Annotated in this window: 47 protein-coding genes, 1 pseudogene and 1 riboswitch (1 of these 49 running past the window's edge); of the genes and pseudogenes, 21 read left to right on the plus strand and 27 right to left on the minus strand. The window is 65.0% G+C overall.

What is annotated here, in order from left to right; genetic code table 11:
* Positions 1 to 181 precede the first annotated feature (181 nt).
* From truB to KFO72_RS22160, 9 genes are all read right to left on the minus strand, one after another.
* The gene (gene truB / locus KFO72_RS22120) at positions 182 to 1,108 is read right to left on the minus strand and encodes a tRNA pseudouridine(55) synthase TruB (protein ID WP_224100248.1); all 927 of its coding nucleotides are present in this window, start codon (positions 1,106 to 1,108) and stop codon (positions 182 to 184) included.
* A 24-nt stretch (positions 1,109 to 1,132) separates the two neighbouring features.
* Positions 1,133 to 1,498, minus strand: coding sequence for a 30S ribosome-binding factor RbfA (gene rbfA / locus KFO72_RS22125; RefSeq protein WP_036005647.1), 366 nt, complete (start codon positions 1,496 to 1,498; stop codon positions 1,133 to 1,135).
* A 164-nt stretch (positions 1,499 to 1,662) separates the two neighbouring features.
* The gene (infB, locus tag KFO72_RS22130) at positions 1,663 to 4,551 is read right to left on the minus strand and encodes a translation initiation factor IF-2 (protein WP_054930261.1); all 2,889 of its coding nucleotides are present in this window, start codon (positions 4,549 to 4,551) and stop codon (positions 1,663 to 1,665) included.
* A 96-nt stretch (positions 4,552 to 4,647) separates the two neighbouring features.
* Complete coding sequence (gene nusA, locus KFO72_RS22135) at positions 4,648 to 6,123, minus strand: transcription termination factor NusA (protein WP_036004657.1); 1,476 nt, start codon at positions 6,121 to 6,123, stop codon at positions 4,648 to 4,650.
* Positions 6,120 to 6,578 carry a ribosome maturation factor RimP gene (gene rimP, locus KFO72_RS22140; protein ID WP_036004653.1) on the minus strand — a complete coding sequence of 153 codons (459 nt, stop codon included), beginning with the start codon at positions 6,576 to 6,578 and terminating at the stop codon, positions 6,120 to 6,122. The genes nusA and rimP overlap by 4 nt, the downstream gene beginning before the upstream one ends.
* Before the next feature lie 449 nt (positions 6,579 to 7,027).
* On the minus strand, positions 7,028 to 8,830 hold the full coding sequence (gene rluB, locus KFO72_RS22145) for a 23S rRNA pseudouridine(2605) synthase RluB (protein ID WP_225033038.1): 1,803 nt from the start codon (positions 8,828 to 8,830) through the stop codon (positions 7,028 to 7,030).
* 60 nt (positions 8,831 to 8,890) lie between these two features.
* Entirely contained in the window at positions 8,891 to 9,928 is a 1,038-nt protein-coding gene (gene scpB, locus KFO72_RS22150) for an SMC-Scp complex subunit ScpB (protein WP_225033039.1), read from the minus strand.
* A 327-nt stretch (positions 9,929 to 10,255) separates the two neighbouring features.
* The gene (locus KFO72_RS22155; RefSeq protein ID WP_225033040.1) at positions 10,256 to 11,485 is read right to left on the minus strand and encodes a pyridoxal phosphate-dependent aminotransferase; all 1,230 of its coding nucleotides are present in this window, start codon (positions 11,483 to 11,485) and stop codon (positions 10,256 to 10,258) included.
* Between the two features lie 90 nt (positions 11,486 to 11,575).
* Positions 11,576 to 12,478, minus strand: coding sequence for a LysR family transcriptional regulator (locus KFO72_RS22160; RefSeq protein ID WP_054930257.1), 903 nt, complete (start codon positions 12,476 to 12,478; stop codon positions 11,576 to 11,578).
* A gap of 417 nt (positions 12,479 to 12,895) precedes the next feature.
* Between KFO72_RS22160 and KFO72_RS22165 the strand changes: the two are divergent.
* Both KFO72_RS22165 and KFO72_RS22170 read left to right on the plus strand, forming a co-directional pair.
* Positions 12,896 to 13,291, plus strand: a pseudogene (locus KFO72_RS22165) (transposase); the annotation flags it as partial.
* A 408-nt stretch (positions 13,292 to 13,699) separates the two neighbouring features.
* The gene (locus tag KFO72_RS22170; RefSeq protein WP_054930256.1) at positions 13,700 to 13,969 is read left to right on the plus strand and encodes a hypothetical protein; all 270 of its coding nucleotides are present in this window, start codon (positions 13,700 to 13,702) and stop codon (positions 13,967 to 13,969) included.
* Positions 13,970 to 14,317: 348 nt separating this feature from the next.
* On the opposite strand, the gene KFO72_RS22175 is transcribed toward KFO72_RS22170, so the two are convergent.
* Positions 14,318 to 14,632 carry a hypothetical protein gene (locus tag KFO72_RS22175; RefSeq protein WP_054930255.1) on the minus strand — a complete coding sequence of 105 codons (315 nt, stop codon included), beginning with the start codon at positions 14,630 to 14,632 and terminating at the stop codon, positions 14,318 to 14,320.
* A 291-nt stretch (positions 14,633 to 14,923) separates the two neighbouring features.
* Here KFO72_RS22175 and KFO72_RS22180 point away from each other — a divergent pair, with 291 nt between their 5' ends.
* The 3 genes from KFO72_RS22180 (at position 14,924) to KFO72_RS22190 (ending at position 16,706) form a co-directional block, all read left to right on the plus strand.
* Positions 14,924 to 15,610: a YdcF family protein gene (locus KFO72_RS22180; RefSeq protein WP_054930254.1), complete on the plus strand. Its 687-nt coding sequence runs from the start codon at positions 14,924 to 14,926 to the stop codon at positions 15,608 to 15,610.
* 331 nt (positions 15,611 to 15,941) lie between these two features.
* Entirely contained in the window at positions 15,942 to 16,172 is a 231-nt protein-coding gene (locus tag KFO72_RS22185; protein ID WP_036004626.1) for a hypothetical protein, read from the plus strand.
* A 276-nt stretch (positions 16,173 to 16,448) separates the two neighbouring features.
* Positions 16,449 to 16,706, plus strand: coding sequence for a hypothetical protein (locus KFO72_RS22190; RefSeq protein ID WP_007588495.1), 258 nt, complete (start codon positions 16,449 to 16,451; stop codon positions 16,704 to 16,706).
* A 124-nt stretch (positions 16,707 to 16,830) separates the two neighbouring features.
* Here KFO72_RS22190 and KFO72_RS22195 read toward each other — a convergent pair whose 3' ends face one another.
* On the minus strand, positions 16,831 to 17,121 hold the full coding sequence (locus KFO72_RS22195; protein ID WP_060600388.1) for a putative quinol monooxygenase: 291 nt from the start codon (positions 17,119 to 17,121) through the stop codon (positions 16,831 to 16,833).
* Positions 17,122 to 17,436: 315 nt separating this feature from the next.
* On the opposite strand from KFO72_RS22195, the gene KFO72_RS22200 reads away from it, so the two are divergent.
* Positions 17,437 to 18,711: an EAL domain-containing protein gene (locus tag KFO72_RS22200; RefSeq protein WP_060600386.1), complete on the plus strand. Its 1,275-nt coding sequence runs from the start codon at positions 17,437 to 17,439 to the stop codon at positions 18,709 to 18,711.
* Between the two features lie 49 nt (positions 18,712 to 18,760).
* On the opposite strand, the gene arfB is transcribed toward KFO72_RS22200, so the two are convergent.
* Complete coding sequence (gene arfB, locus KFO72_RS22205) at positions 18,761 to 19,168, minus strand: alternative ribosome rescue aminoacyl-tRNA hydrolase ArfB (protein WP_054930250.1); 408 nt, start codon at positions 19,166 to 19,168, stop codon at positions 18,761 to 18,763.
* Positions 19,169 to 19,356: 188 nt separating this feature from the next.
* On the opposite strand from arfB, the gene KFO72_RS22210 reads away from it, so the two are divergent.
* Entirely contained in the window at positions 19,357 to 20,016 is a 660-nt protein-coding gene (locus KFO72_RS22210; RefSeq protein WP_225033041.1) for a VC0807 family protein, read from the plus strand.
* A 47-nt stretch (positions 20,017 to 20,063) separates the two neighbouring features.
* Here KFO72_RS22210 and recD read toward each other — a convergent pair whose 3' ends face one another.
* Genes recD through recC form a run of 3 tightly spaced genes read right to left on the minus strand, consistent with a single transcriptional unit; the run spans position 20,064 to position 29,157 of the window.
* Positions 20,064 to 22,076 (minus strand): exodeoxyribonuclease V subunit alpha, encoded by a 2,013-nt coding sequence (gene recD, locus KFO72_RS22215; protein WP_225033042.1) that lies wholly within the window; start codon positions 22,074 to 22,076, stop codon positions 20,064 to 20,066.
* Positions 22,073 to 25,792 (minus strand): exodeoxyribonuclease V subunit beta, encoded by a 3,720-nt coding sequence (gene recB / locus KFO72_RS22220; protein WP_225033043.1) that lies wholly within the window; start codon positions 25,790 to 25,792, stop codon positions 22,073 to 22,075. Before recB ends, recD begins: the two co-directional genes overlap by 4 nt.
* Positions 25,789 to 29,157: an exodeoxyribonuclease V subunit gamma gene (gene recC, locus KFO72_RS22225; protein WP_107202379.1), complete on the minus strand. Its 3,369-nt coding sequence runs from the start codon at positions 29,155 to 29,157 to the stop codon at positions 25,789 to 25,791. The genes recB and recC overlap by 4 nt, the downstream gene beginning before the upstream one ends.
* 236 nt (positions 29,158 to 29,393) lie before the next feature.
* Here recC and KFO72_RS22230 point away from each other — a divergent pair, with 236 nt between their 5' ends.
* Positions 29,394 to 31,808 carry an FUSC family protein gene (locus KFO72_RS22230; protein ID WP_225033044.1) on the plus strand — a complete coding sequence of 805 codons (2,415 nt, stop codon included), beginning with the start codon at positions 29,394 to 29,396 and terminating at the stop codon, positions 31,806 to 31,808.
* A 35-nt stretch (positions 31,809 to 31,843) separates the two neighbouring features.
* Here KFO72_RS22230 and KFO72_RS22235 read toward each other — a convergent pair whose 3' ends face one another.
* Both KFO72_RS22235 and KFO72_RS22240 read right to left on the minus strand, forming a co-directional pair.
* Positions 31,844 to 32,047: a hypothetical protein gene (locus KFO72_RS22235; RefSeq protein ID WP_062915479.1), complete on the minus strand. Its 204-nt coding sequence runs from the start codon at positions 32,045 to 32,047 to the stop codon at positions 31,844 to 31,846.
* 132 nt (positions 32,048 to 32,179) lie between these two features.
* A complete protein-coding gene (locus KFO72_RS22240; RefSeq protein WP_036004599.1) occupies positions 32,180 to 32,662 on the minus strand; it encodes an Lrp/AsnC family transcriptional regulator in 483 nt (160 codons plus the stop codon).
* A 132-nt stretch (positions 32,663 to 32,794) separates the two neighbouring features.
* Between KFO72_RS22240 and KFO72_RS22245 the strand changes: the two genes are divergently transcribed.
* Positions 32,795 to 33,445, plus strand: a complete 651-nt coding sequence (locus KFO72_RS22245) for a cysteine dioxygenase family protein (protein ID WP_176052661.1) — start codon at positions 32,795 to 32,797, stop codon at positions 33,443 to 33,445.
* A gap of 88 nt (positions 33,446 to 33,533) precedes the next feature.
* On the opposite strand, the gene KFO72_RS22250 is transcribed toward KFO72_RS22245, so the two are convergent.
* From KFO72_RS22250 to KFO72_RS22270, 5 genes are all read right to left on the minus strand, one after another.
* Positions 33,534 to 36,164, minus strand: a complete 2,631-nt coding sequence (locus KFO72_RS22250; RefSeq protein WP_225033045.1) for a mechanosensitive ion channel family protein — start codon at positions 36,162 to 36,164, stop codon at positions 33,534 to 33,536.
* Between the two features lie 183 nt (positions 36,165 to 36,347).
* A complete protein-coding gene (locus KFO72_RS22255; RefSeq protein WP_062915482.1) occupies positions 36,348 to 36,995 on the minus strand; it encodes an NAD(P)-dependent oxidoreductase in 648 nt (215 codons plus the stop codon).
* A gap of 108 nt (positions 36,996 to 37,103) precedes the next feature.
* Positions 37,104 to 37,562 (minus strand): Rrf2 family transcriptional regulator, encoded by a 459-nt coding sequence (locus KFO72_RS22260; protein ID WP_225033046.1) that lies wholly within the window; start codon positions 37,560 to 37,562, stop codon positions 37,104 to 37,106.
* Between the two features lie 106 nt (positions 37,563 to 37,668).
* Positions 37,669 to 38,082: a hypothetical protein gene (locus tag KFO72_RS22265; RefSeq protein WP_054930240.1), complete on the minus strand. Its 414-nt coding sequence runs from the start codon at positions 38,080 to 38,082 to the stop codon at positions 37,669 to 37,671.
* Positions 38,083 to 38,129: 47 nt separating this feature from the next.
* A complete protein-coding gene (locus KFO72_RS22270) occupies positions 38,130 to 38,624 on the minus strand; it encodes a GNAT family N-acetyltransferase (protein ID WP_054930239.1) in 495 nt (164 codons plus the stop codon).
* Between the two features lie 78 nt (positions 38,625 to 38,702).
* On the opposite strand from KFO72_RS22270, the gene KFO72_RS22275 reads away from it, so the two are divergent.
* Both KFO72_RS22275 and KFO72_RS22280 read left to right on the plus strand, forming a co-directional pair.
* Complete coding sequence (locus tag KFO72_RS22275) at positions 38,703 to 39,284, plus strand: DJ-1/PfpI family protein (protein ID WP_225033047.1); 582 nt, start codon at positions 38,703 to 38,705, stop codon at positions 39,282 to 39,284.
* Positions 39,285 to 39,421: 137 nt separating this feature from the next.
* Entirely contained in the window at positions 39,422 to 39,745 is a 324-nt protein-coding gene (locus tag KFO72_RS22280; protein ID WP_054930237.1) for a hypothetical protein, read from the plus strand.
* A 23-nt stretch (positions 39,746 to 39,768) separates the two neighbouring features.
* On the opposite strand, the gene KFO72_RS22285 is transcribed toward KFO72_RS22280, so the two are convergent.
* Complete coding sequence (locus tag KFO72_RS22285) at positions 39,769 to 41,424, minus strand: sensor histidine kinase (protein ID WP_060600367.1); 1,656 nt, start codon at positions 41,422 to 41,424, stop codon at positions 39,769 to 39,771.
* Between the two features lie 455 nt (positions 41,425 to 41,879).
* Here KFO72_RS22285 and KFO72_RS22290 point away from each other — a divergent pair, with 455 nt between their 5' ends.
* The 4 genes from KFO72_RS22290 (at position 41,880) to KFO72_RS22305 (ending at position 44,514) form a co-directional block, all read left to right on the plus strand.
* On the plus strand, positions 41,880 to 43,082 hold the full coding sequence (locus KFO72_RS22290; protein WP_225033048.1) for an ammonium transporter: 1,203 nt from the start codon (positions 41,880 to 41,882) through the stop codon (positions 43,080 to 43,082).
* A 113-nt stretch (positions 43,083 to 43,195) separates the two neighbouring features.
* A riboswitch (Fluoride riboswitch) is annotated at positions 43,196 to 43,256 on the plus strand.
* Positions 43,257 to 43,330: 74 nt separating this feature from the next.
* Positions 43,331 to 43,711, plus strand: coding sequence for a fluoride efflux transporter CrcB (gene crcB / locus KFO72_RS22295; RefSeq protein ID WP_060602608.1), 381 nt, complete (start codon positions 43,331 to 43,333; stop codon positions 43,709 to 43,711).
* 280 nt (positions 43,712 to 43,991) lie between these two features.
* A complete protein-coding gene (locus tag KFO72_RS22300) occupies positions 43,992 to 44,243 on the plus strand; it encodes a hypothetical protein (RefSeq protein WP_036005635.1) in 252 nt (83 codons plus the stop codon).
* Positions 44,244 to 44,256: 13 nt separating this feature from the next.
* A complete protein-coding gene (locus tag KFO72_RS22305) occupies positions 44,257 to 44,514 on the plus strand; it encodes a hypothetical protein (RefSeq protein WP_225033049.1) in 258 nt (85 codons plus the stop codon).
* Between the two features lie 59 nt (positions 44,515 to 44,573).
* Here the strand turns inward: KFO72_RS22305 and KFO72_RS42330 are convergent, their stop codons facing one another.
* The 4 genes from KFO72_RS42330 to KFO72_RS22325 form a co-directional block, all read right to left on the minus strand.
* On the minus strand, positions 44,574 to 45,194 hold the full coding sequence (locus tag KFO72_RS42330; protein ID WP_318248515.1) for a hypothetical protein: 621 nt from the start codon (positions 45,192 to 45,194) through the stop codon (positions 44,574 to 44,576).
* 81 nt (positions 45,195 to 45,275) lie between these two features.
* On the minus strand, positions 45,276 to 46,160 hold the full coding sequence (locus tag KFO72_RS22315; RefSeq protein ID WP_225033050.1) for a CHAD domain-containing protein: 885 nt from the start codon (positions 46,158 to 46,160) through the stop codon (positions 45,276 to 45,278).
* Between the two features lie 112 nt (positions 46,161 to 46,272).
* Positions 46,273 to 46,554: a hypothetical protein gene (locus KFO72_RS22320; RefSeq protein ID WP_225033051.1), complete on the minus strand. Its 282-nt coding sequence runs from the start codon at positions 46,552 to 46,554 to the stop codon at positions 46,273 to 46,275.
* Positions 46,555 to 46,695: 141 nt separating this feature from the next.
* Positions 46,696 to 47,121, minus strand: a complete 426-nt coding sequence (locus KFO72_RS22325; RefSeq protein WP_225033052.1) for a hypothetical protein — start codon at positions 47,119 to 47,121, stop codon at positions 46,696 to 46,698.
* A gap of 209 nt (positions 47,122 to 47,330) precedes the next feature.
* Between KFO72_RS22325 and KFO72_RS22330 the strand changes: the two genes are divergently transcribed.
* From KFO72_RS22330 to KFO72_RS22355, 6 genes are all read left to right on the plus strand, one after another.
* Positions 47,331 to 47,798 (plus strand): PRC-barrel domain-containing protein, encoded by a 468-nt coding sequence (locus tag KFO72_RS22330; protein ID WP_054930230.1) that lies wholly within the window; start codon positions 47,331 to 47,333, stop codon positions 47,796 to 47,798.
* Positions 47,799 to 48,060: 262 nt separating this feature from the next.
* Positions 48,061 to 48,366 (plus strand): hypothetical protein, encoded by a 306-nt coding sequence (locus KFO72_RS22335; RefSeq protein WP_224100259.1) that lies wholly within the window; start codon positions 48,061 to 48,063, stop codon positions 48,364 to 48,366.
* Positions 48,367 to 48,972: 606 nt separating this feature from the next.
* Positions 48,973 to 49,809, plus strand: a complete 837-nt coding sequence (locus KFO72_RS22340; protein WP_054930229.1) for an IclR family transcriptional regulator — start codon at positions 48,973 to 48,975, stop codon at positions 49,807 to 49,809.
* 500 nt (positions 49,810 to 50,309) lie between these two features.
* Entirely contained in the window at positions 50,310 to 51,734 is a 1,425-nt protein-coding gene (locus tag KFO72_RS22345; protein WP_225033053.1) for an MdtA/MuxA family multidrug efflux RND transporter periplasmic adaptor subunit, read from the plus strand.
* 17 nt (positions 51,735 to 51,751) lie between these two features.
* Entirely contained in the window at positions 51,752 to 54,889 is a 3,138-nt protein-coding gene (locus KFO72_RS22350) for an MdtB/MuxB family multidrug efflux RND transporter permease subunit (RefSeq protein WP_060600357.1), read from the plus strand.
* Positions 54,890 to 54,906: 17 nt separating this feature from the next.
* Positions 54,907 to 57,671, plus strand: partial view of an efflux RND transporter permease subunit gene (locus KFO72_RS22355; protein ID WP_225033054.1) — the 5' portion only. It continues 538 nt past the right edge of the window; only the first 2,765 of its 3,303 coding nucleotides appear in the window; its start codon is at positions 54,907 to 54,909; the stop codon falls past the right edge of the window.

Here is a 57,671-nt window from a genome sequence, read left to right on the forward strand (position 1 = left end):
GCGGCAAAGAAAAGTAGGTGCCGCCCCGCACAGGGGCGACGCCTGAAGCACGCTACCGTAACGCGGATGCCAGCGCAAAGGCATGAACACCGACCGGCGGCGCCAGAACCACAAAAACGAATCGCGGATGCCAACGAACAGCAAACAAAACCAACCCAACCCTACCCGCGAAAGCAAAACCTCAACTCACAATCAACCGCTCAGGCGCCAACACACCCTCACCCACTCTAGCGACCCCAAGCAGTTTCCCTTCACTCGCATAAACCCGCGCACGCGTACCCTGCAGCACACTCTCATCCACAGCCAGATCAGCAAGCCGTAACCGCTGACCATGGAGAAAACGGCGAGCCGCATCAGCATCGAGCTGAACAGAAGGAAACGTCGACAGCAATGCATCAACAGGCTGAATCCACGCGTCGCGCTCGTCAGGCAGCGCATCGGACAACGCATCCAGCGTCACCGAATCAGCAAGCGTCAACGCGCCGACGCCCGTGCGCCGCAGCATCACGAGATGCGCACCACACCCGAGCGCCTCGCCGATATCCTCGGCCAGCGTACGGACATACGTCCCCTTACTACACGTCACGCGAAACGTCACATCCGGCAACGCACAAGCGAGCACCTCGAGCACATGAATCGTCACCTGACGCCCTTCGCGCTCGACCGTCTGCCCAGCGCGCGCATACTCGTACAACGGCTTACCGTCACGCTTGAGCGCCGAATACATCGGCGGCACCTGAACGATCTCGCCACGAAATTGCACGAGCGCCTGCTCGACGGCAGCCTGATTGCACGTCACGTCGCGCGTTTCGATAGCTTCGCCTTCGGCATCGCCCGTCATCGTGCGAATCCCGAGCCGCATCGTGGCTTCGTACGTCTTGTCCGCCTCCAGCAAATCCTGCGAAAACTTCGTCGCTTCACCAAAACAGAGCGGCAAAAGACCTGACGCGAGCGGATCCAGCGTGCCCGTATGGCCCGCCTTCTTCGCGAGATACAGACGCTTTGCGCGAATCAGCGCGTCGTTGCTCGACAGACCAACCGGCTTGTCGAGCAGCAGCACGCCGTCCAGCGCGCGGCGCGGCACCTTCGGACGTTGATTCTGAGTCATATATGCGCGTGCCTCGACCTGCGATCAGTCGTCTTTCGCGCGCGAAGCGTTCGCCTCGTCGATCAGGCGCGACATCTCGACCGCGCGCTCGATCGTCTTGTCGTAATGGAAATGCAGCGTCGGCACCGTGTGAATATGCAGGCGCTTGAACAACAGATTGTGCAAATGGCCCGCAGCGTGATTGAGCGCGTCCTGCGTCTGATGCGGATCGCCCGTCAGCGTCGTGAAATAGACCTTCGCGTGGGCATAGTCAGGCGTCAGTTCGACGCTCTGAAACGTGACGATACCGATGCGCGGGTCTTTGACCTCGCGGATCAGATCAGACAGATCGCGTTGAATCTGATCGGCGATCTGCACATTGCGATTGGGAGAAGTACGTTTCTTAGGCATGGTGAATCCGTGATCCAAACGACCGAATAGGCAAAGTGTTCGCGCATTCGGCGGCAGCGAGCCACGGACTCCAACGCAAACACCACAAACAATCGATGCAAAAAACAAAGGGGCGGGACCGGGCTTCAGCGCCCGCCCCGCCCCTCATGCGCCTGACGCCTGAATTACAGCGTACGCGCGACTTCCGTGACTTCGAAGACTTCGAACTGATCGCCTTCCTGGACGTCGTTGAAGTTCTTCACCGACATACCGCACTCGAAGCCTTGGCGCACTTCCTTGACGTCGTCCTTGAAGCGCTTGAGCGAATCGAGCTCGCCCGTGTGGATGACGACGTTGTTGCGCAGCACGCGCACCGACGACGAACGCTTGACCACACCGTCCGTGACCATACAGCCCGCCACCGTACCGACCTTCGGCACCTTGAAGACCTGACGGACTTCGACCATGCCCGTGACGACTTCGCGCTTCTCCGGCGCCAGCATGCCGGACATCGCCGCTTTCACCTCATCCACTGCGTCATAGATGATGTTGTAGTAACGGATGTCGATGCCGTTGGTTTCGGCCAGCTTGCGCGCCTGGGCATCCGCACGCGTGTTGAAGCCGATGATGACCGCCTTCGACGCCGTTGCCAGATTGACGTCCGACTCGCTGATGCCGCCGACCGCGCTGTGCACGATCTGCACGCGCACTTCGTCGTTCGACAGTTTGAGCAGCGACTGCACCAATGCTTCCTGCGAACCCTGCACGTCGGCCTTGACGATGAGCGGCAGGTACTGCACTTCGCCTTCGCCCATCTGTTCGAGCATGTTTTCCAGCTTCGCGGCCTGCTGCTTCGCCAGCTTCACGTCGCGGAACTTGCCTTGACGGAACAATGCGACTTCGCGCGCCTTGCGGTCGTCCGGCATGACGATGACTTCTTCGCCAGCCGCCGGCACTTCCGACAGACCCTGGATTTCCACCGGGATCGACGGGCCTGCCGCCTTGGTCGGCTTGCCGGTCTCGTCGAGCATGGCACGCACGCGGCCGTAGGCGCTGCCTGCGAGCACGACGTCGCCGCGGTTCAGCGTACCCGACTGGACGAGGATCGTTGCAACCGGACCCTTACCCTTGTCGAGCTTCGCTTCGATCACGAGGCCCTTGGCCGGCGCTTCGACCGGTGCCTTCAGTTCCAGCACTTCCGCCTGCAGCAGCACGTTTTCGAGCAGATCGTCGATACCCGCGCCCGTCTTGGCCGACACCGACACGAACGGCGAATCGCCGCCGTATTCTTCCGGCACCACGCCTTCCGCGACGAGTTCCTGCTTCACGCGGTCCGGATTCGCGTCCGGCTTGTCGATCTTGTTGATCGCCACGACGAGCGGCACGCCGCCCGCCTTCGCGTGCGAGATTGCTTCCTTCGTCTGCGGCATCACGCCGTCATCCGCTGCAACGACCAGAATCACAATGTCGGTTGCCTTCGCACCACGCGCACGCATTGCCGTGAACGCTTCGTGACCCGGCGTATCGAGGAACGTGATGACGCCGCGCGGCGTTTCGACGTGATACGCGCCGATGTGCTGCGTAATGCCGCCCGCTTCGCCAGCCGCAACCTTCGCGCGACGGATGTAGTCGAGCAACGACGTCTTGCCGTGGTCGACGTGACCCATGACCGTGACGACGGGAGGACGCGGCAGCAGCGGCGCGTCGGAGACTTCGCCTTCGACCAGCATCGCTTCCGGATCGTCCAGCTTTGCCGCGACGGCATGGTGGCCCAGTTCTTCGACGACGATCATCGCCGTTTCCTGGTCCAGCATCTGGTTGATCGTGACCATCTGGCCAAGCTTCATCATCACCTTGATGACTTCCGAAGCCTTCACCGACATCTTGTGAGCAAGGTCGGCCACCGTCACGGTTTCCGGCACGTGCACTTCACGCACGATCGGCTCGGTCGGCGCCTGGAAGGTCGTGGCTTCCTGATGCTTGCCACGGCCCTTCGGACCGCCGCGCCAGCCACGATCGACGCCACCGCTCGAGTCGCCGCGCGTCTTGATGCCACGGCGCTTCGCTGCGTCGTCCTGCCAGCCACCCTTGCCGCCCGCCTTCTTCTTGTCGGCGCCGGGACCTGCCGGTTGCGCAGCCGCTGCCGGTTGCGCCGTTGCGGGCGCCGGCTTCTTCGCGGCGGGACGCGCCGACGTTTCGCCAGCCGGACGCGCCGGCTTGTGCAGCGTGCCCTTCGCTTCAGCGGGCTTGGCCGCCTCGACGGGCTTCGGTGCCGGTTCCGGCGCCTTCACCTGCGCCTTGCGCGGCGTGTTCATCATTTCGCGGATCGCGCGCGCTTCGGCTTCGGCCTTGGCGCGGCGCTTTGCGATTTCTTCCTGTTCGAGGCGCGTCTTCTCGGCCTGCTCGCGTGCAGCGTCTTCAGCCTTCTTCGCCGCTTCGCGCTGCGCTGCGCGCTCGGCCGCCGCGCGCTCTTCGTCCTGCGACGACGCACGTTCCTGCTCGGCCTGCTCGCGAGCTGCCGCTTCGGCTACCGCCGCCGCGCGCTTCTTCGCCGCTTCCTCTTCGGCGCGGCGACGCTCCGCCTCGGCCGCCTGTTCGCGTGCCTGACGCTCGGCTTCTTCGGCTGCGAGACGGTCCTGGCGCTCCTTCAGCTCCTGGGCCTGCTTCTCGAGCAGCTCCGCCTCGTGACGCGCTTCTTCCTCGCGACGCTGAAGTTCGAGTTCTTCCGCTGCGACCACATTGTTCGATGCTTCCGCGCCTTGCTCGACGGCTTCGTCACGGCGGACGAACGTACGCTTCTTGCGCACCTCGACCTGAATGGTACGAGCTTTACCCGTCGCGTCGGACTGCTTGATCTCCGACGTATGCCGCTTGGTCAGCGTGATCTTGCGCTTGTCGGCATCGTTCGAGCCGTGTGACTTGCGCAAGTGGTCAAGCAGACGCGCCTTGTCCGTTTCGGACAAGGCATCGTCCTCACTCGCTTTCTGAACACCCGCTGCGTGCAACTGCTCGAGCAGCACGCCTGCAGGCATCTTCAGTTCCGCGGCAAATTGGGCTACGTTGTTACTCGCCATTCATTCCTCTTAATGCAAGGACCAATTCCTTGCGGTTAGCATCGGGTCATGCAGCCTTACGGCCGCGATCAGGTCAGTGGTTCATGGTCTTGGATCTCATTGAAACCAGTGTTCACGGGCCTTCATAATCAACGCCTTGGCGGCGTCTTCATTCATGCCGGTCATCTCGACCAGCTCGTCGACGGCCAGTTCTGCCAGCTCGTCGCGTGTATGGATCTGATGTTCAGCCAGCTTCGCGAACAGCTCGTCGTCCATACCGTCGAGACTCTTCAGGTCGAGTGCAACGCCTTCGACCTTCTCCTCGTTCGCAATCGCCATCGTCAGCAGGGCATCACGAGCGCGGTTACGCAGTTCGTGAACCGTGTCTTCGTCGAATGCTTCGATTTCGAGCATCTCGTTGAGCGGCACGTAGGCAATCTCTTCGAGACTCGTGAAACCTTCGTCGATCAGGATGTCGGCGACTTCTTCGTCGACATCGAGACGCGCCATGAACAGGTCGCGCAGTACGCTGCGTTCCTGGTTCTGCTTTTGCGCAGACTCGTCCGGCGTCATGATGTTGATCTGCCAGCCGGTCAGTTCGCTGGCAAGACGCACGTTCTGGCCGCTGCGGCCGATGGCGACGGCCAGTTCGTTTTCGTCGACGACGACGTCCATCGAATGCTTTTCTTCATCGACGACGATCGACTGGACGGCTGCCGGCGCGAGCGCGCCGATCACAAACTGGGCGGGATCTTCCGACCATAGCACGATGTCGACGTTTTCGCCACCGAGCTCGTTACGCACGGCCTGCACGCGCGAGCCGCGAATGCCGACGCAGGTGCCGATGGGATCGATGCGCTTGTCGTAGGCGACCACGCCGATCTTCGCACGCACGCCTGGATCGCGCGCCGCCGCCTTGATTTCCAGCAGGCCCTGCTCGATTTCCGGCACTTCCATTTCGAAGAGCTTCATCAGGAACTCGGGCGCCGTGCGCGACAGTTCGATCTGCGGACCGCGCGCGGTGCGATCGACCTTGCCGATGTAGGCGCGCACACGGTCGCCGACGCGCAGGTTTTCCTTCGGAATCAGCTGGTCGCGGCGCAGCAGCGCTTCGACACGGCCCGATTCGACGATGAAGTTGCCCTTGTCGAGACGCTTGACGGTGCCCGTCATGATGCTTTCGCCGCGCTCGAGGAAATCGTTCAGGATCTGCTCGCGTTCCGCGTCGCGCACCTTCTGCAGGATCACCTGCTTGGCAGCCTGCGCGCCGATACGGCCGAATTCGATGGACGGAACGGGTTCTTCCAGGAAGTCGTCGATCTGCGCGTCGGCCTTCTGCTCACGCGCTTCGAACAGCAGGATTTCCTGATCCGGCTCCTGCAGCCCGGCTTCGTCGGGCACGACTTTCCAGCGACGGAACGTCTCGTGCTCGCCGCTTTCACGGTCGATATGAACGCGGATGTCCGCGTCTTCGTCGAAGAGTTTCTTGGATGCAGACGCGAGCGCTGCCTCGAGCGCGGCAAACACCACGTCCTTGTCGACATTTTTTTCGCGTGCCAGCGCATCCACCAGCATCAACACTTCGCGACTCATTGTTTGCGGCTCCTAAAGTCAACTTTCGGAACGAGGCGTGCCTTGTCGATATCCGCGAGCGTGAAATCCAGCATCGCGGCGCCTTCCTTCCCTTCAAATTCCAGACCGATCGTTTCGCCTTCGGGCGCATGCAGGATGCCCCGGTACGATTTCCGTCCGTCCAATGGCTTTTTCAATGTGATGACCGCCTCGCTACCCGCAAAGCGTTCGAAGTCCGCCAGTTTTTTCAGCGGACGGTCGAGACCCGGCGACGATACTTCAAGACGCTCGTAATCGATGTTTTCGACCGTCAGTACGTGCTGGAGCTGACGGGTAACTTTTTCGCAGTCTTCGATCCCGATGCCGGCGGGCTGGTCGATATACACGCACAGCATGCCGCGCCCGGTGCGCTCGAGATCGACGAGCTCATAGCCGAGGCCCACGACCGTGGTTTCAATCAGTTCCGTCAGTTGCACAGTGCCCTCTAAGATGTTCGCGCGACAAGCCTTCGCGATACACCCGCGGGCTGCGCGCCAAGCCGGCGCACGTTCGTGCTACCCGAGATGCCGATCCACATAAACTAAGCGGCAAAAAAAAATGGGCGAAACGCCCATCATCTTATTGCCGGTGGTCGCACCTGAGCCGCACATGAAACCGCACGCCCAGTGACTTCGTGATTGTAGCCATTTTTCACGATGAACGCAAACCGCCGACCGGCCACTGACGCCCATTTGCGGCTGATTCCGCCGCAATCAAGGCGAGAAACCGGGCGTTTTACCGCATTTCCCGCTGACGGCCCCGCGCGACACAAACGCCGAAGCGCCGCAAGCAGCGCGGGCCCAACGCAAACCGGGGCGCGAACGCCCCGGTCATTCAATCATGCAGCGCGGCGGGCAGATCGAGACTGCCCGCGACGACAACGCGATCAGCGTCCGCGCGAACGGTTGCGCGGCGCGCCGCCGCTGCGATTGCCGCCGCCGGCGCCAGCATTGCCGCCCGTGCGATTGCCGCCGTTGTTCGAACGGTTGCCACCCGGCGCACCGTTCGGCGTGCGGCCACCGCCGCTGCCGCCGCGCTTCGGGTTGGCGCCCGCACCCGCGCGGTTGCCCGAAGGCGCGCGATTGCCGTCGACGTCGCCGCGACCCGGACGGCCACGCCCTTCGCCGCGATTGGGTTGCCCGTTGCCGAAGCCGCCGCCCACGCCAGAATTCAACGCGCCGAAGGCACCGGCGCCCTTACCGCCACGCCGGTTCTGGCCGCCGCCTCGCGGTTGCTGCTGATCGAAACGTCCGTGCGACATCAGCACCGGCTCGCGGTTGATGAAGCCCATCGACGTCTGCATCGGATCAGGCTGACGACGCTCCGGCTCGCCGCGGCGTCCGCCCTTCTCCTCGGTCGGCGCCTTCAGGCCCACCGATGCCAGCAGGCTGCGCACCTGATTGTCCTCGAGCTCTTCCCAACGGCCGCGCTTCAGGCCGCGCGGCAGCGTGATCGGACCGTGACGCGTGCGGATCAGCCGGCTGACCATCAGGCCGACGGCCTCGAACATCCGGCGCACTTCGCGGTTGCGCCCTTCAGCCAGCGCAACGTGATACCAGTGATTCGTACCCTCGCCGCCGCCGTCGCGAATGCGCAGAAAGTTCGCCGGGCCGTCCTCCAGCTCGACGCCGTGCAACAGCTTTTGCCGGTTGCCTTCCGCCAGTTCGCCGACCACGCGCACCGCGTATTCACGCTCGACGCTGTAGCGCGGATGCATGAACCGGTTCGCCAGATCGCCCGACGTGGTCAGCATCAACAGGCCTTCCGTATTGAAGTCGAGGCGGCCGACAGCGAGCCACTTCGCGGTCTTCATCGGCGGCAGCTTGTCGAACACGGACGGACGGCCTTCCGGGTCAGCGTGGCTGACGATTTCGCCCGTCGGCTTGTGATACAGCAGCACGCGCGGCGGCTTGTTCTGCAGCTTGCGCTTGACGGGCTTGCCGTTGATGCGCACCAGATCGGTCGGCATGATGCGCTGGCCGATGTGCGCCGGTTCGCCGTTGACCGACACGCGGCCCGCGACGATCAGCTCTTCCATCTCGCGGCGCGAGCCCATGCCCGCCTCGGCGAGCACCTTGTGCAACTTGGGCGCGTCGTCGTCCGGCGACAGCACGCGCTTGGGTGCGGCGGGCCGGCCGCGGCGCAGCATCGGTGCACGCACGCCGCCCGTTGCGGAGTTGTCGGCATCGAAGGCGGGCGAAGTCACCCAGGAAAACAGATCATCCTGCTTGTCGCCTTCGGCCGCGGCCGCGGGAGCCACGTCACCCGCTTCGCCGCCACGGCTCTTGCGCTGATTGCCTTGATTACCTTGCCGGGGGCCCTGCTGGCCGCCCTGCTTGCCGCCCGCACGGCGGCCGCCCTGGCCTTGCCCCTTGGCGGCCGCGTCCTTGCGCGGCATCCGCACTTGCGCGAAGACTTCGCCGTCGGGCGGCGCTTCCGTCACGACGGGTGCCGGCTGCGCGGCAGCGTCGGCCGCCTTCGCCTTCGTCCCTGCGCGGCGGCGCGCGATCAGGCTGCGCGGGCCGCGTCGCAAACCGCGGCGCGGGCGATCGTCGCCCTCGGCGTCCGGCGCATGGGCACCGCGTTCGCTGTCGCCCGCCGACGTTTGCGCCGTGCGCGTTTCGTCGGGGCGCGCGGCAGCGACGGCGCGCTCGGATTCGGACGAATCGGTGTCGTGGATGTCTGTCAAAACAACCTCAAAATGTCAGGTCGCGCGCCCATTGCGGGCGCGGCAAAAAGTACGGTTACGTCAGGCGCTGCGCGACTCGGTTTCGTCGTCGGCGAGTTCGCCCGCGTCGGGTGCGGTGTCGCGGCGATCATGCTGATCGTCATGCACCGCTTGATTCTGGTCTGGTCCGGCCGGGTTGGCGCTAGCCGCGTCCCCAGTCTCGTTATCCAATTCGCGCGTGTCTTCGTGTTGCTCTTCCGACTGCGCGTCGAAACCGGCTTCATGAGCCAGTTCTGTCTCGTGCGTCGCCTTATCGGCGATGCGGTGTTCGGTGTGCGCCAACGCATCCGTGCGTTCGACGCTGTATTCGGCAGATTCAACAGATGCCTGCGACGCCGCGTGCACGTCTTCCTCGAACGATGCCGCTTCGTCCGCATCTGGCTGCGATTGCGTTTCTTCGCCGGCGCGCTCAGCCTCGGCGGCGACATCTGGCAGCGCGACATCTTCCTGCGCAGCATGAGCCATGCCATCGACCGCGTCTTCGACCGCTTCGCCGTCGGTGAACTCGATTGCATGCTGCGCGAGCAGATCGATGTTCGATTGCGCCGACGGGTCGTCGAGCGGCGGCAGTTCTTCGAGCGACTTCAGGCCGAGGTCGTCGAGAAACGAGCGCGTCGTCGCGTAAAGCGCCGGGCGGCCCGGCACGTCGCGATGTCCGATCACTTCGATCCAGCTGCGGTCTTCGAGCTGCTTCACGACCTGCGTGTTCACGGTCACACCGCGAATCTCCTCGATATCGCCGCGCGTGACGGGCTGCCGGTACGCGATGATCGCAAGCGTCTCGAGCACCGCGCGCGAATATTTCGGCGGCTTCTCGGGATGCAGGCGGTCGAGATACGTGCGCATCGCGGGCTTGCTCTGGAAACGCCAGCCGGACGCCAGTCCGACGAGTTCGACACCGCGTCCGGACCAATCGTGCTTCAGGTCTTCAAGCAACGTGCGGACCGTATCCGCCGACACGCCGTCGGCAAACAGCTTACGCAAATCACCGAGCTTTAACGGCTCCTGCGCGCAGATCAAGGCAGTCTCGAGGACGATCTTCGCCTCTTGGGTATTCATGCAGCTAGGTCAGACCCTGTGGTCAAAGAAACCGGATCAAACAGACGATGTGGAACTGAAGACGCGCTCGCCCGATTCTGATCGGTCATATTGATGGGAGCACGCACCGGGGGGAGGCGAAAAAGGCATCGAGCCAAACCCAGCCGGACGACGGAGCAGCGAAATTCCGCGAGGGAACCGCGTGACTGGCTGCCATATTACGCAAAAACAATCGGTGCGTAAAGACGAAATCCAAACTGCACCGTCATCGACATACATAGCCATGCATAACGCGTCGGCGCGCCGCGTGAGTTCGGCATGCGGCGCCTTTTCGCGTGGTCAGCGCATTCAACGCCCGGCGCCGTGCCGTTCGAGATAGTCCTTGAGCCGCTCGACGCCCGCGTCGAGGCGCGCGGTGTCGCACGCGTAGCACCAGCGCACGAAGCCCTCGCCTTCGGGTCCGAACGCGCTGCCGGGCGCGAGGCCGAGCCTCGCATCGCGTACCAGCGCCTTGCACAGATCGAGACTGCGCGACGCGCCCGGCAACGAGAAGAACACGTACATCGCACCCGGCGGTGCCTTCGCGTCGACGCCCGGCACGCTGGACAGCGCCCTCACCAGATGATCCCGCGAAGCCCGCAAATCGGCGACCAGTTCACGCGTGAAGGCCGCGCCCTGCTCGATGGCCGCGATGCCCGCCTGTTGCACGAACGCCGGCGAACAGGACGTGTTGTACTCGACGAGCTTGCCGAGATCGTCCATCAGCGAGGCTGGCGCGACGATCCAGCCGAGCCGCCAGCCCGTCATCAGCCACGCTTTCGAGAACGAGTTGACGCAGATCACCCGCTCGTCGCGCGCGGCGAGATCGAGAAACGACGGCGCACTGTCGCCCGGCTCGCCCGCGTAGTAGAGACGCTCGTACACCTCGTCGGCGACGATCCAGATGCCGTGGCGCCGGCAATGCTCGAGCACGATGCGCTGCTCGTCGCGGCTCATCACCCAGCCGGTCGGATTGTTCGGCGAGTTCAGCATCAACAGCTTCGTATCCGGCGTCAGCGCGGCGAGCAGCCGCTCCAGATCGAGCTGCCAGCCATCTGCACCATAACCGAGCGACACGGTGTCGACGTGCGCGCCGAGAATCTTCGGAATCTCGACGAGATTCGGCCACAGCGGCGTCACGGCGACCACGCGGTCGCCCGCGCCCACGACCAGTTGCGCCGCCAGCATCAGTGCATTGACGCCCGCGCTCGTCACGGCCACATGGTCGGCCGATGTCGGCCCGTGCAGTTCGCTCACGTAGCGCGCGAGCGTCTCACGCAACGGCGCGATGCCGAGGTTATGCGTATAGAAGGTCGCGCCCAATGCGAGCGCCGCGCTCGCGGCATCGCGAATGAACGGTGGCGTCACGCGGTCGGACTCGCCGAACCAGAACGGCAACACATCCGGCAAACCGAAGCCGGCGTTCGCCACTTCGCGGATCTGCGACGGCCGCAGCGCGCGCACCGCGTCGCGGGCATCGGGTCTGGCGGTGGGTATCGATTCAGCTAGCTGCGACTGGGGCAAGTCCGTTTGGTGCATCGAGGGTCCGGGCGGGTCTGTCGAAAGGAGCCAGTGTAACGTGTCCCAAATTACGGACGGAGTGAATCCGGCAGGCGCGCGATTGTGGCCTCAGCGCAAGTCCTCGGTCCGGCCGGGCACCTGATGAATCAGGTTCCAGACGGCGTCGGCGGCGGGCGACAGCGAGCGGTCGCGCCGCCGCACCAGCTCGACGGTCCGTTCGGCGCGCGGCACGAGCGGCCGCGCCACCAGCGACGAGTCCGCCGGCAGCGGCATCGCGAGCCACGGCAGCACGCTCACGCCGATCCCGGCCTGCACCAGTCCGAATACCGTCGACGGATGGCCGAGTTCCTGCACGATATTGGCGCTCACGCTGTGCGCTTCCAGTGCGGCGTCGATGATGGGCCGGCTGCCCGACGCGTGATCGAGCATCACCAGACGCTCGCCGTCCAGTTCACGCCACGCGACCTGGGCGCGCGACGCAAGGGGATGGTCTTCGCGCGACACGAGGCAGAAGGAGTCGGTCATCAGCGGCTCGGTGAACAGGTCGTCGGCGGACAGCGGGCCGATCACGACGCCGAAGTCCACCTCACCCGACTTGACCTTGCGCACGACGTCGCTTTGCACGTCGTCGCGCAGCCCGAGCGTGATGTACGGAAACTGGACGCCGCATGCCGCGACGATATTCGGCATCAGCCGGCACGCAATGGTCGGGCTGGCCGCCACCATCACGCGACCGCGCCGCTGCTCGCCGATTTCACGAATCTCGCGCAACGCGTCGTCGAGATCGGTCAACAGGCGCGACACACTCGCCACCAGATTGCCGCCGACGTCCGTCAACTGCACTTCGCGCGTGGTCCGGTCGATCAGCTTCAGGCCGATCTCAGCCTCCAGCTCCCGCACGCACCGGCTGACGGCGGATTGAGTCAGCCCGATCTCGCTCCCCGCGCGGCTGAAACTCTGCAGCCGTGCCACTTCGATGAACACGCGCAGTTGGCGCAGCGTCACATTCATCCCTTCTCCTCATGAATGACGTCGTTTGATGCGAATCTTATGCCTTCGAACGCGTTCGCGCACTGTTTCGTCGAATTCGCTGCAATGCAGCAAGAAGGCGCAAACGCACGCGGGACGGGCCTGATTGCACAAGATTGGTGATTGTCCCGATTTGCGTGATGAGTTTTTTGGATTCTCATACGGGCCAGGCTAACGCCCGAAACGGCTTGATGTGGCGGGGCTTCGAGGCGGTTAAGTGAAAGGTGGCACGCTTCATGCATTTCCCCTTGCACAAGAGTCGGCGCTGATTCGGACTGGTGAAAAAACGGTTCGCTACGGTAGGCCGGCTCTCCGCCGGCGCCCGATACCGATCGGGCGCATGAAGAGTGCGCAGCGCGGGGCAGCGCACCGGAGTTAGCTTCGCTGAGGTGAAACATGATGGTGTTCGACGATTTGAGAGACAACGAGTGGGCGCTGGTTGAGGCGTTGTTCTGTGCGGAGCCCGCGCGGAGCGAGCGCCGTGGTCGACCACGCGTCGAAGCTCGCGCGGTAGTCAACGCCGTGTTGTGGGTTTTGTCGACGGGCGAGGGCTGGTCCAAGTTGCCGGGCCGTTATCCGTCGCCGCCGACGTGCCGTCGTCGTTTCGACGAATGGCAAGCCGACGGTACACTCGCGGAAATTGTGAAGCGTCTCGGCACGAGCGGTCGCGAGATTTCGCTGCGCGGACGCATCGGCGCAACGGCTGCGAAGCCGCCCGCACCGCCCAGCCGCGACCGTCTGCGCGGCGCGTTCTGGACCAATCCGGAATCGTGGCGCGCGCCGGTCAAGATGGCCTGATATAGCTATTCACGCAACCGGGCGCCCTTGGGCGCCCGGCGCGTTTCTGAGGCCGGCGCCCGTCCGGCCCGATTCCCCGCGATCCGATGAGGCGCGGCACCCGTCTGCGGGCTCGGTCGCACGCGCGCGAACGCTGAGTGACGCCCTCCGCTTCCTTCACGACGGCCTGATCCGTCCGCCGATTTTCCCGCCGGTTACAACATCGGCGCGTCCGTCCATGCGCATCGCTGCAGGCGGGCGCTGACGCCCTTCCCGCCCGCCTGCGTCCGCAGTCATCCGATCGGTATATCTACGGTGACGGGACGAAACATCCATTTACTTTTATTTACAGCACGCTTTCGCAGCGCGGCATACCGTGTGAGTACGCAAACAAGCCCGTCCCGGCCGGCTTGTCGGGAACCGATCATGAGGCCAATGTCACTGTATGTCTGCGGCCTGCTCGTCTCACTGCTCACCGCGTCTGCATTCGCGCAACAACGACCGCAAGGCTGGAACTGGCGGCCGGAGCAGCCTGCCACGCTTCAGGCGTGGCAGCAGGCGGAAGCGCGCAATCAGAATTTCACGCCACCGGCGCCGCGAGGCGACCTGCGCGGCGATATCGCGAGCAACGTTCGCGCGCGGCCCGACGGCCAGCGAGACGACGTGCCGCCGCGGCCGCATGCGCCCGCGCACTAGGTGCGCGTCGCTCACACCGGCGGGGCCGGCCGCCTGGCGATGACGTACGTCGAAGATGTGCGATATCGGGAACCACCTGCGGCGCAGCCAGTCTCATCAATGCCATTAAGCACAGCGTGGCAGAAGTAATTCCGGTATGCCCGTATCCTCGCGATACGGGCTTTTTTTTGCGTCGACACTGGTCAGGTCCGCGCGCACGGCGCGCCGCCCGGAGCATATCGGGCGTCATAAAGGAAGTGTAAAAACGGGGGGAATTGGCGGCGACATGCCCTCGACGCGCCCTCATGCGGCGCGTTTTCCGCGCGCTACGTTGTTCTCACGTGCGCGCGCCCTGCGATGCACCGTCGCCTAGACGGCCGTTGCCCTCTCTCCGGCGACCGCGCCGGCGAAAACGTAGCTGCGCACACGGCGCGCGTCCCAGTCGAGAGAGCGCTCATCGCGCGCGAGCCGTGCGAATTCGGCGCGGCCGAGTTCGGTCAGCACCGCAATGTCCACAGGCGCATGGAAACCGGGCGCAGGAGCGACTGTCCGTTGACGAACGGTGTCCATCATGCCAAGCGAACGGAGATATTGAAAAACGCCCGGGCGCTTGGCCCACGGCACCTGACGGTATTGCGCCCGTCGCAGCGCCTCGAGTACGACTTCGTTGGAATAAGCGGTCATCTCACTTCTTTCTTAAAGTGCAGCCATGACTTATTTGTTCGCGACACAATGGCACGTCTGCCGACGTGCGCATGACGGAAGGCGAAGAAGTCACGCCCTAGCCGCCAATGCGGCCATTGGCCGCCGTTTATTTCGGCCCCCGTGTGAACGCCGTGCTAGCGTTCTGCTTCCAACTGGCGGCGATGCGACCGGAACGGCGCGATAGTCCGCGGGTGGAATGTCCGAATACCATACGTTACCCCAATAAAATTGATTCTCTTAACTTTATTGCTGCTTTTTTTTGCAGCTTTTATGCTGCTGCGCAGCGCCCGCACGCTAATCGGCGTGACGACCATCGTGGTTTTCTGGGCGCTCGGCGCGGGCTGGCTGGCTCAGCCCTTGCTCGATCTCGCCCAGCGCGGCGCGCCGCCCGGCGGACAGACGGTTGCTCCCGCAACCTACGCCGCTCACACCGCCATCGTGATGCTCGGCACGGGCACGATTCAACGCGACGGCAAGCTCGTTCCGCCCACGGACGGGATCGCCCGGATCGTCAAGAGCGCCGATCTCTACGCGCGCTGCAAGCAGGCCAGCCCGGTGTGCCACGTGATCATCAGCGGCGGCAATCCGCAGCGGCACGAAGCGTCGGAAGCCGACACCTACCTGCCCTACCTGCTGCGCGAAGGCGTGCCGCGGGGCGATATCATCCTCGAAAACACCAGCATGACGACGTACGAAAACGCCCGCAACGTCGCTGCCATTCTGCCGGACGGATATTACGGTTCGTTGATCCTCGTCACGTCCGCCTTTCAGATGCCGCGCGCCTTGCTCGACTTCCACCACTTCGGGATGAAGCCGCTAGCCGTCGTGTCGAACACCCGTCACGCAACGCGCGGCCTGCTACCCCGCCGGGCAAACTTCTTCAACGCCGAAATCGCGCTGCATGAACTGATCGGCATTGCGCAGTTTCATGTCTACCGGCAGATTGGCTGGTTCTGATACGCGCGCCGCGAGTGTGGAAACTTGTTTAGCTATCCGATGGATTCAAAGCGGAATTCCAGGCGACTGCCCCGGCAACCGCGCGTTCATGCAGAATGGGAAAATCTGACTTGTCGCGATACGCACGGCGAAGCGCATCACAATACGGTCGATACGCGACGGCTGCTGCGGAGCGGCTTCGCAACCGCCACCCACGAATGTAACCAGACGTAACTGTCTGTGAATTCTGTTACAGAAGTCGCGCTGGACTGAACATTGCTGGCTAGAATGCACTGTCGTTCCAACGGACAGGCCATACTCGGGTCCACAACCACTCTCTACGGAGGCAACGATGAAGAAAGTGTCCCTGGCAATCCTGGTTTCCCTTTCGGCACTGACGGGCGCGGCTTACGCGCAAGATCAAGGCGTGCGGATGAGCACCGATCCGGCAAAGGCCGCCGACGTCGAGCAGCGCGCACAAGATCTACAGGCCAAGCAGCAGGCGATGGAAAGCGCGCCGCCGGCGCAGATGAAACACCATAAGGGTATGCATCACAAGAAGCCGGCCGCGCCGGCCCAGTAAGCGCACGGCATTGCCCCATCGGCCCGCGCGCTGCAACATGCAGGCGCGCTTCGCGGCCGGATCACTCACTGCGCCATGTAAAAAGCCGAAGCCGCTCAACACGGCCTCGGCTTTTTTATTGGGCGCCGGCGGGCGTCGATGACGGACAGCGGAGATAGCCGTGACGGGCGGCACATCGCGTGTCGCGAGACGCTCATCGACGTTATGCTAAAGTCGCGCACCGAAGAATCAACCCAATTCACCCAACCCGCGTGCGCCCCTGGTGCGGAGGACAGAATGAGCAACATCCAGCTGGACATCGAATGGACTGAAGCAGCATCCCGCAAGATCGAAAAACTCATGCCGCGCGGCAATCAGGATGCGTTCCTTGCGCTGCCGCCCGTCGAATGTCTGCCGATGGAAGGCGACGTGCTGTTTCTCGGACCGGCCGGCAAGCAGCAGCCGTTCATCGTCGCGGAGCGCCAGTATCATCACGAAGGCGACGCAGACTGGACGATCATCCTGATCCTCGACGTGCCGCAAGCGACGCACTAAGCCGCACTGAGCATGTTGCGCGCTTGAATTGCTTCATCGCGCATCATTGCGCTTCAATCCGGGCCCGGCAGCCATGCTGCCGGGCCTTGCTGTTTCCGGCCTCGCCCGCTGCGCCTGCTCGCGGTTACGCGATCTTCGACACGATGCGCAATTCCGCCGATTCGATCCATTGCGCGGACGCTTGCTTGTAGGCTTCGATATGCGCGGACTTTGCGTGTGCCGCCAGTGCTTCCTCGCTTTCCCAGCGCTCGAAGAATACAAAGCGGCGCGGCTCGCGCAAATCGCGATGCAAATCGTACTGCAACGCACCGCGCTCCTTGCGCGTCGGTCCGACAATGCCCTCGAGCGCCGCGCGCAACTGCTCTTCATGGCCCGGCTTCGCCACCGAGATCGCCACCACCGCGATTTCCGACATGCTGCACTCCAGTTTTGGAAAACCAGCAGCATAGCGCCGCTGCCACAAACGCGCCGGCAATCTGCGCCAACTTCGAGTCATAACTGCGCGGACACTTGTAGCCGTCTGTGATAACCCGAACATTCGAATCGCATACGAACTGCTAGACTGATTTCGACGAACTGAACTGCACAACTGAGCGGAGTCGCGCGTGAACGGCATCGATCCGATCGCCTTCGGGCCCGACCTCCATTGCGCCGATGTAGCGCATGCCTGCCGCCGGCATGTCGCTGCACACGGGCGAGCGCCGCACGCTGCATAGGACAATCTGCCGTCATGCCAAACGTCGACGATACGACGCTCGCTGGCCTTCTGCAGCATATGGTGCAGGACGAGGCCGGATGGGCCGCGCCGTGGCGAACCATTACGTTGCGCAGCGTCTTCCAGCCGGTCGTCTCCGTGACGCATCAGCGCGTGGTCGGCTATGAAGCGCTGCTGCGCGCCTTCGATCCCGTCGGTCATCCGATCTCCCCCGCCGTGCTCTTTTCAGGCACCCGCTCGACGGCCGACGCGCGCGCGCTCGACCGTCTCGCCCGCTGCCTGCATGTGGCGAACTTCATGGCGCAAGGCATCGAGACGGGATGGCTGTTCCTGAACACGCGCCCGCAGGTATTCGAAACGGGCTGGCCGCAGCGCCCGTTCATCGATGAACTGTCGGAGCATTTCGGACTGCCGCAGGAACGCATCGTGATCGAAGTGCTCGAACAGCCCGCCGACGACGAATCCGCCGTCGCCAGCATGCTTGCCGCGTCGCAACCGCGCGAATTCCTGATTGCCATCGACGACTTCGGCACCGGCTTTTCGAACTTCGATCGCGTGTGGCGCTTCCGGCCCGACATCGTGAAGCTCGACCGCTCGCTGGTGGCGCGCGCGGGCCGCCAGGACAACGACAACTCGCTGATCGGTCATCTGATCAACATGTTGCACCAGTCGGGCACGCTGGTGCTCGCCGAAGGCGTCGAAACGGAAGACGAACTGATGACGCTGATGCAGGCCGACGTCGATTTCATCCAGGGCTACTGGTTCGGCCAGCCGAAAGCGTCGATCCAGGCGGCCACTGCGCGCGTGCCCGAGCTGATCGGGCAGATGTGGCAACGTTTCGAAAGCTACGAGCGCTCGCATTCGCGCTACCAGCGGCCGGGCTTCGAGGGTTTTACGGAAGCCGTGCTGGCGGGCGCCGCGCTCTACATGCAGACAGGCGACCTGGAAGAGGCCGCCAGGCCCGTCTTCCTGCTGCCCGACGCGCGCCGCGTGTTCGTGCTGAGCGATCGCGGCGAGCAACTGGCGCCGTCGATCACCGCGAGCGGCACGCCGTCGCCGCCCGCGCGGCTCGCGCCGCTCATTCCCGACACGCGCAACAACTGGTCGCGGCGCGCGTATTTCAAGCACGCGCTCGCCGCGCCGGGACGCGTGGCGATGATGGGGCCGCACTGTTCGCTGATGGATGGCCAGGACTGCTACACGGCGGCCGTCACCGTCCAGCGCAACGGCGCGACGCATGTGTTTTGCGTCGATTTCCTGCCCGAAGTGCGTAACGCGAGCCCCGTTTGAGGCAGTGCACGCGGCGCGGCTGTTGCGCCTGTCGTGCCCAGGTCGCGCCCTAGTCGTGCGAAATGCGCTGCCGTCCTGATTTCACGTCGCTGCGCTTCGCCTTGCTTTCGAGCCGGCGTTCCTTCGACGCGCGCGTCGGCCGCGTCGCGACGCGCGCCTTACGGGTCACGCTGATGCTGTCGATCAACGCGTCGAGCCGCGCCAGCGCTGCCGCGCGGTTCATTTCCTGGGTGCGGTATTCCTGCGCCTTGATGATGACGATGCCGTCGCGCGTGATCCGATGATCGCTCATCGCCAGCAGGCGCATCTTCAGCACGTCGGGCAACGACGATGCGCGCACGTCGAAGCGCAGATGAATGGCGCTCGATACCTTGTTGACGTTCTGCCCGCCCGCGCCCTGGGCGCGCACGGCCGTCAGTTCGATTTCGTTCGGCGGGATCGGATAGCGTGAAGTCATGTCAAAGAGTCGGGCGAGGAACGGGAAGTGTAACCGGCTATTTGCCAACGCATGAACGGTACGCGAATTGCGTGCACACAGCGCAGCGTTTGCGTCGCGCCCACATGCTCCCCATCGTGCCACGCATTTGCCGTCCATCGACAATCTCGCCGATACTGAAACTTTCAGCCCGAGGGCCAATTATCGTGATGAAAATGCGCCCCGCGCAGGTGCTCGAACTGGTCGTCAATCTCGTGTTGCCGTGGGTCGCGTACCGCCTCGTGCAGCCCTACTGGGGAGAAACGGGCGGGTTGATTGCGTCGGCCGTGCCGCCCGTCGCGTGGAGCATCGTCGAACTCGTACGCTTCAGACGCGCCGACGCGCTCAGCCTGACGGTGCTGCTCGGCATCGTGCTGTCGATCGGCGCAATGGCGCTGGGCGGCGACCCGCGCATGTTGCTGTTCCGCGAATCGCTGGTGTCGGGTGCGGTAGGCGTGGCGTTCCTGCTGACGCTGCTGGTGGGCCGGCCCGCCGTTTTCTACCTGACGCGCGCGTTCGTCGCCCGCGAGATGACCAACGGCGCGGCCCACATCGACATGCTGTGGCGCGAGCGCCCGGCTTTCGCCCGGGGAATCCGGGTGCTAACGGCCACCTGGGGCCTCGGCCTCACAGGCGAAACCGCGCTGCGCGGCTGGATGGCGTGGCACTGGCCGATCGAGCGCGTGCTGGTGGTCTCGCCCTTCGTCGGCTACGGCATCTTCGGCGCGCTGATGGTCTGGACGCTGTGGTACCGGCGCACGCTGCGCGACCTTGCGCAAAGCGAGACGGAATCCGAAACAGAATCGCCGCCCAGCACGGCTGCCAACTGATTCACGTCAACCCGCATGTCACCCCGCACGTCACCCCGCACGTCCTCTCACCCGTCATTTCGCATCGCCTCGACGATTCGCGCGGCAAGCCCGGAGTCGCGCTGCGTCGGCGTGGCGATCGCACGCATCAGCACGGCCCGTGAGCCGACCACCTCGACCCGCTCGCGCGCCCGCGTGACGGCCGTATAAACGAGTTCGCGCGACAGCACCCGGCTGAACGTGGACGGCAGCATCAGCACCGCATGTTCGAACTCCGAGCCTTGCGACTTGTGCACCGTGAGCGCGAAGGCCGTGTCGTGCGGCGGCAGCGCCGCGGGCGACACCGCGCGCAGGCTGCCGTCCGCGCCACGGAAAAACACCCGCAACGCGCCGTCCGCGCCGGGCAGCGCGATGCCGATATCGCCATTGAACAGACCCAGCGCATAGTCGTTGCGCGTGACCATGATCGGCCGGCCCGCGAACCATTGCGCGCCGACGGCCATCGGCACGCGCGCGATGCGCCGCACCTGCGCGGCCATCGCGGTATTCATCTGTTCGACGCCGCGCGAACCGAGTCGCGTCGCGCACAGGATACGAAAGCGATTGAGCGCCTCGAACAGCGCCAACGCGTGCGAGGCCGCGCCCGCCGCGCCGCCGGCGAGCGCCGTTGCGAGCGCGTCCGCGTAGGGCGCAAAGCCGGCCGCGAGCCGCTGGATCGTGCGCTCGGCTGGCACGGCATCGGCGTCCTGGTGAAATGCGGCCGCGCAGGGCTCGACGGGATCGATATGCAGCACGTCGAGCGCGTCCTGAGCCGCGCCGCGCCGGATCGCGAGCGACAGCCGCCCGATCGCCGACTCCAGCCCGAAGCGATAGTTACGTTCGAGCCATACGACGCAGTCCGCAAGCGGCGCCGGTTGCGCATCCGGCATGGACGACGGCAGGTCGGACGGCATGCCGAACAGGTCGTCGAAAAGCGGTTGGGTGTCTCCCGGCGGCGCATCGTCGTCGCGGCCCGTGGGCAACGCGTCACGCAAACGGCGCTCGTCGATTCCCAGTGCCGTCGCGATCGAGCCGACGCCCTTCGCCGTGAACGCGGGTTGCGCGCTCAACTCGGCGAACACGGCACCCGCTTCGACGGCTGCGAGTTGATCCTTGTCGCCGAGCATCACGAGATGCGTGTCAGGTGCGAGCGCATCGAACAGATGCGTCGCCATCGCGACGTCGATCATCGATGCCTCGTCGATCACGATCACGTCATATGGCAACGGGTTGTCGCGATGATGACGGAAGCGCCCATTCGGCCCGGTGCCCAGCAACCGATGCAACGTAAACGACGTTTGCGGCAGACGCGCGGCGAGTTCCTGCGGCAACGAACTGGCGCGCGCGAGCAGCGCCTCCTGCATCCGCTGGGCGGCCTTGCCCGTCGGCGCGGCGAGCGCGATACGCAAGTCCGCGCGCGCGTCCAGCAGACAGGCGAGCACGCCGACGACCGTGGTCGTCTTGCCCGTGCCCGGACCGCCACTGACGATGGTCAGCCGCCCGGACAGCGCCATCACGGCGGCCACGCGCTGCCAGTCGATCTGGTCGTCCTGTGGTTCACCGAAATAACGCAGCAACCTGTCGCGCAAACCTCGAGATGACATGCCCGCCGACACGGCATCTCGATCCGCGCCTCGCGCATGTCCGACGAGCGACTGCGCAAGCCGCCTTTCATAGTCGTAGTAACGCGCGAGATAAAGCCGCCCTTGCCCATCGACGACGAGCGGGCGCAACGCATGCGCCGGCTGCACGCCGTCGCTCGCGACACCGCTCGCGAGCAATGCGTCGCGCACCGGCGCGACCTCGGCGTCGTAGCGCTGCGCGAGTTCGTCGAGCGGCACGCACACGTGCCCTTCCGATGTCGCACGGCTCGCAGCGAACGCGGCGCGCGCGGCCCAGCGCACGCTGTCCGCCGACGCGCCGCCGCGTTGCGCAAGCGCGCTCACGCGACGCGCGAAGCCTTCGGCGAGCGCCGTGCTGAAATCCGCGGGCGCGGGGACATTGACCTCGACATCGGGCAACGGCTGATCGAATGTGCTCATTGCGCGCCTCCGTCCATCAATGCATCGAGCGCCACGACGAGCGCGTGGTCCGGCCGGCGTGCATGCACGCCCGCCGCGTGTTCACCGTGTTGCCAGCCGGGCCGCACGCCGCGCACGAACAGATACAGATAGCCGCCGATGTGCGTGTCATAGTCATAGTTCGCGAGCCTCAGCCGCAGATAGCGATGCAGCGCGACGACATACAGCAGCGCCTGCAGGTGATACGCGTGGCTCGCCATCGCTTCGTCGAGCGGCGCGGCGGCGTAGTCCTCGGGCGTGTCGCCGAGATGGTTCGACTTCCAGTCGACCACCCAGAAGCGCCCCTCGTGCTCGACGATCATGTCGATGAAACCTTTGACGAAGCCACGCAGCGCGCCCGGCTCCAGCGCGACATCGGGGAAGCCATGCGCGGCGAGCAACGCGCGCAACGCGGGAAAGTCCAGCGATGCCGCCGAGAACAGAAACTCCATCTCGTTGAGCCGGCGCTTCGGATCGAGCGCGGCGAGCGTCATGCCGGGCACGAGCTCCGTGCTCACGATATCGGCGAGCAAGCGGTGCATCATTGCAGGCAAACGTTGCGCGAGCTCCGGCTCGGCAGGCGCTGGGCGCTCATGCAGCGCGCGTTCGATTGCGTGCGGCCACGTACTGCGGTCGGAGAAATCCGCGAGTTCGAACATGCGGTGCAGACACTCGCCCGCCGCCGGGCCGCGCGGAAACGCGAGGATGTCGTCGGGCGAGAGTTCGACGGGCGCGGTAACGACATCGAAAACGGGCGCGTGCGGTTCGCCCGTCGCGATGTCCGCCAGTTCGTCGTGGTCCGGACGCGCTTCTTCGCTGACTGCTGACGCATCGTCGGTGCGCGAACCCGCCGCGATCAGCGAGCTGAAGCTCGCCATGCGCCACGTGTCGCGCAATGCGCGCTGGTTCATGCGCGCGCGCATCCGGGCGTTGCTGTCGGCCACGCTTTCCAGCGGCACCCGACGCGTAACGGACGGCAGATCCGCGATCGCCACGGGGTCGCCTGACAGCGCCTCCCAATGCTGATAAACCGAGTCGTCATCGAGCGGCTTGGCGAGCCATTCATCGAAATCGCGGGCTTTGCCCGCCACGAGCCAGTTCAACACGCTGCGCGCCGATTCCTTCGTCGATCTCGACGCCAGATACGCGCCCGCCACCAGATAACAGCGATACACGGCCCGCGTCAGCGCGACATAGATCAGCCGCGCGCGCTCGGCCGCCTGTTCGCGCATCGCCTGGCGGTTCGCGTGATCGGCCTGCTCGTCGTCGCTGCCGTAGTGAAGCACGGCCGAACCGTCGTCATCGTGATATTCGAGCGCATCGGGCAGGACGGTCGCGTACGGCTCGCGCAGGCGGCCGTCATTGAGAAACGGACAGAACACGACCGCGTATTCAAGGCCCTTTGACTTGTGCACGGTGACGATCTGCACGAGGTTGCGGTCCGATTCGAGCCGCAGTTGCGCTTCTTCCCCGCCCCGCCCGCTTTCCGCGCGTTGCGCGGCGAGCCAGCGCAAGGTCGGGGCGATGCCCGGCTGTGTCGCGGCGCGCGCCTGCACGAGTTCGGCCAGATGGTTGACGTTGGTCAGCCGCCGCTCGCCTTCCGCGCCCTCGACCAGCCGCTGCGCGACGCGCAGTTCGCGCATCAGCGTGCGCCACATGACGGCGAAGCCGCGCTCGTGCCACAGCATCCGGTAGCGCGAAAAACGCTCGACCCAGCTCATCGCATCGACAGCGCGCGCGGCGTCGCCCGATGCCGGCGAAGCCTCGTCGACCTGTTCGAGCCGCCACAGCGTGGCGGCATCGAGACCGAACCAGTCGGTCGCGAGCGCGGCCCGCAGGCGGCGCAAGTCGCCCGGTGTATCGACGGCGGCCAGCACGCGTTCGATCTGCTCGGCGTCGAGCGACTCGAACACCGATGCCTGCGCCAGCTCGACGCTGCCCACGCCCCACGCGGACAACACACGTTTGATCAGGCTGCCCTGCTTGTGCGTCTGCACGAGCACGGCGATGTTGCCGGGCGCGAGCGGCTTGTCGCCGATCATGACGCTGCCTTCGCGCGCCCCGCGCAACAGACGCACGATCTCCGCAGCGCACGCCTCGCTCGCCGCGCGCTGCGCGTCGCGCTTGGTCAGCACCGCGTCGCCTTGCGGCAGCGTCCACACGCGGAAGTCGCCGCCCGCCGCGCCGTCGCGGTCGACGAGCGGCGGCCGCTGCCGCTCGCCCGCCCGCACAGGTTGATAGTCGAGCCCTTCGAGCACGAACGCCCGCGCGTTCGCTTCGAAAATGCGGTTGCATGCTTCGACGATGGGTGCCGTCGAACGCTGATTGACGGCGAGCGTGTATCGCGCCGACGCCTGCGCACGCGCCGCGAGATACGTGTGCAGATCGGCCGCGCGAAAACTGTAGATGGCCTGCTTCGGATCGCCGACCAGAAAGAGCGGCCCCTTCGGCGCAAAAATGCGATTGAAGATTGCGAACTGCAGCGGATCGGTGTCCTGGAACTCGTCGATCAGCGCCGCGGGATAGCGCGCGCGCAACGCGTCCGCGAGCCACACGTGACTGGCCAGCGCGCGATACAGGTTCGACAGCAGGTCGTCGAACGACACGACGCGGCGCGTGCGCTTTCTTGCCGTCAGCTCGTGCGGAGCGTAGTCGAGCCACTTCTGCACCAGCCCGAGCCAGCGTGCGCGCTGGGCGGCTTCCGCCGCGAGCGAGGCTGCCGCCAGTTCGTCGGCTGCGTTGAAGAACGCATGCGTGGGCGGCTCGAAGTTCTTCTTCGTGCCTTTCGTCAACGCGGTGGCCGTCAGTTTGAGCGCGACTTTCGGCGGCGCCGCGTGACAGTCGTCCTGGGCGAAATAGTCGCTCCACGCGCTGATCGCGGCGCTCACCGTTTCGGCCTTGTGCGAGGTCTTGCTAAGACGCTCCTGCACCTGTTCGAGCAGACGCACGATGTTGTCGCGCTCGGCGTGCCACATCTCGCAGGCTTCGTCGAAGCGCGCCTGCATATCGTTCGGCGCACCTGCGGCTGCACCGACGTCGCCCCAACGCAATTGCGCAAGCGGCTTCTTCAGCCGCCGCGCAAGCTGTTCGTCGAGCGAGGCAGGCCCCGCGCCCTTTTCGACCAGCCACGCCGCAAACGACCGATGCCCCGCCGCAACGGGTTCGACCTGCTCGCGCCAGAAGTCGGCGGCCAGTTCGAAACGCAACGCAGCGTCGTCCGCTTCCATGTCGAACGCGAACGGCATCGCCGCGGCAAACGGCGCTTCCTGCAACGCGCGCTGACAGAACGCGTGAATCGTGTGGATGGCTGCCTGATCGAAGGTGCGCAACGCGCGGCGCACCGTCTTCGCGGCCGCTTCGAGGTCGATGCCGCGCGCTTCGGAAAGCGTCGTTTCGAACAGCCTGACGATGAACGGATCGCCGCCATCGTCGCCCGTTTCGATCGCGCGCTGCACTTCAGCGAGACGCCCGCGTATGCGTTCATGCAACTCGGCCGTCGCCGCTTTCGTAAATGTCACGACGAGAATCTGATCGGCGCTCAGATTCTTCTCCAGCAACAACCGCACATAGAGCGCGCAGATATTCCATGTCTTGCCCGTTCCCGCCGATGCCTCGATCTGATTGACGCCGTCGAGATCGCACGCGAACACATCGAGCTCGTGCGCCGCGGGCGCATGCATCCATGCCGTCCCGCTCATGATGCGCTCCTCAGATGCGCGACCAGCGGCTTGAAGACGATCGCGGCGAGTGTGCCGAACGGCTCGTCGAGTGTGAGCGGCGCGCCGCGAAACGCGATGCGCAACGCAGCGTCATCGGACTCGCCGCGCACGCGGTCGCTGATCCATGCGCCTTGCGCGGCGGAATCGCCGTCGCTGATCTTCGCCCATGCGCTCTTCGGGAAAAAGCGCAGCGGAAAGGCGCGCCCGGCGCTGAACAACGCGGCAAGCGGCGCCAATTGATCCAATGGATTTTCGACGGGTGCAAGTTCGAACGACTCGCCGCTTGCATGCCATACCGTACGACGCGGACCGTCGGGCAACGCCGCGCAATAGACGAGATGCGACAGCCACGCGGACAGATAATCGCGCGCCGTGGGCCGCGCGTAACGGAACACGACCTGCCCCGTCGGCGTCAGCAGATTGAGCGTGCCTTGCAGTTGCAATGGACCTTCCGATGTTTTGCGCAATGCTGTTTCATAAGGGCCGAAGAGCGCGACGTCGCCGGTGTCGGGCCAGCGCGCGTGGATGTCGAGCGAAAACGGCAGGCGCGTGACGCCCGACGCCACTTCGCGCCGCACGCGGTCAGCAAGGCCGCGCAACGCCGATAGCTCGCGCGTACGCCATACCGCGCCCGTCGCGCCGCCAGGCAACTCGGGGCTCGCTTCCGCGACGCGCTGCACGCGCTCGAACGCCGCGCTGTCGAAGTCCGTATCGAGCAGCGCGGGCAACAGCCGTTCGGCCAATGCATCGCGGCCCGCGAAGTCGAGTTCGAACGGCTCCATATCGAGCAGCTCGCCCTGTGCATCGGAAAGCACGATGCCGAGCCGGTCGCGCAACAACGCGCGCGCGGGATGCCGCCAGAAACGCTGGAAGTCGTCGAACGGCACGGGTTCGTTCGGCACAGCGGGCAGCGGCGCATCGAAGAACGGCGCGGGCGTCTCGCCGGACGGTGCGGCGAGCAATGCGGCCAGTTCCGCGCGGTCGGTGTCGTATGTGAACAGGCCGCTCTTCGCGTTGAAGTAATCCGACGCGAAAGGCTGCAAAGGATGCTCGACGATGAACGCGCGCCGCGCCGCGTCGAGTTCGGCAGGCGAGGCATCCTCAGCGGACGAAACCCGCGCGAGGTGATCGAGCAGTTCGTCGACGAGCGCGGCGGGCGGCAACGGCGCGTTGTCGCGAATGCTGCGCCCCGTGTACGCGATCATCAGGCGATCTTGCGCAGCGAGCAGCAGATCGAGGAACAGGTTGCGCTCGTCGTCGCGCCGCTGGCGGTCGCCGGCCTTGCCGAACTCCGCCATCAGGTCGAACTCGTCGGCGCGCGCGAGGCTCGGCAACACACCGTCGTCCATGCCCAGCATGCAGACGATTCTGAACGGCAAGCCACGCAGGCTCGTCAGTGATGAGAACGTGACGCTGCCCCACGGCACGCCGCCGCGCGCCGGGTCGTCAAGCGCTTCGGACAGCGACGTGCGCACCACGGCGGCCGGCAATGCCGTGTCGCCCGCGCCTGTGCGCATTGCGTCGCTCATGGCATCGACGGCATCGCGCACGGTGGCGAGGCTGTCCGCGAAATCGACGCCGCCGTCGAAGCAGCGGCCCAGCACTTCGAGCAGCAACTGCGTCCACTCGACGGGCGTCATGTCGTCGGCGCAACGGCGCGCGAACGCATCGACGTCGTCGACAAAGCTCGCAAGACGACCGAGCAATTCCGCGTCCGAGCCGTCCGCGCCTTCGACGGGCAGCCAGGCATCCACCGGCTGGCCGCCTTCGGGCATCGCGTAGCCGAGAAAGAGGCGCGTGAGCGCGTCGGCGAAGGTGTGACGCGCGACGGGAATCGCGCTGTCGGCAGGCGGCACGGGCGCGAGACCGCGCCGCGCGCCCGCTGCCGCGAGCCATTCCTGAATGTCTTCGAGCGCCGCCGCGTCGATGCCGTAGCGCGCGGCGATCGCATCGACACGCAGCCATTCGATCAGCTCCGGCGCGCCGACATTGCGCTCGGGCAACGCGAGCCAGTCGAGCAGCACGCGCGCCACAGGGTTCGCCTGCGAAGGCGGCAAACCGGTGATGCGATATGGAATGCGGCGCGTGTCGCCGGAGGGCGCGGTGCCGAACACGGCGTCGATCAGCGGGCCGGCCGCGCCGAGATCGGGCAACGTGACGAGCACATCGGAAGGCTGCAGATCGTCGAACTCGTCGAACCAGCCCAGCAGGCGGTCGTGCAGCACTTCGAGCTGGCGCGCGAGGCTATGGCAAACGTGTACTTCGATGCCGCGTTCGTCCGGCTGCGCGTCGAGATCGCGCTCGTCGCGCAGATCGAGCATGCCGTTCTGCACGGCGGCGAGCCACGTCGGCGCAGCGTTTTCGGCGAAGTACGAGGCCTCGGCCGAGGCCGCGCTTTCCGTCAGCTCGTGCAGCATGTGAAGCTGCGCCTGCGTCTGACGCGCCCATTCGGCGAGCAGCGGATGGCCGACTTCCTGATAGTCGAGCTGGCCCGCCGCATCGAGCGCCTCGACGCGCCCCACGCTGACGATGTCGAACCAGAACTCGCGGCACGGGTTCATCGCGTACACGCGCACATCGATCCAGCGCGACAGCTCGCGCAGCAACGCGATATGCAAAGGCGGCATGGTCGGCAGCGCGAACACGCTGACCGACTCGGGCCACCCCGCTCGCGCGATCGCGTCGAGATCGAGCGAGCGCACTTCGTCGAGAAAGCGGTAGGCAGGCGGCGTAGCGGCCTGCGCGGAATGCGCGTCGCCGGCAACCTCGCCGAGCAGCGTGCGCCACAACGCGCCCTGCCAGTGTTCGTCCTCGCGAGCCGCGGCGCTCGCGCCCGTCAGACGCGGGCCGGCGTCGTCCGCTGCGCCGCTTGCGAAGATCGAACCGCCCTTCTGCCATTGCAACAGCCATTCGGGACGATAGGTCAGATAGTGGTCGAGCACCGTCGCGACGCGGCGTGCGAGTTCGTAGCGCATCGGTGCGTCGGCGGCATCGAGGTAGCTGCGCAGACGCGGCGACGCATTCCACGGCCGCGCTTCATCGGCGTCGCCGAGCAGACGGTAGCAGCGCCACACCAGCCGGTCCGGCGAGAAAGGCGAACTCTTCGGCACGTCTTTGATGACGCCGCCGATCTGCGTCCACAGCCATTGCGCAAGGTAACTGAACTCAATGTTGGCGCACACGCCTTGACGCGCGGCGATATCGAGTTCCAGCCGCCGCCGCACGGCCGCGCTCGGCACGATCACAGGTTGCGCCGTCCACGGACTGGAAGGCGTGGCAGCCAGTCCGTCGAGCAGCGCGCCGACGAGCACATCGTACCGGTTGGAATAGAAAAGCTGGAGCATGGAATGGCTTGGAACAGGCGGCGCCGCGCTCGTGCGCAGGCCGTGTGAAGAAACGATGCGACAGCATAGCAAACGCGTTCGCAGACACGAAACCTGGCCATCCGGCAGATGGTCCGGGCGGGGGTAAATCAGTTAGACTCGACGGCAGTTCAAGCGGGCGGAAGCCGCGAATGTCGGCCCGGAAAGCCGGCCCACGCTGCATCATCTACATATAGACACGAGACACCAGGCGGTCGATGCGCTATTCAGTCGAAATCAAGAAGTTTCTGTATAGCCAGTACTTTTATGGCGGCTTGCGCATCGCAGTGGGCGTGTCGCTGCCCGCCGTCCTTTGCCTGATCGTCTTTCACAACCGCGAGCTCGGCTTCACGATCGCCACGGGTGCGCTCGGCGCGTGCGCCGTCGACATGCCCGGCCCGCTCAAATACAAGCACAACGAGATGCTCGCGTGCAGCGTGATCGGCTTTCTCGCCGCGCTCGCCACCGGGCTCGCGACCGTCAATCCCGTCGCGCTGTGGTGCACCGTCGTGCCGCTCACCTTCGTGCTGTCGCTGATCGTCGTCTACGGCAACCGCTGGCCGCAGATCAGCTTCGCGACGCTCTTCATGATGGTCGTCACACTCGAAGAGCACTTCACGCCCATGCAGGCGCTCATCAACGCGTCATGGATACTCGTGGGCGGACTGTGGTTCACGTACTGGTCCACCTTCGTGAGCCGCTGGATGATGTACCGGATCGAGCAGCAGGCGCTGGCAGAGAGCGTGTTCGCGCTCGCCGACTATCTGCTCGCGCGCGCGGACTTCTTCGACCTGGACAACGATCTCGACGAGTGCTACCGCAACCTCGTCGCGAAGCAGATCGCAGCCGTGGCCATGCAGGACGCCGCGCGCGACATCGTGCTGCGCAATCTGCCCAAGCTGAAAAGCGGCCGCTTGCCGCCGCGCCGCGCGACGCTCTTCAACCTGTTCATCCATACCGTCGATCTGCACGAGCAGTTCGTCGGCGCACATACCGACTATCCGCTCGTGCGCAATACGTTCGGCGGTTCTGACCTGCTGATCTTTTATCGCGACCTGATCCGCAAGGCGGCCGCGGACCTCGAAGACATCGGCCTCGCTGTGCTGCAAAACGAGCCGCCGCGCGCGCGGATCAACGTGAAGGCGGAGTTGCGCGCGATCGAATTCGAAATCGAGCAGATGCGCAAGCAGGACTTGCCGAAGAAGAATCCCGAAGCCTACTCGGCCGTCTCGGCCTCGTTCAGACGCGTCTGGAGCGCGACGCGGCTGATCGACCGGATGCGCAAGAACCTCGCGAACGAAGAAAGCACGAAGGAAACCGATCTGCGCATCGACCAGGCGCTGACGCGCTTCGTGTCGAGCCGCCGCGTGCCGTACGGCTCGATCTTCTCGAACCTGACGATGGCGTCGCCCAGCTTCCGGCATGCGTTGCGCATGACGATCGCCGTCGCGATCGGCTTCTGGCTCGGGCGCCTGTTGCCGCTCACCAATGCCTACTGGATCGTGATGACGACCGTCATCATTCTGAAGCCCGGTTACTCGCTGACCAAGCAGCGCAATGGACAGCGTATCGTCGGCACGCTGATCGGCTGCGCGGCGAGCATCGCGCTCATCATGAGCGTGAAGGAACCGCATATCCTCATCATCGTGATGTTCGCATGCATGGTGATGAGCTACAGCCTGCTGCTGTTCAACTACACGGCGAGTGTCGTGTTCACGTCGTCTTACGTGCTGCTGATGTTCCATCTGCTTGCGCCGGGCAGCCTGCATATCATCGGCGAGCGCGCGATCGACACGGTGGTCGGCTGTGCGATCGCGATCGCCGCGAGTCATCTGTTCCCGTACTGGGAATATCGGCTGATGGGCAAGCTCGTCAACGACATGATCGCGGCCATGCGCAGCTATCTGGAAGCAAGCTGGTGGTGGGGAGACAAGCCGGCCGCTTCCGTCATCGCGCCATCCGCACTGACGGAAGCAGCGGCGCTGGCGCCCGCCGTGGCCGTCGCGGAAATTGCCGCGAGCGGCGTTGGCGGACTCATGGAAGCGTCCGGCAATGCAGTTGCGTCGGGATCAGCGGAGGGATCGGCTGCTTCGCCGAGCGTTGCGAACAGGACGTCCGCCGCCGCTGCCGCCGCAAGCGCGCTCGACCGCGACTATCGCTACCGCCTTGCGCGCAAGAACGTGCATGTCGCGTTCGCCAATCTCGGCCAGGCGTTTCAACGAATGATGCTCGAGCCCAAGTCCGCGCAAAAGTTCGTGCCGGAACTGAACGACCTGCTGGTGCGCTCTCACGTGCTCGCGTCGCAGATCACGGCGGTGGCGCCGTTGCTGCGCACGTCGTCCCAGCAGATGGGCGGGCCGTCGCATCAGCCGCTGCAGCGCGCGCTGACGGTGATACGCGACAACCTTGCGAACGCCGAGGAAGGCGAGCCGCCTCCCGCCGACCAGGTGGACATTTCAAGGCAGTTGACGCGTGAACTCGACGCGATGGTGGTCGAAGCGGAGCGTTCGCCCGACTACACGCCGGATGCCGTGCATGATCTGAAACTGCTCGCGCATCAGTGCAAGCAGATGCTCGCCGCGTCGTTTCAGATTCGCAAGGATGCGGGTGTGATCCGCTTGCCCGAGAACTGAGCGGGTTGACAAGCGAGTGAATGAGCGGGTCGCGCTTACTGCGACGCACCCTTTGCCGCATTCACGGCAGCCGCCGCCGCGGAGGCCGTCGACGCCGTCGAATCAGCGGGATTGTCGCGGTCGTACTCGCGCTTTTCGGAGATCGCGTTGTAGAGAATCGTCGCGATGACCAGCAACACGACAACGACGATAAACACTGCGATGCCAAGCGTCGGGTTCTTCTTGCGCGGATCGTTCATGAGTCGGGCTCTGCTGGCAGGTGGATGCGGCAAAGCGGGCATTCTACGCCGAAGCACCTTGCACGCGGCTTGCAGCCCGGCATGCGCGCGTTCACGGAACAGGCTCGCCGCGACGCCATGCAAGCCGGCAAGCTAGCGGCTTTCCGCAACCACGGACGCCCGCACCGGCAACGCCGTCGAATACTTGATCTGTTCCATCGCGAAGCTGGAACTCACGTCGTAGAGCGGCACGGCGCGGATCAGTTGCTTGTAGACGCGGTCGTAATCGTCGATATCCGAGACGACGACACGCAGCAGATAGTCGGTCTCGCCGCTCATCCGGTAGACCTCGACCACTTCGGGAATGTCCTGCACCGCGCGCGTGAAATCCTGCGCCCACGCTTCCGTGTGCTGGTTCGTGCGTACGGCGACGAAAACCGTCGTGCCGACCCCGAGTTTGCGCGGATCGCACAGCGCGACTTGCGCACGGATCACGCCCGCTTCCTTGAGCCGCTGCACCCGTTTCCAGCATGGCGTTTGCGACAGGTTCACCCGTGCCGCGAGTTCGGCGATCGGCATCGTCGCGTCTTCCTGCAGGAGTTCGAGCAGCCGCCGATCAATGATGTCCATTCCCATCTTTCCACCCCGATAGAAAATTATTCTATTTCTCGTTGAGACGAGGGAATTATATGAAAACTCTTTCTCCGCGCAAATGGGTATAAATGAGGGCAGTCCCGACCTCGAAAAACAACGCCAGCGGAGCCTTCCATGAACCCGTCAGCCGGCCTGATCACACGCGAATCCGCGTTGGCCGAAACCACTTCCGTCACCTGCGCCATGCCCGCTGCAGGTGCGATCTCACAACTGTGCGCGACGCTCGACGCGGCTTTCGACGCCTGCGCCGGCACCGATGATCCGTCGCGGCACGCGGCCTTCGCGCGTGGCGTACGCGCGGCGCTTGCCGAAGCTGCCGCCGATGCCTCGCTGCTCACCGACGCGCAACGCGAAGGCGCCGCCGCCTGCTATCGCCGCCATCTGCTCGCCGCCGATCCGCAAGGCCGCTATGCAATCGCTGCGCTCGTCTGGATGCCCGGCCAGGCAAGCCCGGTTCACGCGCATCACACGTGGTGCGGTTACGCCGTGATCGATGGCGTGTTGACGGAAACCCTCTACCACTGGAACGCGGACACCGGCTGCGCGACGCCCGCGCGCGACCAGATGCGCGAGCCGGGCGCCGTGTCGTTCACGCGCTCGGGCCGCACCGGCGTCCATCGGCTCGGCAATTGCAGCAGCGGCACCGCCGTCTCTCTTCACATCTACGGCGTGCCCGGCGAACAGATCACGACCCACGTGAACGACATCGTGCGCGTCGCCGATAGCGCCGATAACGCCGATAGCGTGCAGGCCGTTGCCGCCTGAACGCCGCGTCGTCCTCGTGGTACGCATCAAACGAAAGGCGTCACGCAGGAATGCGTGACGCCTTTCTCGCAAGAACCTTCCTTCTCTGTCACGTCTTTCCGCCGTCGCCCGCCGTTGGAATCTGCGGCGGCACGGCGGCCGTTTGCCCCGTCGACGGCGGCGCCGGACGCGGCTCGTGCGACACGTCGCGCGCGGGCGGCATCGGGCCGCCCTTCTTCGGCCTGAACGGCGCCGTCGTGCCCATTGTCGTGCCCGTCGCGGACTCGCGCGCGTGGTCCGCGCGGTGCGCGTGCTCTTCGTCCCGCAACATCTCGCCCACTTCGTCGCCGCTCGACGTATGCACGCGCATCTGCGGCACGGGAATCTCGATACCCGCTTCGTCCATCTTGCGCTTCAGACGCAGGTTGAAAGCGCGCGCCACGCTCCACTGCTGCAGCGGCCGGGTTTTGATCTGTCCTTTGACGACCATCCAGTTCGGGTCGAAGCGGTCGAGCCCCCACACTTCGACGGGGCCGAGCATCTCGCGCCGGTAACGGAAATCGGCCATCAGGTCCGCGCCGACGGCACGGATCAGTTGCGTCACCTCGTCGACATCGGCGGAAAACGGCACGCGCACTTCGAACACCGCATAGGCGAAATCGCGCGACAGGTTCTTCACGATCTTGATCTGCGAGAACGGTATGGCGTGGATCGCGCCCTGGCCGTCGCGCAGCCGCACGGTGCGGATCGACAGGTACTCGACCGTGCCCGCGTGTCCGCCGTCGATGTCGATCCAGTCGCCGACCGAGATCGTGTCTTCGATGATGATGAACAGGCCCGTGATCAGATCGCTCACCAGCGACTGCGCGCCGAAGCCGATTGCCAGACCGATCACGCCCGCACCCGCGAGCAGCGGCGTCACGTTGATGCCGAGATTGGCCGCCGTGACGATGCCCGCGATGGTCAGGATCGAGACGAGCACCACGTTGCGCACCAGCGGCAGCATCGTGCGGGCGCGCATGCTCGGGTTCTTCGACTTGTTGCGCGGACCGCTCGGGTTGACGGCTTCCTGGATTGCCGTGTCGATCAGAATCCACACGAGCCACGACACGAACACCGTGATCAGGATCGCCGTCAGCGCGTGCGCGATGCCGCGCGCCGTGACGCTTTCTTCGATAATCTGCGCAAGCGACACGTCCCACAGGCGCGACGCGAATTCGAAATACGCCAGCCAGACGAACAGCGTGATCAGCGTGCCCGCGAAACGCAACAGCCGCGTCAGATAGGGCGAACGGCGCCGGCGGCGCGTATTGCGCGGGCGCGTCACGCGCAGCACGATGGCCGACAGGAAGAACGCCAGCACCAGCAACAATGCCGTCACGACGGAAATCTGCAACACGTTCTCGCCGCTGCCGATACCGCCGATCGTCGCGATCACGGAAGCGGTCGCCAGCACGAGCATCGGCACGTGCCAGAGCGACGCGAGCACTTCGAAGCCGTCGGTAGCGGCCTTGTGATCGTGCCGCTGTTCGTAAGCGCGATTGCGGATCAGATGCGCGACGGGACGGCGAAACGCGAGCGCGAAGTACGCGGTCAACACCGCCGCCGTCATGTTCGAGACGGTCGACACCAGCGCCGCGAGATTCGTCCCGAGTTCATGCGCGACGTCGTAATTGACGGCGGCATCGCCGAGCGCGCTGCAGATGCCGATAGCGAACAACGGCCGGCGCGCCTGCTCGATCAGCGCGCGCACGGCGGCACGTCGATGGCCCGAGCCGAACAGCGAGAACATGATCAGGCAGATCGCCGAAAACACGGCGCCCGCGACGATCGCATACGCGATCACCATCGCGATCGTTCGGCCGAGCGAATCGGGCATCGAGCGCACGAACATCAGCGCGGCGACGAACGCGACGATCCACGGCCCGACGCGGCGCAGCGCGAAGATCAGCAGTTCACGCGTGGTGGGATTCGGATCGAGCCGCACGACGATGCCAAAGCGCGCGTGAATCCTGCGCTGCAGGTAAATCAGACCCGCCGCGCACGCGCCCCACCCCGCCAGCACGGCGATCATGTTCAGCAGCACGCGGCCGAAGTGCTCGCGCCCCTGGCTCGTGACGATCGTATAGATTTCGTTGCCCGCCGCGTTGAAGCGGCCGGACCAATAGTTGAGCGGCGAGCGTCCCTGCTGCACGTCGGTTTCGAACGATGCAATGCCCGCAGCGATCGCACCGAGCAGACCGGCGCTCGACGGTGCGCTGGCGGACACGGGCGGCCCGACCGTCTTCGTCGCGTCGCGCAGCTTTTTCAGCTGCGTGACGAGCGCGGTGCGCTGGCGGTCGCTGTCGAGCGTCGTGATCACGCTGTCGAGCGATTTCTCCAGCTCGGCCTGGCTGGCAGGCGACGGCGCCGATGCCGCATCCGCCGCCGACGCGCCCGACGCGGGCGCCGCCGTCGAAACCGTCGCGCTATTGATAAGGCTTTGCAGCGCGGGAATCATCGGCGTGCCCGTCGCCGCGCCCGCGGCGCGTGCGGTGCCCGGCACGCCGAGACACGCGCCAGCGAGCGCGAGGCACAGGCACAGACATAAGGCGGACACGAGTCCGCCCGACCGCGGCCGGCGGCATGCTCCGGCGCGTGAAAAAATTTGGGAAAAAGCACGAAAAACAGCGTCAATCGCCAGAAGCCCGCCGGATGACGGCGCAGCCTGCGATTCACGCCGCGCGAGGCATGACTTCATGGCAATCCGTGACTTTTATGCAAGCAATCTGCATGGGAACGGGAGACGCCAAGTTTAGCGGGTGTCGTCGAGGGAAAGCTCCCCGATGCGTAACCGAATGTTAGTGCACTTGCGCGGCGGCGCGACAGTCGCTCATGCGCGCCGCGCGGCGGATGCGCGGCGCCCGGCGACGTTTCGAAGCCCTCAGTATGCGACAGTCGCAAGCTGATGAACGAAACGGCCCTGCTCCAGCTCATCGACAAACGCAACGGCGTAGTCTTCCGCCGAAATGCTGCTGTTGCCCTGCGCATCGACGATCAGCGCGTTGGCACCCGTGCGGAACGTGCCTTTGCGCTCGCCCGGCGCGATCAGCGCGGCGGGCGCGAAGAACGTCCAGTCGAGATCGCTGGCGGCACGCAGGATGGGGAGAACGTCGCGGTGCGCCAGCGCGATCGCTTTGTAGGCATCCGGAAAGCCTTCCGTGTCGACCAGTTGCTTGCCGGGCGCCACTTCGAGCGAACCCGCGCCCCCCACTACGACCAGACGCTTGATCCCCGCCGCGCGCGTGCCTTCGACCAGCGCGCGGGTCGCCTTGTCGATCTGCGTGAGATTGTCCTGCGGCGGCGCATACGCGCTCGCGACGACATCGTGTCCGCGCGCCCCGGCCGCGACGCTCGCCGCATCCGTCACGTCGGCCTGCGCAGCTTTCAGGTTCACAACATCGGCAGGTGCGCGCCCGGGATTGCGCGAGAAAGCCGTCACCTGATGCCCGCGCCGCGCCGCTTCCGCCGCGATGCGCGAGCCGATCATGCCCGTTGCGCCGAACAGCGCGATCTTCAGTGTCTTGCTCATGTCAATGTTCCTTCCGCTTAAATGTAACTATGTTGATTACATATTTGTTTAAAAAAATCGGGGCGATGCCCCGCACGTCATGCTTCGTGCCACGACTGCGTTCTGCGCTCAACCCGCCGAGGCTTTGCGCTTGCGTTCGCGCGCCCGTTCCGCGCGCACGACGTCGGCCGTCGCGTCGGCCAGCGTGCGCGACGCCAGCGACGCTTCGAGCGCCTGTTGCGCATTGCCGATGATGCCCGTCAGCACCGTCTGGATGTTGCGCCCGACCATGCACGCGGGATTCGGCGTCTCGCGATGCATGGCGAACAGTTGCGCATCGTCGACGGCGCGGTAGATGTCGAGCAGCGTGATGTCCTCGGGCTCGCGCGCCAGCAGCGCCCCACCACCCGCGCCCAGTTGCGACGTGGTGAGGCCCGCTTCCGCGAGCATTGCCAGCAGACGCCGGATCAGTACGGGATTCGTGTTCACGCTTCCCGCGATCATGTCCGACGACAACGGCACGCCTTCCTGCAACGACAGCAGGGCGAGCACATGAACCGCAAAGGCAAATCGGCTACTCGTATTCACAACGCTAGATCATCCGATGCGCATCAGACGCGCGAATCCCATCGTATCAGCCGGCGGCGATGTGTAATCATCATAGTTACACTTAACACGCCGGTCAAGCGCGGGCTTATTTGTCCATCTGTTTCTGGGCGTCGCTGGATTCGGTGGGCGCGGATTGCGCGCTGGTCGTCGATGCCTCGTTGGACCATTGCTGCAGCTTGCGTCCCGCCGTTTCAAGTCCTGCGCCCGTCGAGCCCATCGCCTTGTTGACGGCGGCGTTGGTCGCGCTGGCAGCGTTGTCCAGATTGGCTCGCGCCTGCGACGCGAGCGCGTTCGGGTCGAGGTTGATCGACGGGCCGGATGCGGCCGCGTCGAGATTCTGTTGCGCCGTGGCCTTCGCGGCGTCGACCTGCTGACCGACATAGCTTGCAGCCTGGTCAAGCTTCTGACCGGCCTGCTGGGAAAGATCGTTGAGCTTCGTCGACGCCTGACCCGCCGATGCATCGTTTTTCTGGCAGGCGGCAAGGCCAGCGAGCAGCATGACAGCAAAGGCAGTAGTACGGACGAGCGGATGGCGTGAGAGTGGTTTCATACTTTTGGTCGAGCCGCTGCGAGCGGCTTCATCATGCGAAAACGCCTCAATGATACGCCGTTGCGCGTGACCGACTCCTGCGCGTTCACCGCGAAGCCCGCCCGCTCGAATGCTTGCCTCGCGCTGATGCTGACATCGGCCGTCACCGTCAGCACGTTCGCAGCGCGCGCCCGCGCTTCGAGCCGCGCGAGCAGCGCCGCCGCGAGTCCTTGACGCGCAAAGGCAGGCGCGACATAGAGCATTTCGATGTGATCGGCCGGATGCAGTTGGCCGAACCCAGCATGGGCGCTACCGCGCAAGGCAACGAGCGTCACGCCGCGCGCCAGCCGCGCGCCGAACGCGGCGACCTCGCCGGCGGCCGACGCCCATGCCTCGCGCGCCGCCGGGTCGTAGCCCGCGGCGGCCAGCACTGCATCGTGAAAAAGCGCAGCGAGCGGCGCGGCGTCAGCGGGCCGGAACAGGCGGAAGGTAAATGGAATAGGATCGGTCATGCGTTTGCGATGTTGTCGACGACCCCAGGGTAGACTGGCCGACGTTCGACGTGTTCCCTCAACCACTGGAGGCATGCGATGGCAGCAAAGAAGATTCTGTTCCTGACAGGCGACTTCGCCGAGGATTACGAAACGATGGTGCCGTTCCAGGCACTGCAGGCAGTCGGCCATATCGTCGATGCCGTCTGTCCCGGCAAGCGTGCGGGCGAGCGCGTGAAAACGGCGATTCACGATTTCGAAGGCGACCAGACGTACACCGAGAAGCCCGGCCATTACTTCACGCTCAACGCAAGCTTCGACGAGATCGATCCGTCGCAATACGACGCGCTCGCCATCGCGGGCGGCCGCGCGCCGGAGTATCTGCGGCTCAACGCGAAAGTGATCGACCTCGTGCGCCAGTTCGCCGAAAGCACCAAGCCGATCGCCGCAATCTGCCACGCCGCGCAACTGCTCGCCGCAGCCGACGTGATCCGCGGCAAACGCATTTCGGCGTATCCCGCGTGCGCGCCCGAAGTGAAGCTGGCGGGCGGCGACTACGCGGACATTCCCGTCGACGCGGCTGTCACCGACGGCAACTTCGTCACGGCGCCCGCGTGGCCCGCGCACCCAGAATGGCTGCGCCAGTTCCTCGTGGTGCTCGGCACGCGTATCGAACTTTGACCCGCGTCAAGGCCGGGCCAGCGCCCGGCCTGTCGATCAGACGCGCTTGCGTGTTGTCTATCCTGTTTGAGACTTCTCTGATACCCGTGATGGGTACGGCCCCCTAGAGTTGCAGGTTGACTTTGGAAGGCTCAATCATGGATCTCACTAACTGGGTGATTATTCTCGCTGTCGCGCTGATTTCGCTGACATTCTTCTGCTCGCGCGCGCCGGCGCACTGGTCGATCGAAAGCCGCGCGCGGCGCTTCACCGGCATGCGTCTGCTCGCCCAAGCCGTACTGTCGTTCTGGACCGCACTTCTCATCGTCGCGCGCGGCCTGTTCGTACTGGGTTCGAAAACCCTTCACGTCGCACCCGCGGCCATCCTGACGGGCGCGTTGCTGCTGATCGTCGCGAGCGGCTACTGGTCGATCCGCGGCCGCAGAATGCTCAAGCCGCGCCGTCTGTTCTCCGCCTCCTGAGCGCCGGGCGGGCACACCGCGCGCTATCGCGCGTCCGCCCGCAACGCCTGTCCATCGCCCGCTGTCGCGGCATCGTCCTCGTCGTCGCGCGACGGTGCGGCGGCATCCGGCAACGACAGGTAGAACGTCGTTCCCACACCCTCCGTCGATTCCGCCCACACGCGTCCGCCGTGCCGCTCGACCATGCGTCGCACCAGCGCCAGACCGATCCCCTCGCCCGCCGCCACGTTGCCGTGGAGCCGCTGGAACGCATTGAACAGGCGCGGCATCGCGATTTCCGGAATGCCCATGCCATTGTCCTTCACATAGAAGATGCGCAGCGTCTGCACGCCAGGCGGCGCAGGCGCCGTGCCGATTTCGACGACGCCCGCGCGCTCCGGGCTCAGATAATTGATCGCGTTGCCAATCAGGTTCGCGAAGATCTGCTCGAGCGCCGTCGGATCGCCCCATACGGGCGGCAGCGCCTGCACGATGACGCGCGCGCGATGATCGCGAATCGTGGCCTGCATCGCGTCGATCACGCGTTGCACGATGTCGCGCACCTCGACCTGCTGGCGCCGGTATTCGACGCGGCCCACGCGCGATAGCCGCAACAACGCGTCGATGATGTGCGACGCGCGCAATACCGCCGTCTGCAGGAAATGCAGCGCCTCGCCGATGTCCTCGTCGATCAGCCGCTCGACATGCTCACGCTGATGCGTCGACAGCGACGACTGGCGCAGGGCGGCGCGCAGATCGTCGCACGCATGCGTCAGTTCCTTCGAGAAACCCTGCAGATTGACCAGCGGCGCGCGCAGATCGTGCGACACGCTATAGATGAACGTCTCGTTTTCCTGGGTTTGCTGGCGCAGCGTTTCGTTGGTCTGCGCGAGTTCGGCGGCGTGGCGGCCGAGATCCGACTGGAAGCGCGCCTGCTGGCGCTCCGCTTCGAGCAGCTTGCGGCTGGTCATATGCAGCGTCAGATCGAGCCGCGCGATTTCATCGTTGCCGGGCGTGAGAGGCGCCAGCGGCTCGTTGCTGGCAAGCCGGCTGGCGTTGTCCGACAGCAGCGCGAGCCGGCCGCGCACGCGGCGCGCGAACACCCAGAACGCAATCGCGACGAATACCAGCGAGCCGAGCACGGCCGCGACGATCAACGACTGCTGCCGCTCCCGCGCCGCCGCGGCCTCGGCCGAACGCACCGAATCGAGCTGCCGCTCCTGCGCCTGGAACGCCGCGATCTGCGCGCGAAAGCCGTCGAGCACGTCGGTTCCGGCAAGGTCGCGAAAACGCTGCAGCACGTCGCGCCGGCGTCCCGAGCGGATCAGGTCCTGCACGCGGTCCGACCATTGGCGGTACATCTGCACGGCCTGGCGGATCTGCGCGGCGCGCTCGACTTGCGTGGGATTGTCGGCGACCAGTTCGGCGAGCCGGTCGATGCGACGGTCGACGTCCATCCAGAACGCCACGGGCGTCGAGGTATCGCGTGTGCCGCTGACGACGGCGCCGCGCAACCGCACCGATTCCAGCAGCACGGGCGCGAGAATGCTGGCTGTCTGCCGCAGCACATCCTCGCTATGCATGCTCCAGCGCTCGGCCTGTTCGGCATCCGACTGCGCCTTGATGAGACCCGACAGCAATGCCAGTTCGAAGACAGCGGGGATCGCAATCAGAAGCAGGCCTTTGGTCGTCAGTCTCATGCGCGCGCCGGGAGAGTCGGAAGCCGGCGGGTCGCGCCGGGGACGGCACATTATGTCGGCGATTGCAGTTCATGACAAAGCGCAACCCGCGGGCGCGTCGCCAATCTGGTGCAGGAGGCAGCCGATCGTGGGCGCCGGGCGTGGCGCATGTTCAGGGCGCGTTCCGCCGCGCTGGCGCGCCAATTACCGCGTTATTGATTCGTATGGAAATAGCAAGCAAATCATAGGTATATGCCCGTTTTTGGGATATTTGCATGCCCCGATTTCGCGCTCATGCACATTCAAGGTGCCGATATCGCGGCGCACGTGTCGGGAAGGTCGAGCAATCGAAACGCTTCCACGCCGCATCGGCCCATTCCAGTGCAGCATCGCACCGAGAACACGCGTTGGCGCATCCATTTGGCCCACTTCTTGCATTCGATGCCCGCTTTTTGCGCATCGCAGGAATCAAACGGATGGACAGTCTGAAAACCGGCACCGATACCCTCTTTCTTCTGCTCGGCGCGGCAATGGTGCTCGCGATGCACGCGGGCTTCGCGTTCCTCGAACTGGGTACGGTCCGTAAGAAAAATCAGGTCAATGCGCTGGTGAAGATTCTGGTCGACTTTTCGGTGTCGACGATCGCGTATTTCTTCATCGGCTACACGATCGCTTACGGCGTCCAGTTCTACGGCAGCGCCGAAACGCTCGCCGCGCACAACGGCTATGCGCTGGTGCGCTTCTTCTTCCTGCTGACGTTCGCCGCCGCAATTCCCGCGATCGTGTCGGGCGGCATCGCCGAGCGCTCGAAGTTCAACCCGCAACTGTTCGCGACCTTCGTGCTCGTCGGCTTCATCTACCCGTTCTTCGAGGGGATCGTGTGGAACGGCCACTTCGGCATCCAGACGTGGCTCACGCAGGCGCTCGGCGCGCCGTTCCATGATTTCGCGGGCTCCGTGGTCGTGCACGCGTTCGGTGGCTGGGTCGCGCTGCCCGCCGTGATGCTGCTCGGCGCGCGCCACGGCCGCTACACGCGCGACGGCCGTATCGCCGCGCATCCGCCGTCGAACATTCCGTTTCTCGCGCTCGGCGCGTGGGTGCTGGCCGTCGGCTGGTTCGGCTTCAACGTGATGAGCGCGCAGACGATCGACAAGATTAGCGGCCTCGTCGCCGTCAACTCGCTGATGGCGATGGTCGGCGGCACGCTGACCGCGTGGCTCGCGGGCCGCAACGACCCGGGCTTCACGTATAACGGCCCGCTCGCGGGACTGGTGGCCGTGTGCGCCGGCTCGGACGTCATGCATCCGCTCGGCGCGCTGCTGACGGGCGCCGTGGCGGGCGCGCTGTTCGTCTATATGTTTACGATCGTGCAGAACCGCTGGCGCATCGACGACGTGCTCGGCGTGTGGCCACTGCATGGCCTGTGCGGCGCATGGGGCGGCATCGCGGCGGGGATCTTCGGCCTGCACGCGCTGGGCGGACTGGGCGGCGTGTCGTTCGCGGCCCAGGTGATCGGCACGCTCGGCGGCGTCGGGTTCGCGACGCTCGGCGGCACGATCGTCTACGGCGCAATCCGGATCACGGTCGGGCTGCGCATCGACCAGGAAAACGAATTCAACGGAGCCGACCTGTCGATCCACAAGATCACGTCGACGCCGGAACGCGAAACGGTCGGCTGACGCACCACTGCAAGCCCGTGGCGTCTGGTGTAACCTCGCGTTTCCGGGGTCGGCACATGCCATCAGGCGCGCCGCCGGTCCTTCGTACCAACGCGCGCGCCGATGTTAGACTGGCGCGCGCCGGAGATGGCATTCTCCTAAACCGCCCTCGTGGCTGATGATGCCTGCTTCGCCCGGACCTGCGGACGTTGCAGCATCACGCCTCGCCGCAGCCCGGTTCGTCGATGTTCGGCTTTCCAGGCTTGCTCATGTATCTGTCCATTCTTGCCGTCGGTATCGGCGGCGCACTCGGTTCGCTGTTTCGCTGGTTTCTCGGTCTGCGCCTCAACGCGCTCTTTCCGGCGTTGCCGCTCGGCACGCTCGCCTCGAATGTGATCGCGGGTTACATCATCGGCGTCGCCGTCGCGTACTTCGGGCGCAATCCGCAGATCGCGCCCGAATGGCGCCTCTTCATCATCACGGGCCTGATGGGCGGCCTGTCGACCTTCTCCACGTTCTCCGCGGAAGTCGTCCAGCACCTGCAGCAAGGCCGCCTCAACTGGGCCGCTGGGGAGATTGCGATTCACGTGGCGGCGTCGGTCGTCATGACCGTGCTCGGCATCGCGACGGTCGCCGTCGTCTCGCGCTGAACGGCACGCGCGCGCGCCCCCGCGCGACGCGCCCAGCACGACGATGACTGACACCTGCCGTTCATCAAAAGATCATTGCTGAACGCTGCCGCGTGGGCGTCGCGTGGCTGTATCATCGTCGTCATATGCGGCGGACATCGTGACGGCCCGTCACGCAAGCACCGCCGCCGAACGCGCGACGAGCCTTGCATCGTCGCATCGTCGCCAAAAAGGGCTTGGGCCGGACGGCGCGCGCAGCGCCCGCTTCGCGCGCATCCCACGCAAGCCAGCCGGGGACCTCTTGAAGTACAGATATCTTTCGCGTCGTTCGTTGCTTCCTCTGCGGCGCAGCGCAGAGGAGTTGTCGTTTGCGTTTTCCGAGCTGCTCGCGCAGCCGCTGAGCCGGCCCGAAGCGGCCGCACGTTTCGAAACCCTGTGGAACGAAGTCAACGACGCCGCGCAGTCATGCGACGACAGCGATACCGCCTTCAGCTATATCGCGCTGCTGCACAGCATGGACCAGCGTTGGCGGTTCCTGAGATCGATGAACTAGCGGGCAAACAACCGTGTCCTCCGATCCGTCCGATAACGAGCCGACCGGCTCGGCAGCGCGGCCACCCGCCGCGCCGACGAAATCGAAAAGGACTTTTCTGGGTCTGCTGATGTCCGGCATTCCGCCCGACGTCGCCCGCGACAAGTTCGAGCGCCTGTGGGATGAGACGAACGCCCTCGCCGCATCGTCGATGATGTCGGCGCAAGGGCGTCCGTATATCGCGCTGCTCAAGCGCATGCATACGGCGTTCGTGGAGCGCTATCCGCGCTGAACGGCCGGGCACGAACGGCTCTCCGGCATCGCGGCGGCACGCGCGGCCGCCACGCCGGCTTATGACTTCGCGGGACGGCCCGTCTTTACCGCTTCGAGTTCCTGAACGGCCGCGATCAGGCGTTTGGCGGGCGACACGGCGAGCAGATTCAGGCCCGCGCGCAGCAGTTCGCTCTTCTTGACGGAAATGCCCGCGTCGAGACAGCGCTGCTTGAGTTCGGCGATCTTCGCGTAGTCGGATTTCGGCATGGTGAAGCTGTCGCGGACCACTTTTTCCTTCTCTTTCTTCGCACGCGGCTTTTTTTCGGGAGCGGCGGCGGATGCCGGCGCGGTCTTCGCTGTCTTGACGGCCCTGGCTTCCTTGGGCGCCTTCGCAGGGTTCGCGTTCGCGGCAGAACTTGCACTGCTGGCGGGCTTGACTGCCTTTTCCGTCTTTGCGCTCTTCGCCGCCTTCACAGTGCCCGCGGTCTTCGTAGTCTTCGTAGTCTTCGTGGCCTTCGGGCTCGCGCCTGCCGCTTCCGGCGCAACTACGGGCGCCTGCTCGACCGTCGCTGCCTTCTTCGCTTCCGAAGTCCGTGATGCCTTCACTGCGGGCTTTTTGGTTTCGGCAGCCGGTTCCTTCGCGCTCTTCGGGAAGTGGTAGGCCTTTTTGGTGGGTTCTTTGGTTCGCGGCGTGCTCATCGTGTTTCCTCGTTAACGGTATAAACAGTATATACGGTTTCGCGAATGGTGCCGCCCGCCTGAAGTGATGTGCAGCGCCCGCTATGTTTCGCGCAACAGCTGCACCGCCTCGCGCCGGCGTGCCTTGCGACGCTCCTTCAGAAGCGCAAGCGCCGCGCGCGCCTCGGCTTCGTCGGCGAACAGACCGGTGTTTTCGCGCAACAGCGCAATGCTTGCCGTCACGTCGTTGAGCTCGCCGAAGCACTGCTGCAGTTTCTTGAGACGCTTCAATGTGTGGTCGTGGCCGACGTCATCGAGCACAGGGCCGAAAAGCTCGATCAGATAGCGAACCTTCTTGCCCGCCTTGCGCACGTCGTGGAGCGCATCGTAGTCGGCGGGCTTCGCACGGGACGCCTTGTCCATCCGCTTTCGCAGCGATTTTTCGGCGGCGCGCACGCGCTTTGCCGCGAACTTCTGCAATGCGTGCCTTTCGGGCGCCGAGTTCAATTCCTTCGATGTGCTTGCGAGTGCACCATGCAGCACGTTGCGAATGTCCGCGTTGATGAGCGTCTCGCGGCTCGCGGCAAGCGCGCGCTCGCGTGCTTCGCGCAGGCAGGCGGGTGCGGCGCGCGGCGCGCCCTCTTCACCCGGTTCACTGGTTTCGTTCGTCTTGCTCGCCAGCAGTTCCAGCAGGATGTCCCAGTCGCGCGTCTTACCGGCGGCATCGGCGAGAAAGCGGTACAGCGCGCGCTGCCGCGCGTTTTCCTGCCTGTCGAGCAGCGGACCATACGCCCACCACAACGAGCGCAAGCGTCGCAGCGCAACGCGCAGCTGATGCAGCGATTCCGGCGAAGCGTCGGCGTGAATGGATGCGCTTTGCGAAAGCGCTTCATCGACGAGCGGCGCCGCGAGCGCGGCGAAGGTCGACTCCGCATGCGCCTCGCCACCGGAATCGGCGACATCGTGCGGGCGATCGTCGTGTCTCATGGGGCCTCGTATCGGGAGCGACAACAAGATGCCTTGTGATGCATCGACCGATGCAACAGACATCATACGCTTTCCCGTCGCGCCGAAATCGCGATCTCCGCTGTTGCTGCGGCTATCTGTCCTGCGGCGGGTTGTGCGCGGCGAAGGTCGGCAGGTCCATCACGAGACAGAAGCCGTCGCCTGCCGCGAGCACGCAGTCGCCCGGAACCGCCGCGCCTTCTTCGCGGGACAGCTTGCGCCGCAACGCGACGACGCCCTGGATCCAGCGCCGGAATGCGGGCAACGGCCATCCGCACAAGGCGACGTCCGCCACCTCCACTTCCACGTTTTCCTCATGCAGCCAGCCGCCGATGTAGTTACGCGCGCACAGTTGCCACTGTGGCAGAGGCGTCATCTGCGAAACGTTCGCGACTTCGACTTGCCCGCTACCGCTCGCCATGCTCCCGGCGGGAGCGAGATAGATGAAATAGTGCGGCGCGAGTAGCCGCGTACTGGCGACGATATCGACCGCGCCACTTTCGACACCACGCCCGGACTATACGAACTCATCCGCGTCGGGCGCAGTGTGCGCGCGCATCTCTGTCAGCTTGACGCGTAGTGCTTGAATTTTTTGCCTGCACGCATTCGTCCAGCGCTGTTCGGCATCGTCGAAATCGAGTTCGAGCGTGCTGAGGTCGCCCGGATGCACGGCCTTCGCATCCGCGAGCGCGCGTCGCGCCGCGACGATCGCCTTCGGCGCGCTCAGCGAGATATACCGCGACAACTCGCGGCCCACGTCGTCGTCGATCCGGTATTCGAGCAGGCACCAGCGCAACGATGGATCGTGCATGGGCACGTCGGCGCGCACGGCGCGCCCGCCGAGCGCCATCGTCGCGTAGAGATATTCGACGGTCTTGCGCGTCGTCGGCGCTAGCTGTTGAAGTGGAACAGGTTCGGGCTGGCTGAGATTCAGGGCGTCCATGTTCATTCTCGCTTCGGGGTTCGCATTGCCGCGCGCCGGTTCAATCGACACACGATGCTGATTACCCCATACAGCTAAAACTACGCCACGTTTCTCGCGACTCGCTCGCCAACTGACGCACACACGAACGTCGGCCCGTGACGCGCTGCCCGAACGGACAGGCACGCCGGATGCGCTATGCATCCCGTGGACTTCCAAAGGAGGAAATCATGACCACACTTGACCCGAAAATGAACCCGGCACGTGGGGGCGCAGGCATCGTCGGCGGTGGCGTGGGCGAAGGTCCCGGGCCCGAAGTGATGGCCGCGGCAACGCTGGATGGCAACAAGGTCGTCTCTTCGGATGGCGAACACGTCGGCAAGATCTCGGACATCATGCTCGACGTGCGCAGCGGGCGCGTCGCCTATGCAGTGCTGTCTGAGGGCGGCTTCCTCGGGATGGGCAGCAACCTGCACGCCATCCCATGGAGCGCCCTGACGCTCGATACGGACGAGAAGGTATTCCGCGTCGATATCACCGCGCAGCGCATCAAGGACGATCCGGGGTTCGACAAGGATCATTGGCCGTCGATGGCCGACGAAACCTGGGGTACCCAGATGCACAAGTACTACAACCGCGATCCATACTGGACGACGACGTCGGTAGATCCTGTCGCGGAGCGGGATCGGGGGCTGTAACTTCGGCTTCGGTCTCGCGCCTGACCGTCATTTCCTGATCGTCGATTACTGACTTTCTTTACGCTGTCGTCGCGGCGGCCGTCCGGCTGGACGGCCGCCGCGTACTTTTCTGGATGCGCAGCGTTGGATCGAAAGCGGCACTCCGACACCAGCGCTTGCAGAGTGTTCGTGCATATCCAACATCGAGGCCTGCCGCCGTCCACCCGCGCCGAGGCGTACAACGGGCAGCAGCCCCGCCGGTGCTCGTTCGCGCAAGGTAGTCATGGCCGTCGGCATGGTCATTGCACTTGTTGGCTACGTCGAACAGGAGCAAGACATGATGCGCCATTTTCCGGATGCAGCCGAACCGAGGTCGTTTCGCACGACAACCATCGTCGCCATTGCCGCGCTAGCCCTTATCGCCGCTTGCGGGACTGGGATTGCCGCACTTTGCGGGCTTTTGCCCGAATCAGAAAATGTCGCGGTCACGGCGACCACGATACCGCTGGTCGATATCTGGCGAAATGAGTCGAGCTCCCCCATTCGACCGCAGTCCGAAAGCCGGGATTCGGGGATGTCCGTGGAATAATCACCGGCCCGGGCGCCGCGCGTCGCACTGACCATATCGCCCCAGCACTTTCCCGCCTCGCGACCTCTCCCCCTCCGCATCCTCTCTTCTGGCTGCAACACCGCAGCGAGCCGTAGGAAATCGATCCGGCGAAAAGCCGTCGTGCTTCTCCGACGATCCCGGTCCCGATAAACCGGACCCAGGTACGGGCGGAATCCAACCAACGCAGGCACAAAAAAAAGGCGCCATGTTTCCATGGCGCCTTCAAAAAGTTCTAGCCATTCCGAGGGCCGTGCTAGAACCTGAGAGACGGTACTGAGAGACGGTACTGAGATACGGTACTGAAAAACTGCCTGGAAAGCGACGCTGCAGCGACTGTATCAGCCTGTGACACGCGCGCGACTACCGCACACTTTCGAAATATAGTTCCATTTTTTATGGTAATGCTGACTAAGTCAAGCAAAATTTAATCGCTGCGGACTGCCCGGAAATTACCTTCCTATACAATGAATCGTCGTAGGAAAAAGGGACTTAGGCTTTGCTGAGAGAAGGCTTGAGGCGCTTCACCGGAGTCGTCATCCCGAAGCGTGTTACACAAATATTGAAATAACGTTTCATAAAAACCACATGAACCAGTCATCGACGCGCCCGGCCGTCACCGATTCCGCAAGGGAAAAAGACGGTTCCGGCGACGAGGTTACCGCGCTCGCGCGCGGCCTGACGGTACTCCGGAGGGTCGCGGCCGCCGACGCCCCACTGTCCAACCGCGAGTTGACGGAACTGACGGGCATTCCAAAACCGACCGTCTCGCGGATCACCGCGACGCTCGTCAGCGCCGGCTTTCTGTTCCGTCTGCCCGACAGCGAGCGTTTCGTGCTCACGTCGTCGGTGCTGGAACTGAGCAACGGCTTTCTGCGCAACTTCGACATCCGCGCCCGCTCGCGGCCGTTTCTGATCGAGCTGGCCGAGCGGACGTCACTCTCCGTGCACCTCGCCGTGCGCGACCGGCTCGAAATGGTTGTCATCGACGCGATCAAGCCGCGCTCCGCCGTGCTGGTATCGCGCCTCGACGTCGGCTCGCGGATGGACCTGAGCCGCACCGCCGTCGGCCGCGCCTATCTGGCGGCACTGAGCGACACGGACCGCGACAAGCTGCTGATCGGCTTGCAGGCCGCGGCGGGCGACGACTGGGGAAACATCGGCGCGCGACTCGACGCGGCGTTGCGTGAAACCACCGCGCAAGGCTTCGCCATCGCAACGGGCGAATGGCATGAAGGGCTCAATGCCATCGCGGCCGGCTTCATCGGGCCTTCGGGCGAACGCTACGCGGTCAACTGCGGCGGCTCTGCGCACCAGTGCCCGCGCGACTGGCTCGTTTCGCGCGCGGCGCCGGCGCTGCTGGAGACGATCGACCGGATCGTCCACGAGATCGGCGGCACACCGGGACGCAGGCTCGACGCCTGAGCGCGGCTTGCCGCAACCGCACGTCACAACAGCAAGCCGACGCGAAGCCCGACGCGAAAGGCGACATCCCGCTGACGCACGGCTTTCGACCCGCGCGAAATCCGTGTAACGGTCGTAATCCGCCGAAAAATACGCCGCTGGACTGTAACTCGGCCCGGGACGTAGCATCATGCTTTCCCGCGCGCCCGGGGAAGCTGCCATAGTCTCCCGCGCGCCCCGCCAGCGCATGCGCATTTCAATGCCGACGGGACCGCGCCCGGCAACGGACGCAGCGGCGGGCACCAGCACGGCCAACAGGGAGGAGCCGTCAACCATGCCCGTAACGTGTCTGGCCGCGAGAGCGGCCGCCGCCACGTCATGGTCATCGCGATGAATCACGCATCAATTAGCATCGCGCAGGCATGCGCGATCAGCACAAAGCGGCACCCAGCGAAACACCGCCGCGCTCATCGCGTTACCTCGGCACGTTTGCCCCATTAAGCCAGTCACCTGATCGAACGATGGACGAACAAAAAAAGCAGCCTGAAACGTCACGCAACTCCGCTCCCGCCAGCCCGCCTCCTGGGCGCGATCCCGGTCCCGGCGCCGTCAAGCGGCACCGCGGCCGTACGATCGCGCTGATCGTCGCCGTCGTGGTAATCGCGGGCATCGTGCTGGTGCGCTGGCATCCGTGGAACAGGACCGCTGACGGCGCGAGCGCGGCAGCAGGCGCCAGCGGCGCGCAGACAGGACGCGCCGGCGGTGGCCGCCGCGGCGCCGCGGGCGGCATGAACCAGCCGCAACCCGTTCACGTGGCGACCGTGAAGCAAGGCGAAATGCCCGTCGTGCTGAATGCGCTCGGCACCGTCACGCCGCTCGCGAACGTCACCGTGCGCACGCAGTTGACGGGCACGCTGCAAACGGTCGCCTTCCAGGAAGGTCAGATGGTCAAGAAAGGCGATCTGCTCGCGCAGGTCGACCCGCGTCCGTATCAGATCAGTCTTGCGAATGCCGAAGGCACGCTCGCCAAGGACATGGCGCTTCTGCAAACGGCACGTCTCGACCTGAAGCGCTATCAGACGCTGCTCTCCCAAGACTCGATTGCGAGCCAGCAGGTGGACACGCAGGCGTCGCTCGTCAAGCAGTACGAAGGCCAGGTGAAGGCGGATCAGGCGAACATCGACACCTTCAAGCTCGATCTCACCTACGCGCGCATCACGGCGCCCGTCTCCGGCCGCGTCGGCCTGCGCCAGGTCGACGCCGGCAATTACGTGACGCCGGGCGACACGAACGGCGTCGTGGTGATTACGCAATTGCAGCCGATCAGCGTGATCTTCACGACCTCGGAAGACAACCTGCCCGCCATTCTCAAAGGCATGCGCGCGAACCAGAAGATGTCGGTGACGGCGTACGACCGCAGCAACACGACCTCGCTCGAAGCCGGCTATCTGGAGACCATCGACAACCAGATCGACACCACCACGGGCACCGTGAAGCTGCGCGCGACCTTCCAGAACAACGAAGGCCTGCTGTTCCCGAACCAGTTCGTCAACACGCGCCTGCTAGTGAACGTCGTGAAGGATGCCGTGATCGTGCCGACTTCAGCCGTGCTGAACGGCTCGATGGGCGCGTTCGTGTATGTCGCGAAGCCCGACAACACGGTGACGGTGCGCCAGGTGAAGGTCGGCCCCGTCGACGGCGAGCGCACCAGCATCGCGTCGGGCCTGCAGGTCGGCGAGCGCGTCGTGATCGACGGCTCGGACCGGTTGAAGGAAGGCGCGAAGATCACCATTCCCGCCGATCGTCCGCGTGGCGCTTCGGGGGCGTCGGGCGCATCGGCGGCCCATGCGGCGTCGGGTGCATCGGGTGCCGCGGGTGCCGCGGGTGTGATGGGTGCCTCCGGCACGCACCGTCACCGGCACGCGTCGCAGACGTCGGCGGAATAAGGCACGGCTGATACCGCATGAATCCATCCCGCGCCTTTATCCTGCGCCCGGTCGGCACCGCCCTTCTGATGGCGGCGATCATGCTGGTCGGGCTCGTCGCATTGCGTTTTCTGCCGCTGTCCGCGCTGCCCGAAGTCGACTACCCGACCATCCAGGTGCAGACCTTCTATCCGGGCGCGAGCCCCGACGTGATGACGTCGTCGGTCACGGCGCCGCTCGAGCGCCAGTTCGGTCAGATGCCGTCGCTGAACCAGATGTCGTCGCAAAGCTCGGCGGGCTCGTCGATCATCACGCTGCAGTTCAGCCTCGACCTGCCCCTCGACGTCGCCGAGCAGGAAGTCCAGGCGGCCATCAACGCAGCGGGCAACCTGCTGCCGTCCGACCTGCCCGCGCCTCCTATCTACGCGAAGGTCAACCCGGCCGACGCGCCCATCATCACGCTCGCGATCACCTCGAAGACGCTGCCGCTCACGCAGATCCAGGACATCGCCGACACACGCCTCGCGCAGAAGATCTCGCAGGTCGCGGGCGTCGGCCTCGTCAGCCTGTCGGGCGGCCAGCGCCCCGCGGTGCGCATCCAGGCCAATCCGCGCGCGCTGGCGTCGTACGGGCTGAACCTCGACGATCTGCGCACCACCATCTCGAACCTCAACGTCAACACGCCGAAGGGCAACTTCGACGGCCCGTCGCGCTCGTACACGATCAACGCGAACGACCAGCTGACGGACGCCGACGCGTACAAGAGCGCTGTCGTCGCGTACAAGAACGGCCGGCCGGTGATGCTGACGGACGTCGCGACCGTCGTGTCCGGTGCCGAGAACACGAAGCTCGGCGCATGGGTCGACAGCACGCCCGCGATCATCCTCAACGTGCAACGCCAGCCGGGCGCGAACGTGATCCAGGTGGTGGACAGCATCAAGACGCTGTTGCCCACGCTGCAGCAGTCGCTGCCCGCCGCGCTCGACGTACGGGTCGTCACCGACCGCACCACGACGATCCGCGCGTCGGTGCGCGACGTGCAGTTCGAACTGATGATGTCGGTCGTGCTCGTCGTGCTGGTCATGTATCTGTTCCTCGCGAACATCTACGCAACCATCATCCCGAGCCTGTCGGTGCCGCTCTCGCTGATCGGCACGCTCGCCGTCATGTACCTGTGCGGTTTTTCGCTGGACAACTTATCGCTGATGGCATTGACGATCGCGACGGGCTTCGTGGTCGACGACGCGATCGTGATGATCGAGAACATCGCGCGCTACGTGGAGGAAGGCGAGTCGCCGTTGGAGGCCGCGCTGAAAGGCTCGAAGCAGATCGGCTTCACGATCATTTCGCTGACGGTCTCGCTAATCGCGGTGCTGATCCCTCTGCTGTTCATGGGCGACGTGGTCGGACGGCTGTTCCATGAGTTCGCGATCACGCTCGCGGTGACCATCGTGATCTCGGCCGTCGTGTCGCTGACGCTGGTGCCGATGATGTGCGCGAAGCTCTTGCGCCACACCCCGCCGAAGGAGAGCCACCGCTTCGAAGCACGCGCGCACGCGGCCATCGACTGGGTGATCGCACGCTATGCGGTCGCGCTCGAATGGGTGCTCGACCGGCAACGCTCGACGCTCGTCGTCGCCGTGCTCACGCTCGTGCTGACGGGCGTGCTGTACGTCTACATTCCAAAGGGCTTCTTCCCGGTACAGGACACGGGCGTGATCCAGGCGATCACGCAGGCGTCGCAGTCGGTGTCGTATGCGTCGATGGCCGAGCGCCAGCAGCAGCTCGCCGCCGAAATCCTGAAGAACCCGAATGTCGAAAGCCTGACCTCGTTCATCGGTGTGGACGGCAGCAATATCACGCTGAACAGCGGCCGCATGCTGATCAATCTGAAGCCGCGCGACGACCGCGACGCCACGGCGAGCCAGGTGATCCGCCAGTTGCAGCGCGACACGTCGCACATTCCGGGCGCGACGCTCTATATGCAGCCGGTGCAGGATCTGACCATCGATTCGACCGTCAGCCCGACGCAGTACCAGTTCATGCTGACCGATCCGAATATCGACGAATTCGCGACCTGGGTGCCGAAGCTGATGGAGCGGCTCGCGCAGTCGCCTGAAATCGTCGACGTCGCCACCGACCTGCAGAACAACGGCCAGTCGGTGTATGTCGAGATCGACCGCGCGTCGGCGGCCCGCTACGGCATCACGCCCGCCACCGTCGACAACGCGCTTTACGACGCATTCGGCCAGCGCATCATCTCGACGATCTTCACGCAGTCGAACCAGTACCGCGTGATTCTCGAAGCGCAGCCGACCATGCAGCACTACACGGAGTCGCTGAACTCGATCTATCTGCCGTCGTCGACGTCGTCAGGCGGACAGGTGCCGCTCAACTCCATTGCGAGCTTCCACGAACGGCCCGCGCCGCTGCTCGTCACGCACCTGAGCCAGTTCCCGGCCACCACCGTCTCGTTCAACCTGGCGCCCGGCGCATCGCTTGGCGAGGCCGTGAAGGCGATCCAGCAGGCGGAAAAGGACATCGGCCTGCCTGCTTCGTTCCAGACCCGCTTCCAGGGCGCGGCACTCGCGTTCCAGGCGTCGCTGTCGAACGAGCTGTTCCTGATCCTCGCCGCCATCGTCACGATGTACATCGTGCTCGGCGTGCTGTACGAGAGCTTCGTGCACCCCATCACGATTCTTTCGACGCTGCCGTCGGCGGGCGTCGGCGCGCTGCTGGCGCTGCTGGTGACAGGCCACGATCTCGACATCATCGGCATCATCGGGATCGTGCTGCTGATCGGCATCGTGAAGAAGAACGCGATCATGATGATCGACTTCGCGCTCGAAGCCGAGCGCGAGCACGGCAAGCCGCCGCGCGAAGCGATTTATCAGGCGTGTCTCTTGCGCTTCCGCCCTATCCTGATGACGACCATGGCGGCGCTGCTCGGCGCGCTGCCGCTGATGCTCGGCACGGGCGCCGGTTCGGAACTGCGCCGCCCGCTCGGCATCGCGATTGCGGGCGGCCTGATCGTCAGCCAGTTGCTGACGCTCTTCACGACGCCCGTGATTTATCTCGGCTTCGATTCGATTGCGCGGAGCCTGCGCGCGCGCTTTCATCGTGAAGATCATGGCGATGGTCCGACCCGGCCGCCCGTCACCGACGCCGACGTCTGAATGAAAAGGCCGAACCGATGAACCTGTCGCGCCCCTTCATTCAACGCCCCGTCGCCACCACGCTGCTCGCCATCGGCATTGCGCTGGCGGGCCTCTTCGCGTTCGCGAGGCTGCCCGTCGCGCCGTTGCCGCAGGTCGATTTCCCGACCATCTCGGTTCAGGCGAGCCTGCCGGGCGCGAGCCCCGAGACCGTCGCGACCAGCGTGGCCAGCCCGCTCGAACGGCATCTCGGCACGATCGCCGACGTCACCGAGATGACCTCGTCGAGCTCGGTCGGCTCGGCCCGCATCACGATGCAGTTCGGCCTGAACCGCAACATCGACGGCGCCGCGCGCGACGTGCAGGCCGCCATCAACGCGGCGCGCGCCGACCTGCCCGCGAGCCTGCGCTCGAACCCGACGTATCACAAGGTCAATCCCGCCGACGCGCCGATCCTGATTCTCGCGCTCACATCGAAGACGATGACGGCGGGCCAGCTATACGATTCGGCGGCGACCGTGCTGCAGCAATCGCTGTCGCAGGTGGACGGCGTCGGCGAAGTCGACGTGAGCGGCTCGGCGAACCCGGCCGTGCGTGTCGAGCTGGAGCCGCAGGCGCTCTTTCACTACGGCATCGGTCTCGAAGACGTGCGCGCGGCGCTGGCGTCGGCGAACGCCAACAGCCCGAAGGGCTCGATCGAGTTCGGCCCGAACCGCGTGCAGCTTTACACCAACGACCAGGCGAAGAAGGCCGCGCAATACAAAGACCTCGTGATCGCGTATCGCGACGGCGCGGCCGTGCATCTGTCCGATGTCTCGGAAGTCGTCGATTCCGTCGAAGACCTGCGCAACCTCGGCCTGATGAACAACGAGCGCTCGGTGCTCGTGATTCTGTACCGGCAGCCGGGCGCGAACATCATCGAGACGATCGACCGCGTGAAGGCGATGATTCCGCAGCTGAAGGCGTCGCTGCCCGCCGCCGTCGAAGTCACGCCGACGGCCGACCGCTCCACGACCATCCGTGCGTCGCTGAAAGACACGCAGTTCACGCTGATGATCGCCGTGGCGCTTGTCGTGATGGTCGTGTTCCTGTTCCTGCGCAACTGGCGCGCCACGTTGATTCCGAGCGTCGCGGTGCCGATCTCGATCATCGGCACGTTCGCGGCCATGTACCTGCTCGATTTTTCGATCGACAACCTGTCGCTGATGGCGCTCACCATCGCGACGGGCTTCGTCGTCGACGACGCGATCGTGGTGCTGGAGAACATTTCGCGGCACATCGAGAACGGCATGCCGCGCATGAAGGCGGCCTTCGTCGGTGCGCGCGAAGTCGGCTTCACGGTGATGTCGATCAGCATCTCGCTGGTCGCCGTGTTCCTGCCCATTCTGCTGATGGGCGGGATCGTCGGGCGGCTGTTCCGCGAGTTTGCGCTGACGCTGTCGCTGGCGATCGGCGTGTCGCTGATCGTGTCGCTGACGCTCACGCCGATGATGTGCTCGCGGCTGCTGTCCGAGCCGCACGAAAAGAAACAGGAAGGCCGTTTCGGACGCTGGCTGGAGCGCGGATTCGACTCGATGCAGCGCGGCTATGCGCGCACGCTCGGCTGGTCGCTGCTTCATCCGCGGCTGATTCTCGCCGTGCTGATCGCGACGATCGGGCTGAACGTGTATCTGTACATCATCGTGCCGAAGGGCTTTTTCCCGCAGCAGGACACGGGGCGGCTGGTCGGCGGCATTCAGGCCGACCAGTCCACGTCGTTCCAGGCGATGAAGGTGAAGTTCTCCGAGATGATGAAGATCGTCCAGGCGAACCCGGCCGTCGACAGCGTGGTCGGCTTCACGGGCGGACGGCAGACCAACTCGGGTTTCATGTTCGTGTCGCTCAAGTCGAAGAGCGAGCGCAAGGTTTCCGCCGACCAGGTGATCCAGCAGTTGCGCGGGCCGCTGTCGGACGTCGCTGGGGCGCGCACCTTCCTGCAGGCGGTGCAGGACATCCGCGTGGGCGGCCGGCAGTCGAACGCGCAATATCAGTTCACGCTGCTATCGGACACGACTGCCGATCTCTACAAATGGGCGCCCATTCTGACGGAAGCGCTGCAAAAGCGCCCTGAGCTCACCGACGTCAACTCCGACCAGCAGCAAGGCGGTCTGGAAGCGATGGTGACGATCGACCGGGCGACGGCGGCGCGCCTGAACATCAAGCCCGCGCAGATCGACAACACGCTGTATGACGCCTTCGGCCAGCGCCAGGTCTCGACCATCTACAACCCGTTGAACCAGTATCACGTCGTGATGGAAGTTGCACCGAAGTACTGGCAGAGCCCCGACATGCTCAAACAGGTGTGGGTCAGCACGTCGGGCGGCAGCGCGAGCGGTTCGCAATCGACCAATGCGACGGCGGGCACGGTGACGTCGAGTGCGACGTCGAGGGCTTCGTCAGGCGGCACGGGTGGCACGACCTCGTCGAGCGCGGCTGCCGTCGCGAGCGATGCCGCGCGCAATCTGGCGAACAACTCGATTGCGGCGAGCGGCAAGTCGAGTGCATCGACGGGCGCGGCCGTATCGACGTCGAAGGAAACGATGATTCCGCTGTCCGCGATCGCGAGCTTCGGGCCGGGCAACACACCGCTGGCGGTGAACCACCAGAGCCAGTTCGTCGCGTCTACGATTTCGTTTAACTTGCCGCCGGGCAAGTCGTTGTCGGAGGCGACGAATATCATCTACCAGACGATGGCCGAGATCGGCATGCCGGCGACGATTCACGGCAGCTTCCAGGGAACGGCGCAGGCGTTTCAGCAGTCGAT

It is taken from the genome of Paraburkholderia sp. XV (genome assembly GCF_020177535.1).
In the GTDB taxonomy this organism is placed as follows: Bacteria; Pseudomonadota; Gammaproteobacteria; order Burkholderiales; family Burkholderiaceae; genus Paraburkholderia; species Paraburkholderia caribensis.

What these genes read in the sequence shown, in the direction of transcription:
- recB (WP_225033043.1), bottom strand. Translation starts at nt 25,792, where the DNA reads ATGAGCGGGACGGCATGGATGCATGCGCCCGCGGCGCACGAGCTCGAT.
- KFO72_RS22255 (WP_062915482.1), bottom strand. Translation starts at nt 36,995, where the DNA reads ATGAGCAAGACACTGAAGATCGCGCTGTTCGGCGCAACGGGCATGATC.
- KFO72_RS22330 (WP_054930230.1), top strand. Translation starts at nt 47,331, where the DNA reads ATGACCACACTTGACCCGAAAATGAACCCGGCACGTGGGGGCGCAGGC.
- KFO72_RS22290 (WP_225033048.1), top strand. Translation starts at nt 41,880, where the DNA reads ATGGACAGTCTGAAAACCGGCACCGATACCCTCTTTCTTCTGCTCGGC.
- KFO72_RS22235 (WP_062915479.1), bottom strand. Translation starts at nt 32,047, where the DNA reads ATGAACGATCCGCGCAAGAAGAACCCGACGCTTGGCATCGCAGTGTTT.
- KFO72_RS22325 (WP_225033052.1), bottom strand. Translation starts at nt 47,121, where the DNA reads ATGGACGCCCTGAATCTCAGCCAGCCCGAACCTGTTCCACTTCAACAG.
- KFO72_RS22315 (WP_225033050.1), bottom strand. Translation starts at nt 46,160, where the DNA reads ATGAGACACGACGATCGCCCGCACGATGTCGCCGATTCCGGTGGCGAG.
- KFO72_RS22285 (WP_060600367.1), bottom strand. Translation starts at nt 41,424, where the DNA reads ATGAGACTGACGACCAAAGGCCTGCTTCTGATTGCGATCCCCGCTGTC.
- recC (WP_107202379.1), bottom strand. Translation starts at nt 29,157, where the DNA reads ATGCTCCAGCTTTTCTATTCCAACCGGTACGATGTGCTCGTCGGCGCG.
- KFO72_RS22275 (WP_225033047.1), top strand. Translation starts at nt 38,703, where the DNA reads ATGGCAGCAAAGAAGATTCTGTTCCTGACAGGCGACTTCGCCGAGGAT.
- infB (WP_054930261.1), bottom strand. Translation starts at nt 4,551, where the DNA reads ATGGCGAGTAACAACGTAGCCCAATTTGCCGCGGAACTGAAGATGCCT.
- recD (WP_225033042.1), bottom strand. Translation starts at nt 22,076, where the DNA reads ATGAGCACATTCGATCAGCCGTTGCCCGATGTCGAGGTCAATGTCCCC.
- KFO72_RS42330 (WP_318248515.1), bottom strand. Translation starts at nt 45,194, where the DNA reads ATGAGCACGCCGCGAACCAAAGAACCCACCAAAAAGGCCTACCACTTC.
- KFO72_RS22345 (WP_225033053.1), top strand. Translation starts at nt 50,310, where the DNA reads ATGGACGAACAAAAAAAGCAGCCTGAAACGTCACGCAACTCCGCTCCC.
- KFO72_RS22180 (WP_054930254.1), top strand. Translation starts at nt 14,924, where the DNA reads ATGCTGCTGCGCAGCGCCCGCACGCTAATCGGCGTGACGACCATCGTG.
- scpB (WP_225033039.1), bottom strand. Translation starts at nt 9,928, where the DNA reads ATGAATACCCAAGAGGCGAAGATCGTCCTCGAGACTGCCTTGATCTGC.
- KFO72_RS22320 (WP_225033051.1), bottom strand. Translation starts at nt 46,554, where the DNA reads ATGACGCCTCTGCCACAGTGGCAACTGTGCGCGCGTAACTACATCGGC.
- KFO72_RS22335 (WP_224100259.1), top strand. Translation starts at nt 48,061, where the DNA reads ATGGCCGTCGGCATGGTCATTGCACTTGTTGGCTACGTCGAACAGGAG.
- KFO72_RS22250 (WP_225033045.1), bottom strand. Translation starts at nt 36,164, where the DNA reads ATGAAGTCATGCCTCGCGCGGCGTGAATCGCAGGCTGCGCCGTCATCC.
- KFO72_RS22155 (WP_225033040.1), bottom strand. Translation starts at nt 11,485, where the DNA reads ATGCACCAAACGGACTTGCCCCAGTCGCAGCTAGCTGAATCGATACCC.
- KFO72_RS22210 (WP_225033041.1), top strand. Translation starts at nt 19,357, where the DNA reads ATGAAAATGCGCCCCGCGCAGGTGCTCGAACTGGTCGTCAATCTCGTG.
- KFO72_RS22185 (WP_036004626.1), top strand. Translation starts at nt 15,942, where the DNA reads ATGAAGAAAGTGTCCCTGGCAATCCTGGTTTCCCTTTCGGCACTGACG.
- KFO72_RS22195 (WP_060600388.1), bottom strand. Translation starts at nt 17,121, where the DNA reads ATGTCGGAAATCGCGGTGGTGGCGATCTCGGTGGCGAAGCCGGGCCAT.
- KFO72_RS22245 (WP_176052661.1), top strand. Translation starts at nt 32,795, where the DNA reads ATGAACCCGTCAGCCGGCCTGATCACACGCGAATCCGCGTTGGCCGAA.
- KFO72_RS22340 (WP_054930229.1), top strand. Translation starts at nt 48,973, where the DNA reads ATGAACCAGTCATCGACGCGCCCGGCCGTCACCGATTCCGCAAGGGAA.
- truB (WP_224100248.1), bottom strand. Translation starts at nt 1,108, where the DNA reads ATGACTCAGAATCAACGTCCGAAGGTGCCGCGCCGCGCGCTGGACGGC.
- KFO72_RS22230 (WP_225033044.1), top strand. Translation starts at nt 29,394, where the DNA reads ATGCGCTATTCAGTCGAAATCAAGAAGTTTCTGTATAGCCAGTACTTT.
- nusA (WP_036004657.1), bottom strand. Translation starts at nt 6,123, where the DNA reads ATGAGTCGCGAAGTGTTGATGCTGGTGGATGCGCTGGCACGCGAAAAA.
- arfB (WP_054930250.1), bottom strand. Translation starts at nt 19,168, where the DNA reads ATGACTTCACGCTATCCGATCCCGCCGAACGAAATCGAACTGACGGCC.
- KFO72_RS22175 (WP_054930255.1), bottom strand. Translation starts at nt 14,632, where the DNA reads ATGACCGCTTATTCCAACGAAGTCGTACTCGAGGCGCTGCGACGGGCG.
- crcB (WP_060602608.1), top strand. Translation starts at nt 43,331, where the DNA reads ATGTATCTGTCCATTCTTGCCGTCGGTATCGGCGGCGCACTCGGTTCG.
- KFO72_RS22190 (WP_007588495.1), top strand. Translation starts at nt 16,449, where the DNA reads ATGAGCAACATCCAGCTGGACATCGAATGGACTGAAGCAGCATCCCGC.
- KFO72_RS22240 (WP_036004599.1), bottom strand. Translation starts at nt 32,662, where the DNA reads ATGGGAATGGACATCATTGATCGGCGGCTGCTCGAACTCCTGCAGGAA.
- rbfA (WP_036005647.1), bottom strand. Translation starts at nt 1,498, where the DNA reads ATGCCTAAGAAACGTACTTCTCCCAATCGCAATGTGCAGATCGCCGAT.
- KFO72_RS22270 (WP_054930239.1), bottom strand. Translation starts at nt 38,624, where the DNA reads ATGACCGATCCTATTCCATTTACCTTCCGCCTGTTCCGGCCCGCTGAC.
- KFO72_RS22265 (WP_054930240.1), bottom strand. Translation starts at nt 38,082, where the DNA reads ATGCTGCTCGCTGGCCTTGCCGCCTGCCAGAAAAACGATGCATCGGCG.
- KFO72_RS22170 (WP_054930256.1), top strand. Translation starts at nt 13,700, where the DNA reads ATGAGGCCAATGTCACTGTATGTCTGCGGCCTGCTCGTCTCACTGCTC.
- KFO72_RS22200 (WP_060600386.1), top strand. Translation starts at nt 17,437, where the DNA reads ATGCCAAACGTCGACGATACGACGCTCGCTGGCCTTCTGCAGCATATG.
- KFO72_RS22280 (WP_054930237.1), top strand. Translation starts at nt 39,422, where the DNA reads ATGGATCTCACTAACTGGGTGATTATTCTCGCTGTCGCGCTGATTTCG.
- KFO72_RS22350 (WP_060600357.1), top strand. Translation starts at nt 51,752, where the DNA reads ATGAATCCATCCCGCGCCTTTATCCTGCGCCCGGTCGGCACCGCCCTT.
- KFO72_RS22160 (WP_054930257.1), bottom strand. Translation starts at nt 12,478, where the DNA reads ATGAATGTGACGCTGCGCCAACTGCGCGTGTTCATCGAAGTGGCACGG.